At 53.5% G+C, this 56,753-nt stretch carries 57 protein-coding genes (1 of these 57 running past the window's edge); 37 read left to right on the forward strand and 20 right to left on the reverse strand.

Features of this window, described 5'->3' with window-relative positions; genetic code table 11:
• The 3 genes from FCS97_RS15110 to FCS97_RS15120 all read right to left on the reverse strand — a co-directional run.
• On the reverse strand, nt 1-238 hold a 238-nt coding region (locus FCS97_RS15110), incomplete at its 3' end, for a flagellin N-terminal helical domain-containing protein (protein WP_484177321.1).
• 260 nt (nt 239-498) lie between these two features.
• Nucleotides 499-1,365: a flagellin N-terminal helical domain-containing protein gene (locus FCS97_RS15115; protein WP_138519279.1), complete on the reverse strand. Its 867-nt coding sequence runs from the start codon at nt 1,363-1,365 to the stop codon at nt 499-501.
• A gap of 365 nt (nt 1,366-1,730) precedes the next feature.
• Nucleotides 1,731-2,594 (reverse strand): flagellin N-terminal helical domain-containing protein, encoded by an 864-nt coding sequence (locus FCS97_RS15120; protein WP_138519280.1) that lies wholly within the window; start codon nt 2,592-2,594, stop codon nt 1,731-1,733.
• Nucleotides 2,595-2,992: 398 nt separating this feature from the next.
• On the opposite strand from FCS97_RS15120, the gene flhD reads away from it, so the two are divergent.
• The 9 genes from flhD (at nt 2,993) to FCS97_RS15165 (ending at nt 12,176) form a co-directional block, all read left to right on the forward strand.
• On the forward strand, nt 2,993-3,445 hold the full coding sequence (gene flhD / locus FCS97_RS15125; protein WP_342776973.1) for a flagellar transcriptional regulator FlhD: 453 nt from the start codon (nt 2,993-2,995) through the stop codon (nt 3,443-3,445).
• A gap of 81 nt (nt 3,446-3,526) precedes the next feature.
• On the forward strand, nt 3,527-4,090 hold the full coding sequence (gene flhC, locus FCS97_RS15130; protein ID WP_138519281.1) for a flagellar transcriptional regulator FlhC: 564 nt from the start codon (nt 3,527-3,529) through the stop codon (nt 4,088-4,090).
• A 309-nt stretch (nt 4,091-4,399) separates the two neighbouring features.
• Nucleotides 4,400-5,263, forward strand: a complete 864-nt coding sequence (gene motA / locus FCS97_RS15135) for a flagellar motor stator protein MotA (protein ID WP_138519282.1) — start codon at nt 4,400-4,402, stop codon at nt 5,261-5,263.
• A gap of 15 nt (nt 5,264-5,278) precedes the next feature.
• Nucleotides 5,279-6,247, forward strand: a complete 969-nt coding sequence (gene motB, locus FCS97_RS15140; protein ID WP_138519283.1) for a flagellar motor protein MotB — start codon at nt 5,279-5,281, stop codon at nt 6,245-6,247.
• 31 nt (nt 6,248-6,278) lie between these two features.
• Nucleotides 6,279-7,208, forward strand: a complete 930-nt coding sequence (locus tag FCS97_RS15145) for a chemotaxis protein (RefSeq protein ID WP_246066395.1) — start codon at nt 6,279-6,281, stop codon at nt 7,206-7,208.
• Nucleotides 7,209-7,217: 9 nt separating this feature from the next.
• Nucleotides 7,218-7,607: a chemotaxis response regulator CheY gene (gene cheY / locus FCS97_RS15150; RefSeq protein WP_105028596.1), complete on the forward strand. Its 390-nt coding sequence runs from the start codon at nt 7,218-7,220 to the stop codon at nt 7,605-7,607.
• 33 nt (nt 7,608-7,640) lie between these two features.
• Entirely contained in the window at nt 7,641-8,414 is a 774-nt protein-coding gene (locus FCS97_RS15155; RefSeq protein ID WP_138519285.1) for a protein phosphatase CheZ, read from the forward strand.
• A gap of 36 nt (nt 8,415-8,450) precedes the next feature.
• The gene (locus FCS97_RS15160) at nt 8,451-10,289 is read left to right on the forward strand and encodes a chemotaxis protein CheA (RefSeq protein ID WP_138519286.1); all 1,839 of its coding nucleotides are present in this window, start codon (nt 8,451-8,453) and stop codon (nt 10,287-10,289) included.
• 141 nt (nt 10,290-10,430) lie between these two features.
• The gene (locus FCS97_RS15165; protein WP_171035336.1) at nt 10,431-12,176 is read left to right on the forward strand and encodes a methyl-accepting chemotaxis protein; all 1,746 of its coding nucleotides are present in this window, start codon (nt 10,431-10,433) and stop codon (nt 12,174-12,176) included.
• Between the two features lie 44 nt (nt 12,177-12,220).
• On the opposite strand, the gene FCS97_RS15170 is transcribed toward FCS97_RS15165, so the two are convergent.
• Nucleotides 12,221-12,667, reverse strand: a complete 447-nt coding sequence (locus tag FCS97_RS15170; RefSeq protein WP_138519288.1) for an Hpt domain-containing protein — start codon at nt 12,665-12,667, stop codon at nt 12,221-12,223.
• Between the two features lie 16 nt (nt 12,668-12,683).
• Between FCS97_RS15170 and flhB the strand changes: the two genes are divergently transcribed.
• Nucleotides 12,684-13,814: a flagellar biosynthesis protein FlhB gene (flhB, locus tag FCS97_RS15175; RefSeq protein WP_138519289.1), complete on the forward strand. Its 1,131-nt coding sequence runs from the start codon at nt 12,684-12,686 to the stop codon at nt 13,812-13,814.
• Nucleotides 13,815-14,407: 593 nt separating this feature from the next.
• Here the strand turns inward: flhB and FCS97_RS16730 are convergent.
• The gene (locus tag FCS97_RS16730; protein ID WP_246066396.1) at nt 14,408-14,635 is read right to left on the reverse strand and encodes a hypothetical protein; all 228 of its coding nucleotides are present in this window, start codon (nt 14,633-14,635) and stop codon (nt 14,408-14,410) included.
• On the opposite strand from FCS97_RS16730, the gene flhA reads away from it, so the two are divergent.
• The 6 genes from flhA to FCS97_RS15205 are packed head-to-tail and all read left to right on the forward strand — an operon-like array spanning nt 14,634 to nt 21,857.
• Entirely contained in the window at nt 14,634-16,640 is a 2,007-nt protein-coding gene (gene flhA, locus FCS97_RS15180) for a flagellar biosynthesis protein FlhA (protein ID WP_246066397.1), read from the forward strand. The genes FCS97_RS16730 and flhA overlap by 2 nt on opposite strands.
• Nucleotides 16,637-17,974 (forward strand): flagellar biosynthesis GTPase FlhF, encoded by a 1,338-nt coding sequence (gene flhF / locus FCS97_RS15185; protein WP_138519291.1) that lies wholly within the window; start codon nt 16,637-16,639, stop codon nt 17,972-17,974. The genes flhA and flhF overlap by 4 nt, the downstream gene beginning before the upstream one ends.
• Nucleotides 17,975-17,997: 23 nt before the next feature.
• On the forward strand, nt 17,998-18,756 hold the full coding sequence (locus tag FCS97_RS15190) for a hypothetical protein (RefSeq protein WP_138519292.1): 759 nt from the start codon (nt 17,998-18,000) through the stop codon (nt 18,754-18,756).
• Between the two features lie 25 nt (nt 18,757-18,781).
• Nucleotides 18,782-19,498, forward strand: a complete 717-nt coding sequence (locus FCS97_RS15195) for an RNA polymerase sigma factor FliA (RefSeq protein ID WP_138519293.1) — start codon at nt 18,782-18,784, stop codon at nt 19,496-19,498.
• A gap of 6 nt (nt 19,499-19,504) precedes the next feature.
• A complete protein-coding gene (locus tag FCS97_RS15200) occupies nt 19,505-21,403 on the forward strand; it encodes a sensor histidine kinase (RefSeq protein ID WP_138519294.1) in 1,899 nt (632 codons plus the stop codon).
• A gap of 13 nt (nt 21,404-21,416) precedes the next feature.
• Nucleotides 21,417-21,857, forward strand: coding sequence for a response regulator (locus tag FCS97_RS15205; RefSeq protein WP_008251752.1), 441 nt, complete (start codon nt 21,417-21,419; stop codon nt 21,855-21,857).
• On the opposite strand, the gene flgN is transcribed toward FCS97_RS15205, so the two are convergent.
• From flgN to flgA, 3 genes are all read right to left on the reverse strand, one after another.
• Nucleotides 21,832-22,347, reverse strand: coding sequence for a flagellar protein FlgN (gene flgN / locus FCS97_RS15210; RefSeq protein ID WP_138519295.1), 516 nt, complete (start codon nt 22,345-22,347; stop codon nt 21,832-21,834). The genes FCS97_RS15205 and flgN overlap by 26 nt on opposite strands.
• Before the next feature lie 16 nt (nt 22,348-22,363).
• On the reverse strand, nt 22,364-22,654 hold the full coding sequence (gene flgM / locus FCS97_RS15215; protein WP_138519296.1) for a flagellar biosynthesis anti-sigma factor FlgM: 291 nt from the start codon (nt 22,652-22,654) through the stop codon (nt 22,364-22,366).
• A gap of 114 nt (nt 22,655-22,768) precedes the next feature.
• Nucleotides 22,769-23,473, reverse strand: a complete 705-nt coding sequence (flgA, locus tag FCS97_RS15220) for a flagellar basal body P-ring formation chaperone FlgA (RefSeq protein WP_138519297.1) — start codon at nt 23,471-23,473, stop codon at nt 22,769-22,771.
• Nucleotides 23,474-23,664: 191 nt separating this feature from the next.
• Between flgA and flgB the strand changes: the two genes are divergently transcribed.
• From flgB to flgL, 11 genes are read left to right on the forward strand one after another with little or no spacing between them, the layout of a single operon-like run.
• Complete coding sequence (gene flgB, locus FCS97_RS15225) at nt 23,665-24,117, forward strand: flagellar basal body rod protein FlgB (RefSeq protein ID WP_138519298.1); 453 nt, start codon at nt 23,665-23,667, stop codon at nt 24,115-24,117.
• A 16-nt stretch (nt 24,118-24,133) separates the two neighbouring features.
• Nucleotides 24,134-24,556 (forward strand): flagellar basal body rod protein FlgC, encoded by a 423-nt coding sequence (gene flgC / locus FCS97_RS15230; protein WP_138519299.1) that lies wholly within the window; start codon nt 24,134-24,136, stop codon nt 24,554-24,556.
• Between the two features lie 13 nt (nt 24,557-24,569).
• Nucleotides 24,570-25,241: a flagellar hook assembly protein FlgD gene (locus FCS97_RS15235; RefSeq protein ID WP_138519300.1), complete on the forward strand. Its 672-nt coding sequence runs from the start codon at nt 24,570-24,572 to the stop codon at nt 25,239-25,241.
• Nucleotides 25,242-25,267: 26 nt separating this feature from the next.
• Nucleotides 25,268-26,581, forward strand: a complete 1,314-nt coding sequence (gene flgE, locus FCS97_RS15240; RefSeq protein WP_138519301.1) for a flagellar hook protein FlgE — start codon at nt 25,268-25,270, stop codon at nt 26,579-26,581.
• Nucleotides 26,582-26,606: 25 nt separating this feature from the next.
• The gene (gene flgF / locus FCS97_RS15245; RefSeq protein WP_138519302.1) at nt 26,607-27,344 is read left to right on the forward strand and encodes a flagellar basal-body rod protein FlgF; all 738 of its coding nucleotides are present in this window, start codon (nt 26,607-26,609) and stop codon (nt 27,342-27,344) included.
• Between the two features lie 13 nt (nt 27,345-27,357).
• On the forward strand, nt 27,358-28,140 hold the full coding sequence (gene flgG, locus FCS97_RS15250) for a flagellar basal-body rod protein FlgG (RefSeq protein WP_138519303.1): 783 nt from the start codon (nt 27,358-27,360) through the stop codon (nt 28,138-28,140).
• A 48-nt stretch (nt 28,141-28,188) separates the two neighbouring features.
• On the forward strand, nt 28,189-28,878 hold the full coding sequence (locus FCS97_RS15255; RefSeq protein ID WP_246066398.1) for a flagellar basal body L-ring protein FlgH: 690 nt from the start codon (nt 28,189-28,191) through the stop codon (nt 28,876-28,878).
• 13 nt (nt 28,879-28,891) lie between these two features.
• Nucleotides 28,892-30,037 (forward strand): flagellar basal body P-ring protein FlgI, encoded by a 1,146-nt coding sequence (locus FCS97_RS15260; protein WP_138519304.1) that lies wholly within the window; start codon nt 28,892-28,894, stop codon nt 30,035-30,037.
• Entirely contained in the window at nt 30,038-30,451 is a 414-nt protein-coding gene (locus FCS97_RS15265) for a rod-binding protein (RefSeq protein WP_138519305.1), read from the forward strand.
• A 30-nt stretch (nt 30,452-30,481) separates the two neighbouring features.
• The gene (flgK, locus tag FCS97_RS15270) at nt 30,482-32,215 is read left to right on the forward strand and encodes a flagellar hook-associated protein FlgK (RefSeq protein ID WP_138519306.1); all 1,734 of its coding nucleotides are present in this window, start codon (nt 30,482-30,484) and stop codon (nt 32,213-32,215) included.
• A gap of 20 nt (nt 32,216-32,235) precedes the next feature.
• Complete coding sequence (gene flgL / locus FCS97_RS15275; protein WP_138519307.1) at nt 32,236-33,213, forward strand: flagellar hook-associated protein FlgL; 978 nt, start codon at nt 32,236-32,238, stop codon at nt 33,211-33,213.
• A gap of 564 nt (nt 33,214-33,777) precedes the next feature.
• Here flgL and FCS97_RS15280 read toward each other — a convergent pair.
• Both FCS97_RS15280 and FCS97_RS15285 read right to left on the reverse strand, forming a co-directional pair.
• The gene (locus FCS97_RS15280; protein WP_138519308.1) at nt 33,778-34,407 is read right to left on the reverse strand and encodes a response regulator; all 630 of its coding nucleotides are present in this window, start codon (nt 34,405-34,407) and stop codon (nt 33,778-33,780) included.
• Nucleotides 34,400-35,938 carry a hybrid sensor histidine kinase/response regulator gene (locus tag FCS97_RS15285; RefSeq protein ID WP_138519309.1) on the reverse strand — a complete coding sequence of 513 codons (1,539 nt, stop codon included), beginning with the start codon at nt 35,936-35,938 and terminating at the stop codon, nt 34,400-34,402. Before FCS97_RS15285 ends, FCS97_RS15280 begins: the two co-directional genes overlap by 8 nt.
• A 180-nt stretch (nt 35,939-36,118) precedes the next feature.
• On the opposite strand from FCS97_RS15285, the gene FCS97_RS15290 reads away from it, so the two are divergent.
• Genes FCS97_RS15290 through FCS97_RS15300 form a run of 3 tightly spaced genes read left to right on the forward strand, consistent with a single transcriptional unit; the run spans nt 36,119 to nt 38,858 of the window.
• Entirely contained in the window at nt 36,119-37,111 is a 993-nt protein-coding gene (locus tag FCS97_RS15290; protein WP_246066399.1) for a CheR family methyltransferase, read from the forward strand.
• Complete coding sequence (locus FCS97_RS15295; RefSeq protein WP_138519310.1) at nt 37,108-37,707, forward strand: chemoreceptor glutamine deamidase CheD; 600 nt, start codon at nt 37,108-37,110, stop codon at nt 37,705-37,707. Before FCS97_RS15290 ends, FCS97_RS15295 begins: the two co-directional genes overlap by 4 nt.
• An 11-nt stretch (nt 37,708-37,718) precedes the next feature.
• Nucleotides 37,719-38,858 carry a protein-glutamate methylesterase/protein-glutamine glutaminase gene (locus FCS97_RS15300; protein ID WP_138519311.1) on the forward strand — a complete coding sequence of 380 codons (1,140 nt, stop codon included), beginning with the start codon at nt 37,719-37,721 and terminating at the stop codon, nt 38,856-38,858.
• 1 nt (nt 38,859) lies between these two features.
• Here FCS97_RS15300 and FCS97_RS15305 read toward each other — a convergent pair whose 3' ends face one another.
• The gene (locus FCS97_RS15305) at nt 38,860-40,578 is read right to left on the reverse strand and encodes an EAL domain-containing protein (RefSeq protein ID WP_138519312.1); all 1,719 of its coding nucleotides are present in this window, start codon (nt 40,576-40,578) and stop codon (nt 38,860-38,862) included.
• Nucleotides 40,579-40,680: 102 nt separating this feature from the next.
• On the opposite strand from FCS97_RS15305, the gene greB reads away from it, so the two are divergent.
• Nucleotides 40,681-41,238, forward strand: coding sequence for a transcription elongation factor GreB (gene greB / locus FCS97_RS15310; RefSeq protein WP_138519313.1), 558 nt, complete (start codon nt 40,681-40,683; stop codon nt 41,236-41,238).
• Between the two features lie 599 nt (nt 41,239-41,837).
• On the opposite strand, the gene FCS97_RS15315 is transcribed toward greB, so the two are convergent.
• The 6 genes from FCS97_RS15315 to gmk form a co-directional block, all read right to left on the reverse strand.
• A complete protein-coding gene (locus tag FCS97_RS15315; RefSeq protein WP_138519314.1) occupies nt 41,838-44,066 on the reverse strand; it encodes a RelA/SpoT family protein in 2,229 nt (742 codons plus the stop codon).
• Nucleotides 44,067-44,125: 59 nt separating this feature from the next.
• On the reverse strand, nt 44,126-44,380 hold the full coding sequence (gene minE / locus FCS97_RS15320) for a cell division topological specificity factor MinE (RefSeq protein WP_138519315.1): 255 nt from the start codon (nt 44,378-44,380) through the stop codon (nt 44,126-44,128).
• 4 nt (nt 44,381-44,384) lie between these two features.
• Complete coding sequence (minD, locus tag FCS97_RS15325; protein ID WP_138519316.1) at nt 44,385-45,197, reverse strand: septum site-determining protein MinD; 813 nt, start codon at nt 45,195-45,197, stop codon at nt 44,385-44,387.
• Nucleotides 45,198-45,207: 10 nt separating this feature from the next.
• Nucleotides 45,208-46,005, reverse strand: a complete 798-nt coding sequence (gene minC, locus FCS97_RS15330; RefSeq protein WP_171035337.1) for a septum site-determining protein MinC — start codon at nt 46,003-46,005, stop codon at nt 45,208-45,210.
• Nucleotides 46,006-46,105: 100 nt separating this feature from the next.
• On the reverse strand, nt 46,106-46,312 hold the full coding sequence (gene rpoZ, locus FCS97_RS15335; RefSeq protein ID WP_138519318.1) for a DNA-directed RNA polymerase subunit omega: 207 nt from the start codon (nt 46,310-46,312) through the stop codon (nt 46,106-46,108).
• A gap of 9 nt (nt 46,313-46,321) precedes the next feature.
• Complete coding sequence (gene gmk / locus FCS97_RS15340; RefSeq protein ID WP_138519319.1) at nt 46,322-46,969, reverse strand: guanylate kinase; 648 nt, start codon at nt 46,967-46,969, stop codon at nt 46,322-46,324.
• Nucleotides 46,970-47,124: 155 nt separating this feature from the next.
• Here gmk and FCS97_RS15345 point away from each other — a divergent pair, with 155 nt between their 5' ends.
• Nucleotides 47,125-48,042, forward strand: coding sequence for a hypothetical protein (locus tag FCS97_RS15345; RefSeq protein ID WP_138519320.1), 918 nt, complete (start codon nt 47,125-47,127; stop codon nt 48,040-48,042).
• Between the two features lie 15 nt (nt 48,043-48,057).
• Here the strand turns inward: FCS97_RS15345 and FCS97_RS15350 are convergent, their stop codons facing one another.
• A complete protein-coding gene (locus FCS97_RS15350) occupies nt 48,058-48,987 on the reverse strand; it encodes a YicC/YloC family endoribonuclease (RefSeq protein WP_138519321.1) in 930 nt (309 codons plus the stop codon).
• Nucleotides 48,988-49,052: 65 nt separating this feature from the next.
• Between FCS97_RS15350 and dinB the strand changes: the two genes are divergently transcribed.
• Genes dinB through hemW form a run of 4 tightly spaced genes read left to right on the forward strand, consistent with a single transcriptional unit; the run spans nt 49,053 to nt 53,008 of the window.
• Entirely contained in the window at nt 49,053-50,267 is a 1,215-nt protein-coding gene (gene dinB / locus FCS97_RS15355) for a DNA polymerase IV (protein WP_246066402.1), read from the forward strand.
• A gap of 38 nt (nt 50,268-50,305) precedes the next feature.
• Nucleotides 50,306-51,037 (forward strand): ribonuclease PH, encoded by a 732-nt coding sequence (gene rph, locus FCS97_RS15360; RefSeq protein WP_138519323.1) that lies wholly within the window; start codon nt 50,306-50,308, stop codon nt 51,035-51,037.
• A 21-nt stretch (nt 51,038-51,058) separates the two neighbouring features.
• The gene (gene rdgB, locus FCS97_RS15365; RefSeq protein WP_138519324.1) at nt 51,059-51,688 is read left to right on the forward strand and encodes an RdgB/HAM1 family non-canonical purine NTP pyrophosphatase; all 630 of its coding nucleotides are present in this window, start codon (nt 51,059-51,061) and stop codon (nt 51,686-51,688) included.
• A 36-nt stretch (nt 51,689-51,724) separates the two neighbouring features.
• Nucleotides 51,725-53,008: a radical SAM family heme chaperone HemW gene (hemW, locus tag FCS97_RS15370; RefSeq protein WP_138519379.1), complete on the forward strand. Its 1,284-nt coding sequence runs from the start codon at nt 51,725-51,727 to the stop codon at nt 53,006-53,008.
• Between the two features lie 15 nt (nt 53,009-53,023).
• Here the strand turns inward: hemW and FCS97_RS15375 are convergent, their stop codons facing one another.
• Complete coding sequence (locus tag FCS97_RS15375) at nt 53,024-53,548, reverse strand: hypothetical protein (RefSeq protein WP_138519325.1); 525 nt, start codon at nt 53,546-53,548, stop codon at nt 53,024-53,026.
• Between the two features lie 123 nt (nt 53,549-53,671).
• On the opposite strand from FCS97_RS15375, the gene clpB reads away from it, so the two are divergent.
• A complete protein-coding gene (gene clpB, locus FCS97_RS15380; protein WP_138519326.1) occupies nt 53,672-56,260 on the forward strand; it encodes an ATP-dependent chaperone ClpB in 2,589 nt (862 codons plus the stop codon).
• A gap of 405 nt (nt 56,261-56,665) precedes the next feature.
• Here clpB and FCS97_RS15385 read toward each other — a convergent pair whose 3' ends face one another.
• On the reverse strand, nt 56,666-56,753 hold the end of the coding sequence (locus FCS97_RS15385; protein ID WP_138519327.1) for a metal-dependent hydrolase. 791 nt of this gene lie beyond the right edge of the window; only the last 88 of its 879 coding nucleotides appear in the window; its start codon lies beyond the right edge, outside the window; the stop codon is at nt 56,666-56,668.

The raw sequence follows: 56,753 nt of genomic DNA on the forward strand, positions 1-56,753 counted from the left end.
CGCCGTCGGCCACTTGCAGCAGTGAAATACCGTCGTTGGCGTTGCGGCCTGCTACATCGTAGCCCTTGATCTGGGCTTGCATGCGCTCGGCAATGGCCAGGCCTGCGGCGTCGTCTTTGGCGCTGTTGACACGAAGGCCTGAGGACAGGCGGGCAATCGCGTTGTTCAAACCGATGCCAGAGCCTGAAAGGTTCTTCTGGGCGGTCAGTGAGGCTACGTTGGTGTTGATTCCTAGCATGATATTTCTCCAAGCAAATTTAGTTGATTCAAGCTGGCTGCGTCATCGTGTGCGCTGCCTTATGATTCATTAACGCTTGGAAAAACAAGAACTTTAGAAAAAAATGCAAAAAAATCCGCTTTTGCAAGAGAATTTTATTCAACCCTAAAGTTTTGAATTGTGTGGCCGTAATTCGCGCCTTCTCGAAACTTCCCCTGATTATCCAGTGCGTATTGCACGATGCACTTTCAAATCAGGGGTCGCTCGGAGTAAATCCTTACTTAACGCAGCAGGCTCAACACGTTGTTGGGCAGCTGGTTGGCCTGGGCCAACATGGCAGTACCGGCCTGTTGCAGAATCTGTGAACGGGTCAGGTTCGCAGTTTCCTTGGCAAAGTCAGCATCCATGATTCGGCCACGGGCAGAGCTCAGGTTGCTGCTGGTGGTTTCCAGTGAGGAAACAACTTGTTCCAGACGGCTCAAGCCAGCACCCACTGTGGCGCGCAAGTTGGTGATGTCGTCAATCGCGGTGTCGATGGTCGTGATTGCAGTTTCTGCGTTGGCGGCAGTGTCTACGCCACCGAAGGCGGTCACGATCAATGCTTGAGTTGCGCCACCCAGGGTGGTTTGCAGGTCGTTACCGGCAGCCAAACCATCGTCTGTCAGGTTGACGGCCAATGTGTCGGATGCAGCGTTGCCCGAACCAATTTGCAGTTCCACGGATTTCTGCGCAGCAGAGAATACGTTGTTGTCGTTGAAGGTGGTACCTGTTGCAACACGGCCCACTTCATTGGCCAGTTCCGTGAATTCACGGTTCAGGTTCAAGCGGTCGGTGTCGTTCAAGGTGCCGTTTTTGGCCTGAACGCCCAATTCACGCATACGCTGCAAGTTGTCGGTAATTTTGCCCAGTGCGCCGTCGGCCACTTGCAACAGTGAAATACCGTCGTTGGCGTTGCGAGCTGCGACATCGAAGCCGCGGATTTGTGCGGTCATGCGTTCTGCAATGGCCAGGCCGGCAGCGTCGTCTTTGGAGCTGTTAACACGCAAGCCAGAAGACAGGCGAGCGATTGAAGTTTCAAGGGAGCTGGCAGATCTGCTCAGATTGTTTTGTGCACCCAATGAAGGTGCGTTGGTATTAATTCCTAGCATGGTAATTACTCCGAAAAGATTTAGACAAATTAATCAGAAGTGATTTTCTTCTGTATCGTCTCGGTAAATCGTTCACCGATGACTATATATCGACTGATGATTTTTAATATTTAGGATATTTTTAAATATTTTTTTAAATTGTTCCTATTTAAGAAAAACAAAAACAGATTATCTTTTTCCTGATTTTCAAGAAAAAGATAATCTGTTTTAAAAACAAAAAGACGCAAGAAAAAAGGAGGGGTGGGTGGAACCCACCCCCTCTAAAACAACCGGCTATCAGGAATCAGATCAGCAGGCTGCTGCTTGGTCTACACAAGTACTACAACACGGCTACTACATTGAAATTGTTTCCTTTCTCATTCGGATTACTGCAACAGGCTCAGAACGTTGTTGGGCAACTGGTTGGCCTGGGCCAGCATGGCGGTGCCAGCCTGCTGCAAAATCTGTGAGCGGGTCAGTGCTGCCGTTTCCTTGGCGAAGTCTGCGTCCATGATTCGCCCACGGGCGGCCTGCAGGTTGGTGCTGGAGATGTCGGCAAAGGCAGCGACCTGTTCCAGTCGGCTTTGGCCCGCCCCCACCACCGCACGAATACCGGTGATGGCGTCAATCGACGCGTCCAGCGTGGTGATTGCGGTCGTGGCGTTGGCCACATCCAGAATGTCACCCAGGTTGGTTTGAATGTCGGCTGCACCGTTGGTCATGATGGTGGTCAGGTCATTGCCCGTGCTCAAGCCATCGTCGGTCAGGTTTAATTCCAGGGTGTCGGAAACCGCGTTGCCGGTGCCCACCTGGAAGCTTAATGTTTGGTTGGCGGCATCAAACAGGTTGTTGCCGTTGAAGGTGCTGCCGCTCACAATCCGGTCCACTTCGTTGGCCAGTTCCGTGTACTCACGGTTCAGGTTTACACGGTCGGTGGGGTTCAGTGTGCCGTTTTTGGCCTGAACAGCCAACTCACGCATACGTTGCAGGTTGTCGCTGATCTTGCCCATGGCGCCGTCGGCCACTTGCAGCAGTGAAATACCGTCGTTGGCGTTGCGGCCTGCTACATCGTAGCCCTTGATCTGGGCTTGCATGCGCTCGGCAATGGCCAGGCCTGCGGCGTCGTCTTTGGCGCTGTTCACACGAAGGCCTGAGGACAGGCGGGCAATCGCGTTGTTCAAACCGATGCCAGAGCCTGAAAGGTTCTTCTGGGCGGTCAGTGAGGCTACGTTGGTGTTGATTCCTAGCATGATATTTCTCCAAGCAAATTTAGTTGATTCAAGCTGGCTGCGTCATCGTGTGCGCCGCCTTATGACCTGTTATCGATGCAAGGAAATGAAACTTTAGGGCTTCATCTGCAAATAAAAAATATTGTTTTTGCACCCTCAAGTTCAAGGATTCGGTGTCGTAGTAAGTCGATTTTTACTGAGAAAGAATCTGCCTCTAACCCTCAAGTTTCTTGCAAAGGTGTCCGTTATCCCTCATATGCACTTAACAATTGGGATCCCAACACTAGGGGCAGCACGAAGTGGGGGTCAATCGAATGGGGGGATCCCCCCAAACTGTGATTCTTCCATCAAGCCTATTGAGCGACAGTGTGTCCATGTAAGGCAGTTCCCTACATGTTGAATTCCAGCTCGGTGACTCAATGAATGGAAGTTGGATGATTCAGGTAACCGGGCTTCAAGCCGAAGATACGTATGAGGGAATTGTCGCTGCGATCAAGAAAGCAGCGCAAATTGAGGATGCAGTACAACAGAGATTGAATTGGAGGATGTTCAAAATGAAAAGTACCCGCCTGCTAGATGAAATTCGCGAAACCAACCTGTCTTATTTGTTGCTGGCTCAGCAACTGATTCGCGAAGACCGCGCCGAAGCAACCTTCCGTTTGGGCATTTCCGAGGAAGTGGCTGAGTTGATCGATCAGCTGACCACAGCCCAGGTGCTGCGCATTGCCTCAAGCAATATGTTGATGTGCCGATTCCGTTTTGACGATGAAGTGGTGTGGAATTTGTTGACCAGCCACACCAAAGATCGCAGCGTCTCTGGCATGCATGCTGCAATCATCATGTCCGGCAAGGCAGTGAACGCAGCGGCGTAATCACAAACACGGTAATTATTCGGATGTAACAACAACAACTCAGGCATCCAACATTGACATCAGACAGGGGTCAAAAAAATCATGGCTAAAGTTAAATCAATCATCGACGAAGCAGCACAAATCCAGTTGGCCACAGAGCTGATTCGCCTCGATGCGCGTTTGCAGGTTCTCGAATCTGAAACCCAGTTGTCTCGCGAACGTTTGCTAAAGCTTTACAAAGAACTTAAACACAAATCGCCTCCGAAAGGCATGCTGCCGTTTTCAACCGACTGGTTCATGACCTGGCAGCCCAACATTCATTCTTCCCTGTTCATCAATATTTACCAAACGCTGATCAAGAGCACGGACATTGAAGACATTGAGGCCATCATCAAAGCGTACAGAATGTACCTTGAGCAAATTACCCAGCTGGGTTTGCCCGAAGTGCTGTCGCTGACACGCGCTTGGCGCCTGGTCAAGTTTTTTGATGCCGGCATGTTGACGACCACCGAATGCAAAGACTGTGAAGGCCGTTTTGTGGTGCACACCTATGAATTGGTGAATGACTATGTGTGTGGCCTGTGCCACATGCCTTCTCGTGCAGGCAAAACCCGCCAGTCGGCAGCCGACCGTTTCTTCAACGAAGAAGCCAGCATCGAAGCCTGAGTTTGCAAAGCCCAAGGGAGAAGGGCTTTTTCGTTTACCCCCGCTGCACCAAAAGGTCCGGTTGCATCCTCCCACCCTCTGTCTCTTCCGGGTCTGCAGTGGGGGTTTCTCATTTCTCAAATGACCAGCCAATGTTGCTGGTCATTTTCATTGAACCCCCCTCCAAAATGGCTATCACCAAGGATTGTGAAATCTTGGGCATGCCTTGAAATCGCCTGTAAAAGCCACTTTATTCGGACAAAAGATTTTACAAATTCTGCCGACAATACCTATACAGAAAAACCATTCATCGACAGAGAACCAAAGCCAATGTTAGTAGCAATCGGATTCGTGATCGTGACCTTCTCCGTGCTGGGCGGCTTCGCCTTCATGGGGGGACACTTGGTAACCCTGTGGCAACCCGTTGAAGTCTTGATCATTGGCGGCGGCGCCTTGGGTGCTTTTGTGGTCAGCAATACGCCCAGCATTTTGAAAGCAACTGGAAAGGCCTTGGGTGGTGCGTTTAAACCCAGCGCAATCACAAAAGCCTTTTACATGTCCCTGATGGCCTTGATGTATGAAATTTTGACCAAAGTGCGCAAGGAAGGCTTGATGTCGATTGAAGGCGATGTGGAAGAGCCTGAGCAAAGCCCCCTGTTTCAGAAGTATCCCGAGGTGCTGGCCGATCACCACATTGTTGAATTCCTGACCGACTACCTTCGCCTGATGGTGAGCGGTAACCTGAACCCCATGGAAATTGAAAACCTGATGGATGGCGAACTGGAAACCCACCATCAGGAAGCGCACACCCCACAGTCTGCTGTTCAGCAAATGGCGGATGGTTTGCCCGCATTCGGTATCGTGGCTGCGGTGATGGGTGTGGTGCACGTGATGGGCTCGGTGGGGCAGGTGAGTAACGCCGAATTGGGTGTGATGATTGCTGCTGCCCTGGTGGGTACCTTTCTGGGCATCTTGTTGGCCTACGGTTTTGTGGGCCCTTTGGCCAGCATTATCAACCACAAAATTGCCGAGTCATCCAAACCTTTTGAATGCGTCAAGACCACCTTGCTGGCCAGCCTCAACGGCTATTCGCCTGCACTGGCTGTGGAATTTGGCCGCAAGGTTTTGTATTCCACCGAGCGTCCAACTTTCATTGAACTGGAAGAGCACGTGAAGAGTACCAAGGGCAAATAAGGGCAAACAAGCACCATGGCGAAGTCTGACGAAGAACGTCCAATCATCGTAGTCAAGAAGATCAAGAAGGGTGGCCATGGTCACCACGGCGGCGCATGGAAAATTGCCTACGCCGACTTCGTGACTGCCATGATGGCTTTCTTTCTCTTGATGTGGTTGCTGGGTTCGACCTCGGAAGGCGACCTCAAAGGCATCTCGGATTACTTCAATTCACCCTTGAAGGTGGCACTTGTTGGGGGTCCCGGATCGGGCACCGCAACGAGTGTAATAGATGCGGGCGGTACGGATTTGTCGCGCTCTGTTGGGCAAATTAAAAGCGGAAGTACCGACAAAGCGACGAACAGCAGTGCAGCCGATGCCACTGCCGAGGCACTCGAGCGCGCAGAGTCCAGGCGCTTGCTTGAATTAAAGGGGGAAATAGAGGGCCTAATCGACGCATCAGATTTGATGAAACAGTTTAAAAATCAAATCATGCTCGACATTACGCCTGAGGGTTTACGAATTCAAATTGTGGATGAGCGAAATCGCCCCATGTTTGATTCGGGCAGTGCGGTGTTGAAAGATTACATGAAAGACATTTTGCGGAGTCTGACCAAGTTGCTCAACCAGGTGCCCAACAAGCTGACCTTGTCAGGCCACACCGATGCAACACCCTATGCAGCGGGCAACAAAGGTTACAGCAACTGGGAACTCTCGGCAGACCGGGCCAACGCCAGTCGCCGTGAAATGACGCTGGCAGGCATGCCAGACAGCAAAATGTTGCGTGTGGTGGGTTTGGCTTCCTCGGTGTCGCTGGATGAGAAAGACCCCTACGCCGCAGTGAACCGAAGAATTGCGATTGTTGTGATGAACAAACGCGCAGAAGAAGCAGTGCGAGCGCTGGCCAATCTGGATGAAGGACAAGATCCCAGTTTGATTGAGCTGCCACCCGTACCCAAAGTTGAAGGCTTGCCGTTCCCAAAAAACGGGCCAGGCACGAATTGAAAGAAACAGACTATTTGTCAGGAGCAACATGATGCAAAACGATTATCGCTTGATGAACATGATTGACGAGAAGGCAAGACTGGCGGGCTCCAACAAAATGGAGCTGTTGCTGTTCTCCTTGGGTTCCACCGAAGTGTTCGGTATCAACGTGTTCAAGGTTCGCGAAGTGTGCGAGACCTTGCCCATCACGCGAACGCCCAATATGCCGGCTGGCGTGGAAGGCATTATTTCATTGCGCGGCAGTATCTTGCCGGTAATTGACCTGGCTCAATGTTTGCGCATGGACAATGGTTCCACCCGAACCAAACTGATCATCACCGAGTTTTCTTCACACACGCAGGCTTTCCTGGTGCAGGACGTGGACCGCATCGTACGCGTGGATTGGGAGCAGGTGAAATCGCCTCAAAGCATTGGTCAATCGCAAAGCGCCATGATCACTGCACTGACTGAACTGCCCGATGGCAAGCTGGTGTCGATTCTGGACGTTGAGCAAATTCTGGGTGAAGTGATTGGTGAAGGCGATGTACCCAATATGGACAGCATGCGCCCGGACCATCCTTACCCCGTGTTCTTTGCCGATGACTCGAACATGGCCCGCAAGAAAATTACTGAAGTGCTCGAAAAACTTCACCTGCCTTATCAAAGCGCGATCAATGGTCGCGAGGCGTGGGAAAAACTGCGCAATATCGCCAGCCGTGCCGAGCAGGAAAACAAAGACATTCGGGATGTGGTTTCCCTCATTCTGGTGGATGCCGAAATGCCTGAAATGGACGGCTATGTATTGACACGTCACATCAAGGAAGATGTTCGCTTCAAGGGTATTCCTGTGGTGATGCATTCCTCACTGTCGTCAGTGGCAAACAAGAAGTTGGGTCAGCAAGTGGGTGTGGATGCCTATGTGGGCAAATTCCACCCCGAAGAGCTGGCGCAGATGGTTACCTCAATGCTTCACCCAGCGTAAGGAGCAAGCATGAATCCCGAAGATTTAAGAATCCTGATTGTTGACGACTTCTCGACCATGCGTCGAATTGTTCGCAACCTGTTGAAGGAAATTGGCTACAACAACGCGGATGAGGCGGAAGACGGCGCAGTGGCTTTGGCCAAACTGAAAGCTGGCAATTTCAACTTCGTTGTCAGTGATTTGAACATGCCCAATATGAACGGCTTCGAATTGCTACAAAACATTCGTGCGGATGCCGAACTCAAGCATTTGCCAGTGTTGCTGGTGACTGCCGAGGCCAAGAAGGAAGACATTGTAACCGCCGCCCAAATGGGTGCAAATGGTTACATCGTCAAGCCTTTTACCAAGGCAACCCTGGAAGAGAAGCTGGGCAAGATCGTCGCGAAGATGTCTGTCTAATTACGAAGAATCAGAAATGGAGAGGTCGCAACGATGAGCCCAGATAATCTGAAAAGCGGTGACAACGACGATTTGGAAGCGTTGTTTGATGAAATCGCAGAACAACGTGTTTGGGATGATGCGCCCGCAGCTGCGCCCCAGGCCGCCACAGACGCTGACACTGAAGCCCAGCAAGCGGTGAGCTCTGTCGCCACCGAAGAAGAGCCGCACGATGTATTCCGCCGTGTGGGTTCTCTGACCCGCAAGTTGCACGATGCACTGCGCGAACTGGGCTACGACAAAAGCGTTGAGCATGCGGTGAACGCATTGCCCGATGCACGTGCCCGTTTGAATTACATTGCTGACCTGACAGGCAAGGCCGCCGAAAAAGTGCTGGCTGCGGTGGAGGCTTCGCAAAAGCTGAATGACGATGTGTCTGCCCGCGCAGCCGAGCTCGACAAACAATGGGATCGTCTCTACAACAACGAGATGAGCCTGGAAGAGTTTAAATCGCATGCCCGTGAGAATCGCGAATTTGTCAAAGAGATCAGCCAGTGCAGTGGTCAACTGGGTGGTCACCTCACCGACATCATGATGGCGCAAGACTTCCATGACCTGACAGGCCAGGTGGTCAATCGCATCGGCAATATGGCGCAGGGTCTTGAAGAACAACTGGTTCAGTTGTTGCTCGACACCACGCCACCTGACCAGCGCAAGCAGGTTGAAGAAACATTCCTCAATGGTCCGGCCATCAATGCAGCAGGCCGTACCGATGTGTGCAGCAATCAAAGCCAGGTCGATGACCTGCTGGAAAGCCTCGGCTTCTAACAACACCAACAGCCGGGCTGACGTGGGAGAAAATAAATGAGCGCATTCAGTGATGTCGAACTGCTACAAGACTTCTTGACCGAGGCAGGCGACTTGTTGGAAGACGTGGACAGCAAACTGGTCGAGCTTGAACAAAGCCCGGAAGACGCCGATTTGTTGGCCACCGTATTCCGCGGTTTCCACACCATCAAGGGCGGCGCAGGCTTTCTGGAAGCCACGCACCTGGTTGAGTTGTGCCACAAAACAGAAAACCTGTTTGATCTGCTGCGTTCCAAAAAACTGGTGCTGGATGCTGAAATGATGGACTCCATCATGGCCGCCACCGGTGAAGTGCATCGCATGTTCGGTGAAATGCGCAATGGTCATCAGCCAGGTGCAGCACCTCAAGAATTGCTGGATGCCCTGGATGCCGCAATCGAAGGACGCACAGTGGCAGCGGCCGTTGCGCCTGTTGTGGAAGTAGCTCCAGCAGCACCCACGCCAGCCCCGACCAACACACTCAATGACCTTGCGCAAATTTCAGAAGATGATCTGGATTGGGCGGGTTTGTACGAAGCCGTGGTGGGTGTACCGCCACGCGAACTTGAGCAGGCCGCGCTAAGCACAGGCATGGCCACGGAGGCAATTGCCAAACAGGCTGCGGCTGCGGTTCGCCCCAAGGCACCACCTCCCAAAGCCAAGGCCGCTCAGCCTGCTGCAGCAACAGCCAAAGAAAATACAATTCGTGTGGACACCGCGCGTTTTGATCAAATCCTGAATCTCAGTGGTGAAATTGGTTTGACCAAAAACCGTTTGAACTGCCTGTTTCAGGCTTTTGCATCCGGTGCCAGCAATGAAGAGTTGATCAAGTCGCTTGACACCGTGGTTGGGCAGCTCGACATGTTGGTCTCCGACCTGCAATCGGCCGTCATGAAGGCGCGCATGCAGCCCGTGGGTCGCGTGTTCCAGAAATACAGTCGCCTGGCTCGTGATGTGTCACGTCAGTTGGGCAAAGATGTTGAATTGGTGATTGAAGGTGCAGAAACCGAGGTGGACAAGTCCATTCTCGAAGAGTTGAACGACCCCTTGATTCACCTGGTACGCAATGCAGTTGACCATGGCATTGAAACCATCACTGACCGCACAGCCTGTGGCAAGAATCCCAAGGGTATTGTGAATTTGTCTGCACGCCAGACCGGCGATCACATTGTGATCGAGATTCAGGATGACGGCCGTGGCATGCGCCCGGAAATTATTCGCGAGAAAGCAGTTGAAAAAGGTTTGATTTCTGCTGAAGAAGCAGGGCAGTTGAGCGTGCAGGAAAGCCTGCAACTGATTTTCCTGCCGGGTTTCTCAACCAAAGACCAAATTTCAGACATTTCAGGCCGTGGTGTTGGCATGGATGTGGTGAAAACCAATATCCAACGCCTCAATGGTCGAATTGAAATTCAATCCGAACCCGGTCAAGGTTCTACCATCACCATTTTGCTGCCATTGACCTTGGCAATTTTGCCAGTGTTGATGTTGAAGCTTGAAGAACAAATTTATTCCCTGCCTTTGTCCTGTGTTCGGGAAATCATTCCGATCGAAGAAGACAAGGTGCAATACGTGGGTGGAAAGCCCACCATGGTGGTTCGCGGTGAGGTCATTCCTTTGCTCGATCTGGCCACCTTGATTGGTCGTGAAAGTGCGCCGAATCCGAAAGTGGGTGTACTCACCATCAGCGGCAACAAGGCTTGTATTCTGGCGGTTGATTCACTGGTGGGTCAGGACGAAGTCATGATCAAACCACTGGATGGTGTCAAGCCCAAAGGCGTAGCCGGGGCCACATTGTCCGGTGAGGGCTTGCTGGTTCTGGTGCTCGAACTTCGAGAGTTGATCGAGGGCAAGTTGTAACTTGAACTGGCGTGTTTTTCCATGTTTCCTAACCCAAATGGTTGACTCGTCTTGCTTCGATAATTGAAACATCGGCACAAGATGCCAATGACATTCACACACACACCCGATACACCAAGTTGGGGGCAAGGAGTTGACCTTATGAATTCACTGTATCGCTCGATTGAGAAAACCTTTTTCTACACGCTCAGTCGAAAACTGTTCGGTAACGTCGCCGGTATTGCAAGCATCGTTTTAATCGCTTATCTGGTCCTCTACAGTTGGGCCATGAACAAACTGGCCCCCGAGCAAATCAGTGACTTCCGCCTCATCATTACGATTTCCCTGGGTTTTACCTTGTTGGCCTGTGCAGGTGCTTTTGTGTACCTGCGTCACCTGATTGTGCGTCCCGTGCATTTGCTCAGTGAACGCATGGACCAGCTTGCCAACGGCGAAGGCGACTTGTCGGTTGATTTGCCCACTGTCACAGAGGACGAGTTGCGCGGCCTGGCCGAGAACTACAATGCCTTTATGGTGCGTTTGCGCGATCTCATTCACGAAATTCGTCGAATGACGGCACAAGTGTCCATGGAATCGGTGCGCGTGTCTGGCAGTTTGAAAGACGCCAGCCGCACTGCCGACAAACAGGGCAACATCACTTCTGAAATTTTTCAAGCGGCCGACATGGCATCCAGTGCGATGGAGAATGTTGCCAACAGCGCGAATTATTTGTCGCGGGCCACCGGTGAGCACCTGGAAACAGTCAACTCCTCGTACCGCGAGCTGCTGGCCGTGGCCGATGAAATGAACTCGGCCTCTGGCAGTTTGAACAGCTTTGGACACACTGTGGAAAAACTCGCAGAAACCGGCAAAGGCATTGAGAGCATTGTCAAACTGATCAATGACATTTCGGATCAAACCAATTTGCTGGCCTTGAATGCTGCCATTGAAGCCGCACGAGCCGGTGAACAGGGTCGTGGTTTTGCGGTGGTCGCCGATGAAGTTCGTGGTTTGGCTGAGCGTGTGAAATCTGCCACCGGTGAAATTCGCGGCAATATTTCATCCATGCTTAGCCTGGTCGGAGAAACACAGCAAGAAACCCGTGAAATCAACCAGAGCATTTTGAAAGGCCAGGAAACAGTCAGCACATCGTCTGCGAAGTTTTCAGGCATGGTTCACAGTTTTGAAGAAATGAGCACGCAGATCAACGATGTGACCCAGCAAGTGCAATCGGTCAAGCAGATTAATCTGGAAGTTTCAGGCAAGGCCTCCGAGATTCGTGAAACAGCCCAGTCGGTGATCAACCAAACCAGCGAATCTGAAAAATCCAGCTCGGAACTGGCTGCAGCCACCGATCGAATCAAAGAACTGGTCGCCCGTTTCAAGATCGGCAAAGGCGCTTACGAACAAATTATCGAGCAGGCCATTCTGGCCCGTGAGCAGTGTAAAAATATTCTGGTTCAAGCCCTGGACAATGGGCATGATATTTTCGATGAAGCCTACAAGCCAGTGCCCAACTCCAATCCGCAAAAATACAGCACTTGCTACGACAAGGCAGTGGAGCGCCAGTTGCAGGGCGCTTACGACCAGCTGGTGGCCAATGTGCCCGGCTCGGTTTTCTCCTTGTGCGTGGATAGAAAAGGTTATGCACCTACCCACAACAGCAAGTATTCACGCCCCCTGACAGGTGACCTTAAAAAAGATTTGGTGGAAAGCCGGGACAAACGCATGTTCAGCGACCCAGTGGGTTTGCGTGCTGCACAAAACCTGTCGCCCTGGTTGTTGCAAACCTATCGGCGTGACACTGGTGAAGTCTTGAATGATTTGTCCTTGCCCATTGAAATCAACGGACGCCATTGGGGCGGACTGCGCCTGGGCTTCAGCCCCGAGCTGTTGATCAAAGATTAAAACCCGGTATTAAAAAACGGATAGGGGTCCGTTTCTCACCGCGCTCAGGCGCGGTTTTTTTTTGCCCAATCGCTGAGCGGTGTTTCGCAGGTGTTCAATATCTCAATCAACCTCGCAGTGCTGTTCTCGAAGTGCGAAATGCTTTTGACACCCGACTGCCGACAGGTCACTTCAAGTTCTTCTGCCAAGGCTCTACATGCCTCAAAACCGATTGCAGCACTTGCACCTTTCACATTGTGGGCCGCATCACCCAGCGCGTTGAGATCTTGTCTGTCACAGGCCGCTTGGAGGTTTCCTGTGTAGTTCGGACATTCCTTGATGAATACCTTGATCAGCATGGCCAACAAGTCAGTGTCATTGTCGATGCGCTCCAGCGCCTCGGTGGGGTCGTAATGCATGTGTTTGGTGGTGAATCCGGAAGAATCCCATGTTACCTGCTCAAATCGGGGTTTTGATTTGAGTACATCCTTTTCATAATAAGAACATTCCAACACCACAGGTGCTGCTTTGGCAGAAGAAACCGATCAGGAAAAAGACTTACCCGCGTCGGAACAGAAGATCCGTAAAGCGCGGGAAGAGGGCAACTTACCCCGATCCAGAGAACTGGGCGGGGGAGTTGTGCTGCTCGCTGGTGTCGGTTTGCTGTACACCATGGGCGGTGAGCTGGTCAGTCAAAGTGAAAAGTTGATGCGCCAGGGCTTGATGCTGGATCGAGCCCAAGCCTTTGACACCAAGCACATGGGTTTGAAATGGGTGTCCATGTTGCAGGAAAGCCTGTTCATTCTCGTGCCCCTTTTTCTCGTGGTGGTGGTGGCTGCGATTGCATCCAATGTTGCGGTGGGCGGCTTTAACTGGTCGACCAAACCGCTTGAACCCAAGATTTCAAAGCTGAACCCGATCAAGGGGCTCAAGAATATATTCTCGGTGAATGGCTTGGCTGAGTTGGTCAAAGCCATTTTGAAAACAGTGGTGTTGGGCGGCGTGGGTTACCTGTTGTTGATGCAAGACCTTGGTGAATTTACCCAACTGTCCGCCATGCCGCTTGAACATGGCATGGCCGAGACTGCGCGAATCACCATCAAGGACGCACTCATTCTTGCAATTGCATTCCTGTTGATTGTTTCAATCGATGTGCCTTACCAGTTGTGGCGTTACTACAAAGGGTTGCGCATGAACATGGAAGAACTCAAGCGCGAATCGAAGGAATCGGAAGGTGACCCCCACCTGAAAGGCAAGATCAAGAGCATGCAGCGAGAAGCAGCACGCCGACGCATGATGGCTTCCGTACCGAATGCCGATGTGATCGTGACCAACCCGACGCACTACTCAGTGGCCTTGAAGTACGACAAAGACGGCAAAGGTGCACCGCGTGTGGTGGCCAAGGGCATCGGCCCGCTGGCCTTGAAAATTCGGGAAGTGGCCAAAGAAAACAAAGTACCTACGGTTGAAGCACCGCCACTGGCCCGTGCTTTGTATTCCAATGTGGAACTTGAGCAGGAAATTCCGGGCGCTTTGTACACGGCGGTGGCCAAGTTGCTGGCGTATGTTTATGCGCTTGCGGAAGGCAAAGGCCACATGGTGGAAGTGCCGGGCGAAGCGGATATTCCGAAGGGCATGGATCCTGGGCCGGCGGCTTGATCATCACCGCTGCGTGGGTTGCTTGCGCTGAATGTCACTGGTGACTCTTGATCTGAACTTGAAGGGTCACCGCTGCGGTTTCCTGCTGGTTTCTTGCCAACTCGGCATGGGTTACTTGTGCCGCACTGAAAACCGCTTGATCCCTTTTTGACTTTATTCTTGCTCACCTCGCTCGGCAAAAGGGCGGGCCGAGTCTCGGTGTCGGCTTAACGCCGAACGCTGCGACTAAACTCAAACGGGGCGGTTTTCTTGAAGTGCGTCCCAAGCAATCCCACTGCCGAGTTGGCTTAAACCTCTCGTGCGCAGACATTTGCAAGTTCAGCTCTGCGTCACCGCAGGGTTCAACGCCCAATCGGCGGCGGTGTTTCGATCGCCTCGCCTTCAAGAAAACCTGCCCTTGCGTGCCGAGCAGGGCCGGTGTCGCCCGGCATGGGCGACAGAGAACGAGCCCGACCCGCTTTTTAGGAGGGTCGTTCTCAGGCATCGTGAGGCTCAGCAAGGGAGTTACAGGTTTTCAGGCGAGAGATCGGAACCCAAGCCGATCGGGCAGTTAACCGGCAGGCGAGAGATTGAAACCCAAGCCGATTGGGCAGTTAACCGGCAGGCGAGAGATCGGAACCCAATCCACAATAAGGCGGTAAATCACCTTCAATTCCTCCGTTGAGAAAAGCTAAAGTTTTCCATAATTGAACCGTTAACAACTTGATGGGCGGAATTGTGGCCTCCACCGCATTCTCACTGGACTTCATAAAAGCAGGTCTGAGCGGCGACAAGGTAAAAACCTTGGGCGCGCCAATCTTCATCATCATGATCTTGGTCATGATGATTTTGCCTGTACCGCCTTTCGCGCTCGATTTGTTCTTCACATTCAACATCGCGCTCAGCCTCATGGTGTTGGTTGCAGCGCTGTACACCACCCGTCCCCTTGATTTCGCTGCCTTCCCCACCATTCTGTTGGTGACCACATTGCTACGCCTCAGCTTGAACGTGGCCTCAACACGTGTGGTGCTCATGAATGGTCATGAAGGTCCTGATGCTGCCGGTAAGGTGATTGAAGCGTTCGGGCATTTTCTGGTCGGCGGCAACCTTGCAGTCGGTATCGTGGTGTTCGTAATTTTGATGTTGATCAACTTCGTGGTGATCACCAAAGGTGCAGGCCGTATTGCGGAAGTGTCCGCCCGTTTCACATTGGATGCCATGCCCGGCAAACAAATGGCGATTGATGCCGACTTGAATGCCGGTTTGATCGCTGAAGACGAAGCCCGCAAGCGCCGTGCTGAAGTCAGTCAGGAAGCCGAGTTTTTCGGTTCCATGGATGGTGCCAGCAAATTTGTGCGTGGCGACGCCATGGCCGGCATCATGATTTTGATCATCAACATCATTGGCGGTTTCGCCGTGGGTGTAATGCAACACGACATGACCTTCGCCGATGCGGGCAGCAATTATGTATTGCTCGCCATTGGCGACGGCCTGGTGGCGCAGGTTCCTGCCCTGGTCATTTCAATTGCAGCCGGTTTGGTCGTGGCCCGAGTGGGTCAAGGTCAGGACATTGGCACCCAATTGGCCAGTCAATTGCTCAAGTCCCCACAGGCTGTGGGCATCACCGCTGGCATCATGGCCCTGCTGGGTATTATTCCCGGCATGCCCAGTTTTGCATTCTTGCTCTTGGCCGCCGGGTTTGCTTACCTGTCTTATCACCTTGCCAAAAAGTCCACGGTTCAGAAGGTGACAGCCACCACCGACGACCAGGCAAAAATCAAAGCAGCGACCACTGAAGCACAAGAAGCCACCTGGGACGACCTGGTTCCAATCGACACCATTGCGCTGGAAGTGGGTTACCGCTTGATCGCGCTGGTCGACAACAAACAAGATGGCGATTTGCTCAAACGCATCAAGGCCATTCGCAAAAAGTTTGCGCAGGAAATCGGCTTCTTGCCACCCGCAGTACATCTGCGTGACAACCTGGAACTGCGCCCATCGGTTTACCGTATTTTGCTCAAAGGCGTGTGCATGGGCGAGGGCGAAGTGTTCCCGAACCAACACCTGGCGATCAACCCCGGCCGTGTCACCATGCAGTTGCCTGGTCCACAAACCACCGACCCCGCATTTGGTTTGCCTGCCGTATGGATTTCCGACGACCAAAAAGAAAAGGCCAACGCTGCTGGCTACACCGTGGTGGATGCCTCCACCGTGGTGGCCACGCACTTGTCGCATATTTTGCAAACCTCGGCTGCCCAGTTGTTGGGCCGCACTGAAACCCAGCAGTTGCTGGACCATTGTGCGAAAACATCACCCAAGGTGGTGGAAGACCTCACCCCGAAATTACTGGATGTTGCAGTGATTCAAAAAGTGCTGCAAAACCTGCTGGACGAAAGCGTACACATTCGCGATTTGCGCACCATTTTTGAAACCTTGCTTGAAAACGGTGTTCGCACCAAGAATCCGCTTGAACTCACTGCTGCTGTGCGTGTTGCCTTGGGCCGCGCCATCGTGCAGGCCCTGGCTGGTACCAGCGAAGACCTCAATGTGCTGGTCATGGAGCCCAAGCTGGAACAGATGATTTCCCATGCACACACCGCAGCCGGTCAAGACCAGGTGGGCATCGATCCCAACCTGGCTGAAAACCTGGCTCGTCAAACCGCCGATGCAGCCGGTCGTCAAGAGCAACTGGGCCAAAGCCCTGTGTTGTTGGTGCCCGATGCCCTGCGTTTGTCCATGGCCCGTTTACTCAAGCGCGCAGCCCCGAATCTTCGGGTCTTGTCGCACAGTGAAATTCCTGAAAACCGTACTATCCGCGTTGCGCAAGTCGTAGGAGCGAAAGCATGAAGCTGAAAAAATTCACAGCCCCCACCACAAGAGAGGCCTTGCAAAAGCTGCGTGCTGAACTGGGTGAAGACGCCATCATCTTGTCGACCAAGCAAACCGCTGCGGGCACTGAAGTGCTGGCTGCCTCCTCGCAAGACCTGGACACCGTGACCGAAAAGCCTGCCGCCTCGTCTGCGCCACTGTCCTGGACCAAGGCAGAGCGCACGCAGTTTGCTGCACAAGAGGCCACGCGCAAGCCTACACCGGCTGAAAAAATTGCACAGCAGGTGGCTGCACAACGTGATGTGTTGATCAACCGCGCACCTGAGGTGACTCATCAAATTCCGAACGCGATGCCAGCGCCCGACATGATTTCCGATGTGGCCAAGCGCCGTTCGCAAGCCGCAAGCGACGCCATGGCCAGCGAGCAAACCGCAGTGCTGGAAGAAATCAAGCAAATGCGCCAGTTGCTGAAAGACCAAATGGCCATGATCACCTGGCGTGATGCACTGGAGAAAAACCCCCAGCGCGGCGAACTGTGGAACCAGTTAACCCAATCCGGGTTCTCCCCTTTGTTTGCACGCACCGTGGTTGAAAAGCTGCCGGCTGAACTTTCGGACAGCCAAGTGCAGGACTGGGTGATGAATGTCATCAAGAAAAACCTGAATGTGGTTCCGGCCGACAAAGACATCGTTGAAACCGGCGGCACATTCGCGCTGGTGGGCCCCACCGGCGTTGGAAAAACCACCACCACAGCCAAACTGGCTGCACGTTGTGTGGTGAAGTACGGCGCGGACTCCTTGGGCTTGATCACCACCGACAGCTATCGAATTGGCGCGCAAGACCAACTGCGCATTTACGGCAAAATTTTGGGCGTGCAGGTGTACACCGCACAAACCCACGCCGACCTGGCCCAGTTGCGCAACACCATGCAGCGCAAGCGCCTTATTCTGATTGACACCGTGGGCATGGGCCAGCGCGATTCTCGCGTGGCCGAGCAAACCAAAATTCTGACCGACAGCCATGTCAAACGCGTGTTGCTGCTCAATGCCACCAGCCAGCCTGAAACGCTGGATGATGTTGTGCGTCATTACAAAAGCACAGGCCTGAACGGCGCAATTTTGTCCAAGCTGGATGAAGCCATCAAGATTGGCGGCGTGCTGGATGTGGTTATGCGTCACAAACTGGCCTTGCACTACATTGCCACTGGCCAGCGCGTGCCTGAAGACCTGTTCCCTGCCGACCCACGCGTGTTGGTGCACCGTGCCATGCGCGCACGCAGCAGCCAGGCGTTTCAAGCCTCGAGCGAGGAATTGAAATGGAAAATGGCCCAAGTCTCTGCGACTGGAATTTGACGTTTCATGGTCAACTAGAACCTATGGATCAAGCCAAAACACTTCGACACTTGTTGGGCCGCAAAGCCGCCACCATTCACCCGATTCTGGGTGACATGGGCAGCGATTATGCAGCCTGCCTGGCCCGTTTTGTATTGGAACAGCAAGCGCGCGCTGACCGCGCGGCTGTGTTGTTTGACGGGTCCGCCGGCGGCTTGCCCCAATTGCTGCCACCGCATGCCCGCATCGACCTGGTCGAGTTTTTCAACGGCAAGCTGAACCTGGAAGACCAGGTCCTTGAGCTGGCCGAATCCCAATACTTGGTGGTGGCCCGAATTGGCCTGGAAGCCCTGGCCAAAAAGCCAGCCCAAGCGGCGGCTTTGCTGGGCAAGCTTCACCGCATGCCCGTAAGCTGCGACCGCTTTTATGCCACCTTGCCCTATGAGGCAGTTGAGCTGGCCAAGGCTTTTTCTCCGCAAGACGACTGGTATTGGGTAGTACAACCCACCGCAAGATCGGTGACACGTGCTTTTCAGGCCATTCGTTCTTCAAAAGGGGTAGACGAAAATATTCACCATCGTGTTATTGTTGCAGGTGTAAGAAGCACAGATGAAGCCGATCACGTGTTCGCAAATTTACTGGAAAGCACCTCGAGCCTTCTGGTCAACCCCCTGCAATACGCGGGGCATTTGCCAGCCTTGCCCTCGGGCAAAGCCTTGAACCAGGTCGGTCGGGAGATGATTGCGGCAGGTCGGCGAATCGCAAAAGCCATATGCTCTTTCGACGAACACGCACTGGCGTAATAACAAGACAGGAAGCACAGACTCCATGTACACAGCCCAGGGCACTTTAGACAAATCAAAGCAGGTGGACCAGTACATCCCATTGGTTCGCAGGTTGGCCCATCACTTGATCGCCAAGCTACCGGCGTCCGTGCAAATCGACGACCTCATACAAGCCGGCCTGATCGGCCTGATGGACGCGATTACCCGCTTCGAAGAGGGGCAGGGCGCCCAATTCGAAACCTATGCAAGTCAGCGAATTCGTGGCTCCATGCTCGATGAACTGCGTTCTGCAGACTGGATGCCACGCGGCGTGCGCCAGGCTCAACGAAAAATTGAAACTGCAACCCTCAAGGCCGAGCAGAAGTTGGGGCGTTCAGCCACCGAGAAAGAGATTGCCGATGTCATGGGCGTAAGCCTGGATGAATATCAGGACATGTTGTTCGATTCGCGTGGCGCATCGCTGGTGTTTTACGACGATTACGCAGACGACGGCGATGGTGAGGGCTATCTGGATCGCCAAATTGGTGGCGACGAAGAGGCCAATCCGCTTGAAATGCTGGGTGACCAACGTTTCCGGGAAAACCTGATTCAGGCCATTGAAGACCTGCCTGAACGTGAAAAAATGCTCATGGGACTGTATTATGAGCAAGAGTTAAACTTCCGTGAAATCGCCGCTGTCCTTGGCGTGACCGAGTCCCGGGTGTGCCAGTTGCACACACAGGCAGTCAGTCGCCTCAAAGCCAAGCTTCGCGAACACTAAGCACACATGGCTGATCCCAAAGCCCAGGGAAAACCGAAAACCTTTGAGCAATCTCGCACCAGGGTCAATCGCTCCCTGGTTCTGGTCATTCTCACCGGCATTGGTCCTTTGGCACTTGCTGCCTTTTACATGGCAGCCACCACATCCGACCCTGCCAACTGGAATTTGACCATTTTGCTCACGTTGGCTTTTGGCGTGCTGGGCGCCTGGTTCATGGGCAACAAGCTCATGTCGGGCCTGCTTGAAATCATCCGCTCATCCATTCAGTCTGAAAGCCAGTTGCGCCGCTTGATGGAGCTGTCTGGCGATTGGTACTGGCAGCAGGATTCTGCCCACACCATTGTGCGAATCATTTACCGGGGCAAAGACCAAAACAGCAATTCCCGCAGTGGTTTCAAATTGCCCTTCGATGGCCTGGCCCGCTGGGATGTGGAAGGCTTGAAGTGTATCGACCCGCGTTACAACTGGGATAGTTTCAAAGAACTGCTCGACAGCCACCAGCCCTTTGATCGGGTCTGTTTTGAATACTGGCCCCAGAACCATGAGCGCATCATTTTTGAATCGACAGGGCGCCCCCTGTACAACGCCAACGGTGATTTCGTGGGCTACATGGGCGTGTCCTCTGACCGCACGCAGAAACGGCTGAATGAACAACTGCTGTCTTTGCAACGTTCCTTGCTGCAAGGCGTTTTGCTGTCTGCGCCCATTCCGGAATTGGCGGCCTCTTACGCCCGTGGCCTTAAAAACTGCCTGACCGTGCATGCTGAAGTGGTGCTGGGTTTCAGGGACAAGTCTGAACACAACCACTGGCGGGTTCGGGGCACCAATCCGAATTTGCGCATGCCATTTGAAAAAGGGCAGGCATTTTGGGACAACGCAGAACAACTGTGCGAGCCCCTGGAAGGTCACGATCAACACGGCCTGGTGTGGCTCGCCAAAATGAAAACCGAGCATTATTTCGAGGACAATTGGGCCACTGAATTGGGCATAAGCGCGGTGTGGTTCGCCCTTCGAAAAGCCAGGGAGCCGAATCAGCCCGAGTACTGGATCATGGTGGCCCAGCAAGGTGTCGACAACACCGGGCATGACGATGTGTTGCGTGTGCTCACCGCCATTCGCCTGCTGGGGCTGTGTGTCGAGCGCCGGGTTTTCGAAGACGATTTACAGGGTTTGAATGGCACGCTCGAACAACGAATCAACGACCGGACTGCCGAGCTTACCCGCAGCAACTCTGAACTGGAAGCATTCACCTACACCGTGTCTCACGACCTGCGTGCCCCACTTCGCGCCATTGATGGTTTTTCCAGCATCTTGAAAGAAGATTTCGCGGAAAGCCTGCCCGAGGATGCGCGTGGCCTGCTCGACCGAATCAGCAACAATGCTCGCCAGATGGGCGGATTGATTGATGGCCTGCTCGACTTTTCCCGCTTGTTGCGAACCGATGTTGCGCGAGTGCGTGTTGATCAACAACAACTGCTGGATCAAATTCTGGATCAGCTTGATGCCCGAAGAAAAAATGTCGTGGAATTGTGCGAGTTGCCACCAGTCTATGCCGACCCGGTGTTGCTCAAACAGGTGTGGATGAATTTGATCGACAATGCCTTGAAGTTCAGCAGCAAGGCCGAACAGCCGAGAGTCGCCATTGAATGCGAAAAAGTAGGGCGTTTTTACCGCTTCAGCGTGACCGACAATGGTGCCGGCTTCGACATGAAATATGCCGACAAACTGTTCAATGTGTTTGAACGTTTGCATCACAAAAAAGATTTCGATGGCACCGGCGTGGGCCTGGCCATTGTCAAACGAATCATCGAGCGTCACGGCGGCGAAATCAGCGCCACGGGTGGGCTGGGGCAGGGGGCCTGTTTCACCTTCACCTTGCCTGAGCACGCCGACCTGACTGACTAAAAGGATATTTGCCATGGCAGATGTAGTACTGGTTGACGACAACTCCAACGACGCAGACCTCGCTTTGCGCGTGGTGCGTAAAACCTCCTCAAGTTCAACCACGGTGTTGCTGGAGGACGGAGAACGGGCCATCGAATATTTCAAGCAATTGATGGAGGATCACCCCAAAGACAGCGCCGCCTTGAATTTACCCAAGTTGGTATTGCTGGATCTGAAACTGCCCAAGCTGGATGGTCTGGAAGTGTTGAAGTTTTTGCGTTCGCATGATGTGTTTAAAACCATGCCGATTGTTGTGCTGTCTTCATCGCGAGAAATCAGCGATGTGAAGCGGTCTTATGAGTTGGGGGTCAACAGTTTTGCAGTCAAGCCAGTGCAATTCGATCAGTACCTGACCCGAATTTCTGCACTGGTGTCTTATTGGCTAACGATCAACGAATTACCGCGCGGGGCATAGTACCACCGGTCAGGGCTGACTGGCTCATACCGCCCTTGGGTCCGTATGTGTCACTGGCGGTGGGCTTTTGTTCAGCCACTGCAGCCGCAGTCAAAATTGAAATTCTTTCCTGCAAACCAGCCAGTTGTTCTGTCACCAGTTCGCCGTTCGTTTTGTTCAAACGTTGTGCGTGGCTCAGGGTAGTGCGCAGGGTTGAGTAGGTACCCAACAGGCGGGGCTCATGTGCGGCCAACACGTCGGCCCACAAGGCAATGCCATCCATATTGGGTTGAAAGCCTTCAGCCTTGGCCAGTTGCACGTTGTTGAGGTAACGTTTCTCCAGCTCCAGCATCATGGCTTCTTTGCGAAGTGCCAGGCTGTTCAGCTCGGTGGTTTGAAGTTTCACGAGGCACGCCTGCTCTTCAAGCAAGATGTCAACCAGCGCCATGGCCATGTCACATTCATAGGCCAGGTTGCGGTACAAATTTTTTGCTGCGTCTGCGTGCGACATAATCTTCAATCCTCGGTTACTTTTGACCAAGCAACTCGCGAGCACTTTCAATTACCTTGGCTGCAACTGCTTCGGCATTGACCTTGAACTCGCCTTTGCTAATGGCCTCTTTGATCTCGGCCACTTTCTCGGCATTGAACGGCGCACCTGCTGCGCTCAGTTCACTGGATTGCCCGGAAAGCTTGGCTACTGCGCCTTCCGAACTGGTTTTTTCTGTGGAGCCAACCGTTGCCGACTTGCTGCCACCTTGTGGCTTGGTCAACTTGTCGATCGGGTTGCTTCCCGGGTTTATTCTGTTAATACTCATGATGTCCTCCGCATTGGGCAGAGCCTAAGTGGGTTTCGTATGTTTTCTTAACGGCTCGATTCCACCTAACTTTAACGAATTCTCGAAAGAATTCCTACTTTTTGGGGGGTACACCTACAAACTAACCTCAACCAGCAAGGCATCGCGTGCCACCCCGTGAAGAATTTTGCCCTGGGCTGTTTTGATTTTCACCACCTCGCCAAGCTCAGCTTCACCCATTGCCACTGCCGTGCCTCCAATTGCAAAGCCCGGTCCCTTCATCATCACTTTGACCGTGTCGCCGTTTTTTACCAAAGCCTGACCGCGCAAATAATCGTGTTTCAACAGCGTGCCTGGCCACAGTTGTCGTGCAGCGGTCTTGTTGTTTAAATGTGCAAGGTCACTGACCCAGCCATGACTAAGCTGGCTCAAGTCCATGGTTCGGAACTCAACATCATTCAATCCCACGGCTTGCCCGGATTGAACCGTGGCTTTCACCACCAGAACGGGTGCCCATACTTTCACATCAACACCCACAAAAAAGGGTGCGGTGTCCGAGCCTACACATTGCACACGCACATAGGTGCGCCCCCACATTTTGTTGCCCGCAGTATTGGCAAACAGTGCGGCAGGGCATTGCAGGCTGCCAATTCGTTCATCTGCTTTGACAAACTTCACATCCACACTGGCGCCGGGTGGCAGCAGCGCAGGGTCCACCAGTTCGGTCAGTTGGGTTTCAGTCACCCAGCGAGAACTGTCGGCCTGCGCAGCATTGGCTTGAATAAGCACCAGGCCTATCAATGCGTGAAATGCGATGTTAAAAAAAGTGTGAAATTTCATTCAAGTTCTGGGCGTTGCTGCCGTAAAAGTCACTGTAAGAAATAATTTCTGCCTCGATGACAACATCCTAGGCGGGAGCTTGCTGCACCCTAAGCAGAAAAAGAGCACCCTTTCCCCCCTTTATCTTCACTTTGATTTGACAGCATCAATTCAATAATCCATTCATCCGTCCGTGTATGAAGGATTCAACGATGTTGGACAAACTTACTGATGCAATGCAGTTCTCTGCCGAGGCCCTGAAACTCAGAGCGCGTCGGCAAGAGGTATTGACCTCCAACATTTCCAACGTAGACACCCCCAATTACAAAGCAGTCGATTTCGACTTTCAAAGTGCACTGAAAGCAGCCACAGGCGAGAAGGGCTCCATGGGAACACCTTCAAATCCTGGCATGGGCAACGGCGCAGGTGCATTGGCGGTGACCCACCAGGGCCACATTACCGGCAAAGGCAATGCGGGCATGACCACTTCCGAGATGTTGCAGTTTCGCCGTGGCAACAATGCCGCCATTGACGGCAACTCGGTCGACATTGACCGCGAGCGTGCCGCGTTTGCAGAAAACACCGTGAAGTACGAAGCCGCCCTGCGCACCATCAATGGAAGAATTTCTTCCTTGAAGCAGGCCATGGGCTCGGGCAACCAATAAGGCATAGGGGAAACACATGTCGCTATTCAACTCTTTCAAACTTGCCGGTGGTGCCATGCAGGCACAAACCACGCGCTTGAACACAGTGGCCAGCAACCTCGCCAATGTCGACACCGCAGCAGGCGATCCCAATTCGGTTTACCAGGCCCGCAAGGTGGTGTTCGAGGCGGTGCTTCAAAAGGCCGCACCCGGCAAGGCCTCGCTGGCCGAAAACGTGCAGGTCAAAGACATTGTTGAAGACAAAACAGAAGCCAAGAAGATGTTTGATCCCAAGCACCCGATGGCAGATCAGGATGGCTACGTGTACATGCCAAATGTGAATGCAGTGGAAGAAATGGTGGACATGCTGGCTGCTTCCCGCAGCTACCAGACCAATGCTGAAGTCATGAACACCGCCAAACAGTTGATGTTGAAAACCTTGAACATGGGCAACCAGTAAGGAGCAATGAAAAATGACGATTGATGTAACTTCCGCACTGGGTAACAACAGCGGCGCCACAGCAGCCAAAAAGAGAGTCGATGAGAACAGCCCTGAAGCGATTCAGGAACGTTTCATGTCCTTGTTGGTGGCCCAGTTGAAAAACCAGGACCCACTGGCCCCGATGGACAACGCGCAGGTCACCAGCCAAATGGCGCAATTGAACACGGTCACCGGCATCAACAAACTGAACACCACCATGGAAGGTGTGTCCGCTTCGCTGAATGCAAACCAAACCATCCAGGCCACCAGCATGCTGGGCCGCGCGGTGCTCACCGAGGGCAGCGACCTGACCTTGGTCGATGGCAAAGCCGTGGGCTCCATGGAGTTGAATCAAAGCGTCGACATTCTGCGTGTGAATGTGCTGGATGCAGGTGCCAATGTGGTTCGCACCGTTGACCTGGGCCCACAGTCCAAAGGCACGCACCAGTTTGAGTGGGACGGCAAAAGCAACGATGGAAGCACCCTGCCAGTCGGGAATTACAAGTTCGAGATTGAAGCAAAAGCAGCAGGCAAGGACGCCAGCGTGACACCTCTGACCCTGTCTGTGGTTCAGGGCGTGCGCAATGCCGGCGCGGAAGGCACCAAACTTTTAACCAGCAATGGCGGCGAAGTCAGCTTCGCAGACATCAAGCAGGTTTTCTAAATTAAAGATTTTTCAAGGAGTCAAACATGGCTTTTTCAGCAGGCGGTAGTTTCCAGCAGGGTTTGAGTGGTCTGAACGCGGCACAGCGTGGTTTGGAAGTGATTGCAAACAACGTGTCCAACGCCAGCGTGGTCGGCTTTAAAGGATCCGAGGCAGAGTTCTCTGATGTGTTTGCCCGTGCCTTCAACGGCGCGCGTTCCACCAATGGCATTGGCCTCGGTACCAGCCTGGCTGCGGTTACACAAAACTTCAAGCAGGGCAACATCAATGTGACCGGCAATCCTTTGGACCTGGCCATCAGTGGCACCGGTTTTTTCAAGGTGCAGGCAGGCAACGGTGACAACATTTACACCCGCAACGGTCAGTTCACCTTGAACAACGAAGGCGTGATTGTGAACTCTCGCGGTGACAGGTTGCAGGGCTTCCCGGTGGATGCCGCCACAGGTCGCCCATCCGATGTGGCGCAAAACATTCTGGTTCCACGTGGCAGCATTCCTCCGGCTGCTACACGTTCAGGTCGTCTGGAATTGAACCTGGATGCACGTGCTACAGCCATTGATCCTGCACTGACATTCGATCCAGCCAACTTGAACACCTTCAACAACTCAACATCGATGACGGTGTATGACGAGTTGGGCGGCGCGCACATTATGGCGGTTTACATGCGTAAGGAAGCGTCGAACGATTGGTCCGTATTTGCCACCGTCGACGGCACGCAAGTGGACATTGGTGCGTCACCCGTGGCAGTAACTGCTGCGCCAGCGCAATCCACTTCAGCCAACCTGCAATATGGCGTCGATGGTTTGCTGACTACACCCAACACCGGCAACCTGACTGTGGACATGTCGCGTTTCGTGACCGCGAGCGGCGTGCCGTTTTCTTCCACTGGCACTGCACCCAACCAGTTCACTTTCAATATGAGCAACACCACGCAGTACGGCAGCTCATTTGTGGTGCAAAACCTGGGTCAAGACGGTTTTGAGTCTTCTCCATTTGCGGGCTTTGATGTGGGCGCCAACGGCATGCTGACCATCAGCTATGCAAACGGCCAGTTGGTAAACCATGCGCAAATTGGCCTGTATCGCTTCCCGAATCCCGAAGGCCTGCAGCCAGTGGGTTCAAACGGCTGGTTGGCTACCAACTCGTCTGGCCCCGAACTGGTGTCGCTGAGTGAAGACACTGCCTTCGGCATTATTCAGTCGGGCGCTTTGGAAGAGTCGAACATTGATTTGACAGCTGAATTGGTTGCGATGATTTCCGCACAGCGGGTTTATCAGGCCAACTCACAGACCATCAAAACACAAGACTCGATTTTCCAGACCATTACCAACCTTCGTTAATGTGAACTGAAGCGGGATTGCACACATGGACAAACTGATTTTCCTGGCCGCCCAAGCCGCCAAAGGCACAATGTCTCGCCAAGAGAACATTGCCAACAACCTGGCCAACGTGAACACGCCCGGGTTTCGGCAACAACTCATGGCGTTTCAAAGTGCGCCGGTCACCGGCGAGGGCAGTGGTTCCCGAAGCTTTGCGGTGGAAACCAGCATTGGCTTCGATACCACGCCAGGACAAATCCAGTCCACGGGTCGGGAAATGGACGTGGCCATTCAAGGCGAGGGCTGGTTTGCAGTCAACGACGCCAAAGGCAACGAGGCCTACACCCGCAACGGTTCCTTTCAACTGGATGGCCAAGGCAACCTGGTGACCCAGGAAGGTTATTCAGTCATCGGCAGCAATGGCCCGATCAATGTGCCGCCAGATCATCGCTTGTCGTTTGAAGGCGATGGTTCGGTGTCTGCGATTCCGCTGGGTGGCGACACCAATGTGGTTCAACTGGGCCGCCTGAAACTGGTGAATATCCCCGAAGGTGAAATCAACCGGGGCGACGACGGCTTGTTCCGCGCCGCCAACGGTGACCCCGCGGAAGCCGATTTGAATGTGCGTGTTGCAGGCGGCTTCATTGAAAGCAGCAACGTGAATGCAGTGGACATGATGGTGCAAATGATCACCGCAGCCCGCCAGTATGAAACCCAAATGAAAATGATCAGCACGGCCAAAGAAAACGGCCAGGCCGCCAACAGCCTGTTTGGCATGAACTAAGGAGAAACCCACCATGATGCGTTCTTTGTGGATTGCAAAAACAGGTCTGGATGCCCAGCAAACCCAGCTTGATGTTATTTCCAACAACCTGGCCAACACAGCCACCAACGGCTTTAAACGCTCGCGCGCTGTGTTCGAAGATTTGTTGTATCAAACACTGCGCCAGCCCGGTGCACAAACCACCGAGCAAACTCAAGTGCCTTCTGGCCTGCAAATTGGTACTGGTGTAAAGCCGGTTTCAACGGTGCGTAATTTTGCGCAGGGTAACTTGCAGCAAACCGGCAACACGCTTGATGTCGCCATCAATGGCCAAGGTTTCTTTCAAGTGCAAATGCCCGATGGCACCACCAGCTACACCCGCGACGGCAGCATTCAGATTGACGCCAACGGCACCCTGGTCACATCCAACGGCTATCCTGTTCTTGGGCCAGTCACCATTCCCCAAGGCGTGCAGGAAATTTCCATTTCTCAGGATGGTGTGGTGTCTGCCGTGGTGCAGGGCCAGGTACAACCTCAGGAACTGGGTCAAATTCAGTTGGCCAGTTTTGTGAACCCGGCCGGTTTGTTCAGCATGGGCCAAAACCTGTATTCAGAAACAGCGGCTTCTGGCGCGCCCACACAAGCTGTGGCGGGTACCAACGGCGTGGGTTTCATCTCCCAGGGTTTCGTGGAAACATCGAACGTGAATGTGGTGGAAGAACTGGTGGGTTTGATTCAGGCCCAGCGCGCTTACGAAATCAATTCCAAGGCAATCTCCACATCTGACCAGATGTTACAGCGCTTATCTCAGCTTTGATTTTTAAAACCTCAGTCACACTGAACGTGTTCTGATGGAGTGTATGGCATGAAAAGTTTGGTTCTAATCGGTTTAACGGCAGTGTTCTCGATAACTTTAGGGGCTTGTTCAACTTTCGCACCGAAAGTTGACATGCCCGAGAAAACAACCGTGCCGCAACCGGTGCAGCAGCCGGACCAACTGGCCATGGCTGCCCCCACGGGTAGTCTGTACAGCCCGGCCACCTATCGCCCCCTGTTTGAAGACCAGCGCGCCCGGTTTTTGGGTGACACACTGACCATTCAAATTATTGAACAGATCAACGCCGCGCAAACCAACTCCATGAGCGCTTCCCGCAGCGACTCTGCCAGCATTGATATTCCCTTGATTCAAGGCTTCTTTGGTAGCCGTGACTTGCGTGCAATCAACGGCAGTGCCAGCAGCGACAAAGACTTTTCTGGCGAAGGCTCCAGCCGCGCCGCCAATACACTGACTGGTTCCATCACAGTGACCGTGGCCAGCGTGCTGCCCAACGGCAACTTGCAAGTGGTAGGCGAAAAACAGATTGGTACCAATCGTGAAGTGGAATACCTGAAATTCAGCGGCGTTGTGAATCCCATTACCATTTTGCCCGGCAATGTGGTGCCCAGCACCAAGGTCGCCGACGCACGTATTGAATACCGCGGGAAAGGTGCCTTGGACTCTGCCACAGCCATGGGCTGGTTGAGCCGCTTTTTCCTGACCGTGTTGCCTTTCTGAACTGGACCTCACCATGAAACGCATTTCCTTGCCGGAATTGAAAGACCGAATTATCAAAGGCGTTGTGCTCGCCTTGACCGCCGCTGCGGTCATGGCGTTTGGCACACAAGCTGACGCACAAACCCGAATTCGCGACCTGGTCACCGTGTCTGGCGTGCGCTCCAACCCAGTGTATGGCTACGGCATTGTGATCGGCCTGGATGGCACCGGCGACCAAACCACACAAACACCATTTACCAGCCAAAGCATTGTCTCCATGCTGCAGCAGTCGGGCATCACCTTGCCACCGGGTGCCAATTTGCAATTGAAGAACGTCGCTTCGGTCATGGTCACCGCCAATCTGCCTGCCTTTGCGCAACCCGGCCAGGCCATCGATGTCACTGTGTCCTCCATCGGCAATGCCAAAAGCCTGCGTGGCGGCATGTTGTTGATGACCCCCTTGAAAGGTGCAGACGGTCAGGTATACGCACTGGCCCAAGGCCAATTGATTGTGGGTGGTGCAGGTGCTTCTGCAGGTGGTTCCAAAACAGTGATCAACCACTTGTCAGCAGGCCGTATTCCGGCGGGTGCCTTGGTTGAACGTGAAGTGGCCTCGCCCTTCCTGCTGGGAGAAACCCTGCAGCTGGAATTGACGACAACCGATTTTTCCAACGCCATTCGCGTGGCCGAGGCAATTAACAACAACATGGGCCCGAACGTGGCCCAAGCGCTCGACGGCCGCACCATCAAGGTTCGTGCACCCTCCAACCCCAACGACCGCGTGGCGTTTTTGTCGCGTGTTCAGGAACTGAGCATCAACAAAGCCATGGGCAGTGCCAAGGTCATTGTGAATGCACGCACGGGTTCGGTGGTCATGAATCAGGCCGTGATGCTGGAAAGCTGCGCCGTGGCACATGGCAACCTCACCGTCAAAATTACTTCTACCCCGGTTATTTCACAACCTGCGCCATTTGGTCAGGGCGAAACCGTGGTGACTGAGGTGGCCGATATTCAAATTTCCGAAGCCGGTGGCGAGTTGATTGAGATCAAGGGGGCCGCCCAGTTGTCCGATGTGGTCAAAGCCTTGAATGCCTTGGGCGCTACGCCCAGCGATCTGATCTCGATTTTGCAGGCCATGCAAACCGCTGGCAGCCTGAAAGCTGAACTTGAGGTGATCTAAATGACGCCATTGTCGAACAAGCCGCTTGATACCCAGCAAATGCTGTCCATGGACTCCCGCAGCCTGGAAGGCTTGAAGCGCGGTGCGCGCTCCGAACGGGGCAGCGAGGAGTTCAATGCAGCAGTTGACAAGGTGGCCGTGCAGTTCGAATCCATTTTTCTGCAGATGGCCTTGAAAAGCATGCGCGATGCCACACCCGAGGGCGGTTTGTTCACCGATTCCAGCACCAAAACCTATCAGGGCATGTACGACCAGGAACTGGTTCAGAAACTGTCGGGCAAGGGTTTGGGCCTTGCTGGCGAAATTGCACGGCAGTTAAAAGCCGGTGCAGGCGTGGGTGGCGAGCAAACCATTTTCCCGCCAGGGCAGATCAAGAAAGACTTCCCCTCAACTTTCCCGAAAACTGACCGTTAAGTCGTTCAAGACACCAAAGGATCCTGAATCATGTCTAACTCGGTTTACGGAATTGCGCTCAGCGGCCTGAATGCGGCCCGGGCAGGGCTATCCACCACCTCGCACAACATTGCGAACAGCAACACCGTTGGTTTTAATCGCCAGCAGGTGATTCAACAGTCGCGTCCCTCCACGGGCAGCGACATTGGCTATATTGGCCAGGGCGTTGACATTGCTTCCGTGCAGCGGGTGTATTCCGATTTCATCAATGCACAGGAACAGAAAGCCACATCCGATGCGGCTTTTTACAATGCCAAGGCGCAGCAAATTGCCCGTGTCGACGCCATGATCGCCGACGATGCGTCGGGCTTGTCCAGTGCCCTGAGTATTTTCTTTGGTGCCGCGCAAACCCTGTCGACCAATCCGGCCGATCTGGCCGCGCGTCAGAACTACTTGTCCTCGGCTGGAACCCTGACTTCGCGATTCAACGGTTTGAATACGGTGATGGACGAATTGCGCAGTGCCACCAACCTGAAAGTTCGTGACACGGTGGAGCAGCTGAACAACGCCACCTCGCAAATTGCGGCGTTGAACAATCAAATCGTGACCGCCTTGAACCAAACCTCCAATGGTGGCCCACCCAATGATTTGATGGACCGCCGGGACAAATTGATTCTTGAGTTGTCCCAGCAGGTACAAACCACCCGTGTCGACATGAAAGACGGATCGACCAATCTGTTTTTGGCCAATGGGCAGTCTTTGGTTGTAGGTACAACTCAATTCAAGGTTCAAACACAGGTTGATCCTCAGGATCCACAAAATTTGCTGGTTGGAATGACAAGCAAAGTCAACGGACAGGATCGTTTGCTGGCCTTTGATTCTGGCAGCCTTGGCAATGGTGCACTGGCAGGTTTCCTGAGCTTTCGTGAAAATGAACTGACCGAGTACCAAAACACCATTGGCCTGCTTGCCGCCCGAATTGGCCAGGCAGTGAACGATATTCAAACCACCGGTGTAGACCTGGACAACAACCCAGGCAGCGCCCTGTTCAGTTTCGGCAACAGCGGTAATTTTGTAACTGACATTTCCCGCGTTGTGCCCAATATCAACAACAGCACAGCCAACCCGACGCAAATCACCATGCGTGGTCTTGATTTGTCCAAGCTTGGGCCCGCCGAATACGAAGTTCAAATTGTGGGCAGCCAGCCCCGTTATCGCGAGATGGGCTCAAATGGTCCGTTTGTTCCTGCCGCATTGGTGACTGACCCAGGCGGTGATTACTATGAAATTCGCGACCCCGCAGGTGCACCATTGCTCAGCTTCCAGTTGAGCAATGCCACGCCGCAGGAAGGCGATCGTTTTGTGCTGATGCCTGTGCGTGAAGCCGCCTTGAACATGCGCACTGCGCTCAATCGGCCTTCTGAGGTGGCAGCGTCTTCCGCCGTCAACCCCAGCATCGGTAACAACGAAAATATTTTGAAGGTCGCTGCGTTGCAGACTGCACGCACCCTGTCTCAGTCCAATAACTCAGCGGGAGTTTCCATTTCGGACGGGTTCAACCAATTGGTCAGCCGCGTGGGCAACAAAACCCGTGAATTCAATCTGGCTGCAGAGTCACGCGAGACCGTGTTGAACCAGGTGGCCGATTCACGCGATGCCTTGCAGGGCGTCAACATGGATGAAGAAGCGGCCAACCTGATCAAGTTTCAACAGGCTTACCAGGCTTCCGGGCGAGTTATTTCACTGTCCAAAGAATTGTTTGATCAAATCCTCAGCATGTTCTGATCGGGTTTCAAGGAAAAATTATGGCAATCGGCAGAATCAGCACCAACCAGTACTTCAAGCTCAGCACCGACCGCATGAGCAAGCAACAAACTGAACTGGTCAAATTACAGGGGCAGCTGGCAACAGGGCAGCGGGTGCTGAAACCCTCGGATGACCCTTTGGCCATGTCAGTGGCTTTGGGTGCCAAAGCGGGTGTGAAAACCATCGACAGCTATCAAAGCAACATCACCTACGTGAACAACCAGTTGGGTCAAATGGATGTGGCCTTGCAATCGGCTTCGGACATCATGGTGTCCATCAAGGAAGCATTTTTGCAGGCAGGAAATGCAACATTAAGCCCTGCTGATCGGGAAATTATTGCGCAAGACATTGAAGGCCGCATGGAAGAGTTGCGCGGTATTGCCAACCGCACAGACGCCAACGGTTACTACATGTTCTCAGGTACGTTTCAAGACCGGGAGCCATTCCAGACTCCCGGTGGTGCAGTATCCGGCACGTTTTTGGAAACCACCACGGCAGCTGCTGGTGAAGCAGTGATTGGTCGAGAAATTCAAGTGGCCAGCGGCCGTTTTGTAAACCTGAGCATTACAGGCCAGGACGCCTTTGTAGACCCGAATACGAATGAAGATGCCTTTGCGATTCTTCGTGATGCGGTGGCTTTGTTGCGCAATCCTTCTTACCCCAATGGTCAGGAGGGTGCCACGCCCCAAGATACTTACTTGAAAGCGTTTAACGACAAGGGTGCACAGCTCGACAACATTTTTGACCAGGTGCAAATTTCCCGCACCAAAGTGGGTGTTCGCCTGCGTGAGGTTGAAACCCTGCAACAGATTAACCAGGCTGCCCAGTTGGAGCTTGAACGCGTTGCCGGTGAGGCGGTGGGGCTTGATTATGCCAAGGCCATCAGCGAGCTGTCTCAGGGCCAATTGCAGCTTCAGGCTGCGCAGCAAAGCTTTGCGAGTACCTCGCAGCTGACCTTGTTCAACTTTATTGGTTGAACTTGAAGGGTAACCGCTGCTGTTTCCTGCTGGTTTCTTGCCCACTCGGCATGGGTGACTCGTGCCGCATGTAACCGGTGACTCTTGATCTGAACTTGAAGGGTCACCGCTGCCCGAAAACTTGGCATTTCGGCCTGTCTGCTTGAGTCTGCACTAAGCCAAGCCCTCCAAAAGTAACGGTCGGGTCTTGGCTTTCGCGCATGGGCGCGATCGTTAGTCTCTGCGCGCCAAGCCGGCAAGTTTTCTGACTGGTCATCGTGCGACCACTTGCAAGTTCAGCTCTGCATCACCGCTGGGTTCAACGCCCAATTGGCGGCGGTGTTTCGATCGCCTCGCCTTCAAGAAAACCTGCCCGTTTGAATTCACCCGCTACGGTCGGCCAAAGGCCGGCACCGAGACTCGGCCCGCCCTTTTGCCGAGCGAGGTGAGTCAGGGTGAATCTCAAAAAGGGAAAACCAGGTTTTCAGGCGAGAGATTGAAACCCAAGCCGATCGGGCAGTTAACGAGCGGTCGAGTGAGCAGCAACCCAAGCCGATCGGGCAGTTAACGAGCGGTCGAGCAAGCTTAAATCAGCCCGTTCTCCAAGGCATAGCGCGTCAGTTCACCATTGGTTTTCATGCGCATTTTCTCAAGAATCCGTGCCCGATAAACGCTCACAGTCTTGGGGCTAAGTGACAATTCATCCGCAATTTCACTTAACTTTTTGCCCGCAGCAATCATCCTGATGGTTTGAAATTCACGGTCACTCAGCGTGGCATGCAGGGGCTTCTCAGAGTCCTCAGTCAAGTGGCTGGCCAGTGATTCTGCAAGCTCGGGGGTAATGTACTTGCGGCCCGCAGCAATTACCTGGATCGCATCCACCAGTTTTTCAGGGGCGGTGTTCTTGGTCAAATACCCAGAGGCTCCAGCCTTCAGGCAACGCACAGCGTACTGGTCTTCCGGGTGCATCGACAGCATCAGGATTTTCAGGGCAGGGTATTTGTCTTTCAAAATTTTAACAATGTCCACACCGTTTTTTCCTGGCATGGAAATATCCAGAATGGCCAAGTCAACCTCATGCGCGTTCATGGCCTTCATGATTTCTGAATACTCGCCCGCTTGGGCCGCCACCTGAACAAATCCTGTGTCATCCAGCAACTGCTTCAGGCTTCCCCGAAGCAATGCATGGTCATCTGCCAGCAGCACCTTAATCATTTCCCGCCTCACCTGTCTGAATGCTTCTTGGTATGGACACCATGACCGTTGTCCCGGACCCAAGGGATCCGCTGACATCGACCCAGCCCTCGAAGGCTGCAACCCGTTCTTGCATGCCTCGTAGGCCGAACGATGTTTCTTTTAATTTATCAGTATTCTCGATTCCGCGACCATTGTCACGAATCTCCAATGTTAATTCACTTTCTGTAACAAACAACTCCGCGTCAACCCGCGTTGCTTGCGCGTGTTTCACAATGTTGGTCAGGGCTTCCTGCAGTATTCGGAACAACGCGGTGCTTTGTTCGCTGTCCAGGTCCAGTTCGTCCACATTGCACTGGAATGTGCCTTCAATCTGAGTGCGTTTCTGAAAATCGTTCATCTGCCATTCAAGGGCAGGAATCAAGCCATAATCCAGAATACCTGGTCGCAGGTCTTTGGCAATCCGCTGGCTGCTCGCAAGCAAGTGCTCTATCAATTCAAGCATGTCATCGAGCTTTTCCTGAACTGCTGACTCAGACGGCACGTTCTTGTTCAGCCAGGCCACATCGGCTTTCAGCTTGGTCAGCGAGCCGCCCATGTCATCATGAATTTCACGGGCAATTGCACCGCGTTCCTGCTCACGGCGTTTCTCAAACTCGGTGGTCACCAGGCGCAACTCGGTTTGTGCGCTCAGCAGGCGTTCTTCAGCCTGTTTTCGATCCGAAATGTCCAGCAATACGCCGTCCCACACAAACATGTTTCCACGTAGTTTGGCCACTGCATTCATGTACACCCAGCGGGATTCCTTTTTGCCGTAATTTTTGATCCGGCCCTCCCAGCTCACAGCCACGCCGGGTTTCGGAGGGTCCATCAATTGCTCGAAAAGAACCGCTGCATCAGCAGGTTCAAACTGCTCGAAAAAGTAATGTGGATTTTCCAGAAACAGGCGGGTGGGCACACCGAAAAGCCTGACTACCCCTTCGCTAACAAAAGGCACTGTGGGGCGCGGCATCGACGGGCCCGACTGCATCTGAAAAATAATGCCCGGAATATTCTCTGCAATTGCAGCAAATCGCCGCTCAGATTCCCGCTGAGCCTGTTCCGCTGCCGCAAGGCTGCGGCGTTCATTGGCTGCCCTCAGCGAACGCTCTATGGCGGGCACCAGGCGCGCCATTTTGTCCTTCATGAGGTAATCGTCGGCACCGGCCCGCATGGCATCGACGGCCACATGTTCGCCAATGCTGCCAGACACAATAATGAAGGGAATATCCAGCCCCGAATCGCGCACCACGCGCAAGGCTTCCTCAGACCCGAAGCCTGGCAAATTGTGGTCAGAAATAACCACTTGCCACTCCTCGTGTTCAAGGCACTTTCGCAGGTCCTCCAGGCGGTCCACCCGCGTGGCCGTGTACTTCAGTCCGCCCTGTTTCAGGCGGTAGCACATCAACTCAAAGTCCGAATCATTGTCTTCCACCACCAGAACTTTCAATCCACCATCTGAAAAGTTACTGATGTCCAACAATGAAGGGGGCAGTCCTTTTGTATTACTCATTGTCTGTTCGCTTGTTGTTGGTTTTTATTGTTGTGTGCAGGATCAAAGCGAGAGATAACGCCCTTTCAAGGTTTTAATCCTTGCATTATTTTGTTCATCTTATCGGAACATATCAGGGTATAGAACTCATTCGCGTTGGGGCACCTCCCAAATTGTGTTAACCCCGCGACAAAGGCCCTGATGAATCGTCCTCCCGTAAAGTTTGAATTTTCCAAATCAACCCACGCCAGCGACATGGTGGCCGGCGCCAGGCAGGCAGCCGTTGCTGTTAACCGCAGTTTGCAAAGCGACGACAGCGCAGACCGTGAGTTTGAATTCAATGACAAGGATTTTGCGCGGGTACGCGCACTCATCCTGAAAATAGCGGGAATTTCACTGGCACCCAGCAAGCAAAGCATGGTGTACAGCCGCTTGGCCCGTCGCCTGCGTGCCTGCAATCACGGCCGGTTCTCCACCTACCTCGACGCGCTTGAATCCAATTCAAGCAACCCGGAGTGGGAGCACTTCACCAATTCACTGACCACCAACCTGACCTCGTTTTACCGCGAGGCGCATCACTTCGAGATTCTGAAAAAGCAACTGCAATCGCTTTCGCGCAATGCCCGAATCGAGTTGTGGTGCAGTGCCGCCTCCACCGGCGAAGAGCCCTACACCATGGCGATTACCGCCATGGAAGCCTTCAACAGCATGAACCCGCCTGTGCGTATTCTGGCCACAGACATTGACACCAAAGTGATTGAGCATGCCAAAAAGGGTGTGTACCGCCTGGATCAGGTCGACAAAATTCCCGATGACATCCTGCGAAAGTATTTCCTGAAGGGCAAGGGCGAAAGCGAAGGGCTTATTCGCGTACGCCCCGAGGTGCAAGCATTGTTGACATTCCGAAAGCTGAACCTGATGGACAATGTATGGTCCCTGCGACCCGGCTTTGATGCCATTTTCTGCCGAAATGTCATGATTTATTTTGAGAAAGACGTGCAGTTGCAAATCCTCAAGCGATTCGCTCCCCTGATGAATCAGAACGGCCTGTTGTACGCGGGGCACTCCGAGAATTTCGCCATGGCACGCGACTACTTCACCTTGCGCGGTAAAACCGTGTACACCGTCAATGCCGACAAAGCCGCGAAAACCGGCACCGGCGGAGAAGGGTTGGCGCGTCAGGTCACCGCATGAGCACAGGGCTACTGATTTCACCGTCTGCAAGCACGGCACCAGTTCTGGTGAAAAAAGTCATCATGCCTGGTGATTATTTTGTGTCTTGGGCACCTGCTGAAATTGCGACTCTTCTGGGTTCCTGTGTATCCGCGTGTGTGTGGGACAGCCACCGAAAAATTGGGGGCCTGAATCATTTCATGTTGCCCGACTCACCCTCCGAGGCACGCACACTCGCCGACAAAACCAAATCGTTGCGCTATGGCTTGTACGCCATGGAATGTCTCGTTAACGATTTGCTGACCATGGGCGCCAAGCGAGAGCACCTCAGCGCCAAAGTATTTGGTGGTGCCAATATCACAGGTGCACTCAACACCCAACACGTGGGCCGCCGCAACGCGGAATTCGTGATCGAGTTTCTGAAGAAAGACAAAATCAGAGTAGTTGCATCCGATTTGGGTGGGCCTCACAGCCGTCGAATTCGCTTCAATACCCAAACCAGTGCGGTGCGTGTGGAACGCGTGGCCAGCGCCAACTCAGCGGCGTTACAGCAGGAAAAACGCTACAGCGAAAAGATCAACAAAGACCCCGTCAATGGCGACATTGTGTTTTTCTAAGGGCTCGTGAAATGAACAAAATCAAAGTATTGGTGGTAGACGACTCCGCCTTGATCCGGAACCTGATGAGCAAAATCATCAATTCACAGCGCGACATGGAAACCGTGGCCACAGCGCCCGATCCATTCATTGCCAGGGATCAAATCAAGAAATTCAATCCTGATGTGATTACACTCGACATTGAAATGCCAAAAATGGACGGCATTGAATTTCTGGAAAAAATCATGCGTTTGCGGCCCACGCCCGTGTTGATGGTGTCTACGCTGACAGAACGCGGCACCGACGTAACCTTTCGCGCCCTGGAGCTAGGAGCAGTTGATTTCGTGACCAAACCCAAACTGGACATTAGCCAAGGCATGATCGACTATGCCAATGAAATTACCGACAAAATCCGCGCCGCTTATGCAGCACGTTTCCGCTTGAACCGCTTGCCACCGAAACCCGCAGTGCAAGCACCCGCAGCACAAACTGATCCCGTCACCGGCATGGTTGTGCCAGCCGAGGTGGCCAAGCCGGTGCCCACCAACAATGCATTGGGCAATCGATTTGCAGCCACAGAGAAGCTGGTGTTGATTGGTTCTTCCACAGGTGGCACCGAAGCCATTCGAGTCATTCTTGAACAGTTGCCCAAAGACAGCCCTGCGATATTGATTACCCAACACATGCCGGCTGGTTTCACCAAAAGTTTTGCAGATCGCTTAAACCAGGTGTGCAATATCACCGTGAAAGAAGCAGTGCACGGTGAACGCGTATTGCCCGGCCATGCCTACATTGCACCGGGTGACAAACACCTGTTGTTGGGTCGCAGTGGTGCCAACTACATTTGCCAACTGTCCGATTCCGAGCCAGTCAATCGTCATCGTCCCTCTGTGGAAGTGTTGTTCAAATCGGGGCAGGAAGTGTCGCCACGCAACATTGTGGGCATCATGCTCACAGGCATGGGCAAAGACGGTGCACAAGCCATGGCCGACATGAAAAAAGCGGGCTCTTACAACATTTGCCAGGACGAAGCCAGTTCTGTGGTGTTCGGCATGCCGCGTGAAGCAATTGCTTTGGGAGCGGCCGATGAAGTGGTGCCATTGAACCTGATTGCCAAGCGCCTTCTCGATTACCTCTCGAAAATTGGCGGGCGTTCAGCAGTTCGAATTTGATTCAGCAACGCTCGGCTTTTTCCAGCCAAGCTTTCAGGCTGTCCATGTCCATGGGCCGAGAAAACCAGTAGCCTTGCAGCCTGTCGCAGCCCATCTTTATCAGGCTCTCCCGTTGTTCTGCCGTTTCAATACCCTCCGCATGCACAATCAGGCCCAGCGCATGTGCAAGGTCAATTACTGCTTTCACAATCATGTGGCTGTTCTTGTCCTCCAGCAAATCCATCACAAAACTTTTGTCAATTTTCAACACATCCACGGGCAGTTGGCGCAGGTAGTTCAGCGAGGCATACCCTGTGCCAAAATCATCCATGGCAATGTGCGAACCCTGTGCCTTTAGTTTGTTCAGCGCATCCACCGTGCGGGCCATGTCATCAATCGCAGCTGATTCGGTAACCTCAAATTCAATCCACTTGGGGTCTAGTCCTGCATTGCGAATGGTTTGTTGCGCTTTGGCCGGAAATTCAGGGTTCAACAATTGACCCGCCGAGCAATTGACCGCGCACCACAGCTTGTGGCCTTGCTGGTGTAACTCCAGCACTTTTTTGCTGCTCGATTCAATCACCCAGTCACCCAAGGCATCAATCAAGCCCGAATCCTCGGCAACGCCAATAAACTCGCTTGGCATGATCCGGCCCAGTTCCGGGTGGGTCCACCTCACCAAGGCCTCAAGGCCGCAAATACGACCGGTTTTAAGGTCTTCAATGGGCTGAAAGTCCAGCACCAACTCGTTGCTCTCAATGCCTTTGGCCAAACCCAGTTCAATGGTTTTGCGTCGCTTGGCGAGGTCATGAATTTCCGCATCAAGAACATTCAGCAGTTCAAGTCCACGAGACTCAATCACATGTGCCACTGATTGCGCATGGGTTACCAATTCCGCTGCATGTTGCCCATGCAGGCCGGGGCGTGCCAGCCCCAAACGCATATTGGGGCGAACTGCAATGTTGTCGACCATGAACACGCGGTTCAGGTTGGCTTCAAACTCGCAAAGTGTATCCGCAATCAGGGTGTTGTCCGTACCCCAGTCCAGTTTGTTCGTTAACACCACCAGCACATTGTCTGACCATCTGCACAAAATATCCTGCTTGAAGGTGTCCCGAATTCGCTCCACGATCTTTTCCAGCATATTGCGTCGAATGCGCGGGTCTACTTCCGGGCGGCGCGCCTGGTTTCTAGACACATTCACACTCAGCAGGCACAAGTCGTTGTCATCGCCAGAATTCGTGCTCAGTCCCGACAAGGTTTTCACCAAACCCTGGCGGTTCAGGAAACCAGTGGCTGCATCGAAATACACTGCGCGTCTGTGGGCTTGCTCCAGCAGCAGCTTTTCCCGGCGAAGCCGGTGGGTGTGAATTTCCCTGCGAACCGCAGGAATCAGTCGTTCGGGTTTGGATTTCTCCACATAATCGCGCACGCCCTCGTGCATGGCTTGCACGCCCAAAGCATCGCTGGCCAAACCCGAGAGCAAGATCATTGGTGTGTCAGGCCGCAAGCGCTGAACCATTTCAATGGCCTTCTCGTGCGTCAGTTGCGGCATCGAATAGTCGCAGATCACCAGGTCGGGTTCAATGTCGTCCAGCGTGCTCCTCAGCGTTTCCTCACTGTGCGCGTGGCGAACAACTGCCGTCTGCCAGGTTTTGGTCAGTTGCCGTTTGATCAATAGAAAGTCATCGTCGCTGTCGTCGACAACAATGATTCTGGGCGCTTCCTGTTCTGTTGTCATTGAAGGTTTTATGATGGTGTTATTGGCAAAGAAACAGCCACTTTCCTGTATCCTGCACACTTCTGCAGAGGCTGTCTAGTCGGGCAATTCACGAGAAAAGACATGAGCAAGGCTTTCACGAAAGAAAACGATTCAGAATTTGAGGACGACGGTCCAGAGGCTGGCCCCGCACTTCCACAAGGTTTGAAAAACTACATCACGCCCAAAGGCTATCGCCGGTTGCGCGATGAACTCACCCACCTTGTAAAAATTGAACGACCCGAGGTTGTTTCGGTGGTCTCTTGGGCGGCGTCCAATGGCGATCGCTCTGAAAACGGCGATTACCTGTACGGGAAAAAACGCTTGCGGGAAATTGATCGTCGAATTCGTTTTCTCACCAAGCGCACTGAAATTGCCGAGGTGGTGGACCCAGCCACGCAGCAAGAACTTGAGAGCATTTTCTTCGGCGCCACCGTCACCTACATCAATTCAAAAGGCGAGGAGCTGACTGTAAAAATTGTGGGCGTGGACGAGGTGGACACTGCCAAAGGGCACATCAGCTGGATTTCGCCGGTGGCCCGTGCTTTGCTGAAAGCGAAAGAGGGCGATGTGGTGCACCTGATGACGCCGGGTGGTCGGGATGAGCTTGAGATTGTTGACGTGCGGTATGTGATCGACTGAGTGTGATCTGAACTAGCAGGGTCACCGCTGTAGTTTCTGCCAACTCGGCACGGGTTACTTGTGTCGCATGTTACTGGTGACTCTTGATCTGAACTTGAAGGGTCACCGCTGCCCGAAAACTTGGCATATCGGCTTGTCAGCTTGAGTCTGCACTAAGCCAAGCCCTCCAAAAGTAACGGTCGGGTCTTGGCTTTCGCGCCATGGCGCGATCGTTAGTCTCAGCGCACCAAGCCGGCAAGTTTTCTGACTGGTCATCGTGCGACCACTTGCAAGTTCAGCTCTAAGTCACCGCTCGGTTCAGCGTCCAATCGGCGGCGGTGTTTCGATCGCTTCGCCTTCAAGAAAACCTGCCCGTTTGAATTCACCCGCCACGGTCGGCCAAAGGCCGGCACCGAGACTCGGCCCGCCTTTTTGCCGAGCGAGGTGAGTCAGGGTGAATCTCAAAAAGGGAAATACAGGTTTTCAGGCGAGAGATTGGAACCCAAGCCGATCGGGCAGTTAACCGGCAGGCGAGAGATCGGAATCCAAGCCGATCGGGCGGTTAACAAGCGGCCGAGCGAGCAACAGCCCAAGCCGATTAGGCTATTCAAACCAGAAGGTCAGTGTGTCGCAGTATCCGCCACCGGCAAGCGCACTTTGGCAAAAGCCCGGCCTTTCACGCGGGTTACTCGTTCCACGTACTCAAGCCTGCGCAACGCCATCAAAATGCGCGCAAGGTGCACACGGTCAGTTACCTGAATGGTGAAATGCAGCAGCTTGCGGTAGGCCGTTTCATCGCTCATCGTCAGGTTGGTGATGTTGGCACCCGCATCGGACAAGGTGGCTGCAATGGTGGCCAGCGCCCCTTTTTCGTTCACGGCCTGCAAATCCACATTCACATCAAATGGGCGTGTAATTTCTGGGGACCACTGAACATCGGTCCAGCGTTCTGGTTCTTTGCGAATCTGTTTGCGTGCGGTTTCGCATTCATCGGTGTGAATAATCAACCCCGAGCCCTTGCGCACATAGCCAATGATGTTGTCCCCGGGAATCGGCAAACAACAGGGCGCACGCTGAACCGACATGCCTTCACCGCCGTGAATCATGATGGGCGCACGCGCCTCGCCTGAATGTCCAGCGGGGGCATCCACCCGCGCATCTGCACGGCCCATGGCAATCAGTACCCGACGGGCCACAACTGGCGCCACTCGACGTCCTGCACCAATATCTGCCAACAATTCGTCTCGGGTGCTCACTTGCGAGTCTTTCAACAAACGGTCCCACACCTCATTGGGCAACTGATCCAGCTTGATCTGGTCGGCTTCAAGCGCTTGCTCCAGCAACCGGCTACCCAAGCGCACGGTTTCTTCCAGATTCATCGACTTCAAATAGTGCCGAATTTCGGAGCGGGCTTTACCCGAACGTACAAAGCCCAGCCAAACCGGGTTGGGGCGGCTGTGCGGAGCCGTAATTATTTCAACCACGTCGCCACTTTTCAAAATGGTTCGCAGCGGCTCAATCACCTGATTAACCCGTGCGGCCACGCAATGGTTGCCCACGTCGGTGTGCACGGCATACGCGAAGTCGACCACTGTGGCGCCGCGCGGCAGGCTCATGATTTTGCCGTTGGGCGTGAACACGTAGACCGCATCCGGGAACAGGTCCACCTTGATGTGTTCGAGAAACTCGGCTGAATCGCCAGTCTGGTTTTGAATGTCCAGCAAGCTTTGCAGCAGGCGGTGCGTTTGGGTTTGAATGTTGTTCAGCGCCTCGCCTTCGCCTTTGTACAGCCAGTGCGAGGCCACACCTTTCTCGGCCACCTGGTGCATTTCTTCGGTACGAATTTGAAACTCCACCGGGGTTCCATAGGGCCCCAGCAAAGTGGTGTGCAGGCTTTGGTAGCCATTCAGCTTTGGAATGGCGATGTAATCCTTGAATTTTCCCGGTACTGGCTTGAACAGCTGGTGCAACATGCCCATGGCCATGTAACAGCCAGGCATGTCTTTCACGACCACCCTGAAACCATACACATCCAGCACCTGTGAAAAGCTCAGGCGCTTTTCAATCATTTTGCGGTAAATGCCGTACAGGGCTTTTTCCCGGCCGTACACCTGACATTCAATGTTGGCATCGCCCAGGCATTTCTCAACCGCCTCCAGAATTTTGCCCACCACTTCACGGCGGTTGCCGCGCGCAGCCAACACCGCTTTTTTCAGCACTTCGTAGCGCATGGGGTAAGCATGCTGGAAGCTGAGTTCTTGCAGTTCGCGGAAAATTTCATTCAAGCCCAGTCGGTGGGCAATGGGGGCGTAAATTTCGAGGGTTTCTAGTGCAATGCGGCGTTTCTTGGCGGGGCTCATAATGTCGAGCGTTCGCATATTGTGCAAACGGTCGGCCAATTTCACCAAAATAACGCGCAGGTCGCGGGCCATGGCCAGCAACATTTTGCGGAAGTTCTCGGCCTGGGCCTCTTCGCGTGAAGAAAACTCCATTTTGTCGAGCTTGGAAAGCCCGTCGACCAAATCGGCCACCGAGCCGCCAAAGCGCTCGATCAAGTCTTCCTTGGTGGTGCCGGAGTCCTCCATCACATCGTGAAGCAGGGCGGCTTGAATGGCTTGGCTGTCCAGGCGCCAACTGGCACACAGTTCAGCCACCGCAATGGGGTGGGTTACGTAGGGCTCACCTGTGGCTCGGAATTGTCCCAGGTGCGCAACGTCAGAAAACTTGTAAGCCTCGCGAACACGCCGGATCTCGGCCTCGGGCAAATAAGTCGAGGCTAGTCCAATAAGCTGTGCGATAGAGACCACATCGGGTCGGTTTGGCTCAGGTTGAAGTTCTCTGGCTTGCATTGCCCCCCGCATTTTGTACCACTCTTACAACTAAAACTACGATCTTCTATTGTGCAGTCTTACTTCTGGTCCGGCAAGACGATATTAACTTCCAACATCTCCATATTGCCTTGTTTTTGAAGGTTAAACTTCACGTCTTCCTGATCAATCTTGACGTATTTCGCGATCACCTGCATCAATTCGTCCCGCATTTGGGGCAAAAAGTCGGGGCCGTCCTGGTCTACACGCTCGCGTGCAACGATCAAAGACAGTCGTTCTTTTGCAACATTGGCCGATTTTTTCTTTTCGCCAAACAGCATGCTGAGTAATGACATGACCTTAACCTCCAAACAAGCGCTTCAGCAGACCAGGCTTTTCATAGTCTACAAACCGCAAAGGTTTTGTTTCACCCAAAAAGCGTGAAATACAGTCCTGGTAGGCCAAAGCTGCGTCGTTTTCTTCGGCGTGAATCACCGGCATACCTTGGTTGGAAGCCTGCAATACCGTTTCGCTTTCAGGAATAACACCCAATAGCGGCACACGCAACAGGTCGGCTACATCGGTGTAGCTCAGCATTTCGCCGTCGGCGGCACGCTTTGCTGAGTAACGGGTGATCAGCAGATGTTCCTTGACTGGCTCACCGCCTTCTTTGGCGCGTTTACTCTTGGCTTGCAGAATGCCGATGATTCGATCGGAATCGCGAACCGAGGACACTTCCGGGTTGGTCACCACAATGGCTTCATCGGCGAATGTCAGGGCCATCACTGCGCCACGCTCAATACCGGCTGGGCTGTCGCAAACAATGTACTCAAAGCCCATTTCGATCAGGTCTTTGATCACTTTTTCCACACCTTCTTCGGTCAAGGCGTCTTTGTCCCGGGTTTGAGAGGCTGGCAAAATCGACAGCATGGGGCAGTGTTTGTCTTTAATCAGGGTTTGCTGCAGGCTGGCTTCGCCATTGATCACGTTGACCAGGTCGTAGACCACCCGGCGTTCGCAACCCATGATCAGGTCCAGGTTGCGCAAACCCACGTCAAAGTCGATCACTACTGTTTTAAAACCACGCAGGGCCAAGCCTGCGGAAAAACTTGCGCTGGTGGTTGTTTTACCAACGCCACCCTTGCCGGATGTAACAACAATGACTCGACTCACAAATGGTCTCCTAGCGGATGTTGATGGCCTTGAGCCGCAATGTGGCGGGCTCGGTGCCATGGTCAAGATGAATTAAGGTGGGTTTGGACCGGTTCTCTTCAGGAAAACCGCCCTCGAATGTTAAATAGTAACCAGCCACAGCCACCAGTTCGGCTTCGAAACAAGTGGACAGGATTCTGGCTTGGGTATCGCCAGCAGCACCCGCCAGGGCGCGGCCGCGCAATACACCGTAAACGTGCACATTGCCATCTGCGATGACCTCGGCGCCCGCAGACACCTGGCCCATAACAATCAGATCGGCCCCTTGGGCATAAATTTTCTGGCCACTGCGCACAGATTGATCAATCACCATGGTGCGGCGCGCATTGTCGAAGCTGGGCACGGCAGGATGGTCATCCTGTTTTGAATCGGCGGGCTCAGTGCTGGCGGCGTGTGTCACTGTGCTTGTTGCCTCCAGTGTTTCTGGTTCAGATTGCTCAGTTTGGCCGGTCTCAAAACGAATGCCCAATTCTTCTGCCTGGGCTTCAAGGGCCTCGCTTTGTCCGCGCGCCTCAACCAGCAATACACCTGCGGCTTTCAGCATTTCAGCAAAAGCTTTCAATTCAATGCCGTTCTCACTCAGATCAGTATCATTCCAGCCGGAAAAGTCGAGAACCGCAGGCTCAGCAGAATACACACCGGGTGTTGGTCCCAAACGCTTCTTGAGCGCATCCAGGCCTTCTTGTAGTGGAGCGGGGCGCAAGGCGAAAGTCACCGCTTTGATTTTGGCGAATTTGATGTCCAGCAGTGCGGAGGAAGGCTTGTTCAAGATAATCGGGATCCGGGAATTCTGTATTTTCGGTCAATTTTACGAACAAAGCCCGAGCCGTGTGCCGGTCTCGGGCTTTTCAAGTTCGGTGTTGCCCAGGTTAAACGGGCACGCGTTTCAGCATTTCGATACCGATTTCCCCTGCGGCAATTTCACGCAAGGCTGTTACGGTGGGCTTGTCCTTGTCAGACTTTACCTTCGGTGTGTGGCCTTGGGCCAGCATGCGGGCGCGGTAAGTGGCGCACAGGGCCATGTCGAAACGGTTAGGGATCTTTTTCAAGCAATCTTCAACGGTGATGCGGGCCATCTGGTGTCCTTACAGTCCAATACTTTTGAGTTGCGCCCCGTGGCGCGCCATTTGCTGATTGAAACGGCAACGGGATGCGAAGACGATCGATTTCAGCTCCAAAAGAGCCTGTGTGAAATCATCGTTAAGGATAACATAATCAAAGCGCCTCGCCTGCTCGATCTCGAGTTGTGCGGCACCCATTCGCTTCAAAATCACCTCTTCCGTGTCTGTGCCCCGTCCGCGAAGCCGTTTTTCCAGTTCTTCCATGCTGGGTGGAAGAATAAAGATGGACACCACGTTGTCTACCTTTCGCACCACCTGTTCTGCGCCTTGCCAATCGATTTCCAAAAGTACGTCGCGATCAATGGCCATTTGGCCTTCAACCCAGGCACGCGATGTCCCGTAGTAATTGCCATGCACGTGCGCCCATTCCAGGAAACCATCTTGTTCCCGCATGGCATCAAACTCATGCTCGGAAATGAAGTGGTAGTCCTTGCCATCTACTTCGCCGGGGCGGGCCTTTCGTGTGGTGTTGGAAATGGACAGCCCGATGCCCTGCACTTCGGCCAGAAGCGCTTTCACTAGCGATGATTTACCTGCGCCGGAGGGGGCACTGACAATGAACAGGCTGCCTGAATACTGTTGAGATTGTTGGGGTGGAGGGGGTTTGCTCATTCACGGCCTAACCAATTTCGTGTTGAATGCCTGATTCTAAGTCAAATGTTGGCGCTACGAACTTTCTTGCGCCCCGGATGCAGAGCGGAATGACTAATGAACAATTAGTTTGCTTGTGTTACTGAGGGATCCTTATCACTCTCCAGGAGTACAGCATGCCCAACCCAGTGCCTGCAGTAGAAACAGGTTCTCGCCCTGCACCAGAACCTCAGCGGACCCAGTTTACGGCAGAGGGTCGAACCTTCCAAAAAGCGGCGTTTTACATTCATAAAACCTCATGGGGCGAAGTTAGCTGGAGCGGTGAGCAGGCGGTTGATGGCGTCATCTACAAGTTTCCCCGAAATTTGAACTCGACAATTTACAAGAGTCTGACTTTTTCGGGTTCAGGCAGATTCGCTCGAGCTCAAAATCTGGCCTCTTTGCAACGAAGTGTGGTTGGCTCTGAATCAGGCGATAATATTGGGCAGGCTGCATGCCGATTAATCAATGAAATCAATTCGGAGAATGCATCAGAGTATTCTCTGAAAGTGGGGGCCAAGCTGATTGGCATGCAACTCCAGTTGGCAGGAATTCCTCTTTGGCAAAGGGCATCGGGAAACAATTACAAAGTTAAGGAACGGATTGAGGAAAACGGTTGCTTTGAATCCATTGGCAACAACCCATTTTTGGCCACTTTGCTTGGCGGAATAAGTGGCCGACCGGTAAAGCTTGAGAAAAGCGTGAAATTTCTCGAGGCGTGCCAGAGATACGCCCAGCAAAGTCTTGCAGAACAGATCAGAACATTTGGTGAAACCCACACATTCACTTCAGCAGAAGATCTTGTTCATCGGGCAAAATTGACCTTGGTTGCCGCACCGACTGAGTATCTGAGACAGCGGCCTGGGCTGGCGATCAAAATTTGCGAGAAAATTAGTAGTCTTGAACTGTTAAGCCATTACTGTTTCCACAACGGCGCTTCGCCACCGAGACAGCGCGAGATGTACAGTCATATGGCCCAAGACTCTCAATTCTTTCAGACTCATTGTAATTCCCTTCGAAACATGCTGATCAGCTTTGGCAATCCGATTCCTTGAAGACCAATTGCAGACTCACTCGATATTCTGAATTTGCTCCCTGAACTGTTCAACCAGCACCTTCAGGTCAATCGACGCCTGCGTTTGTGCAATCGCGTGGGCTTTGCTGCCCAGGGTGTTGGCCTCGCGGTTCAGTTCTTGGGTTACGAAATCGAGCCGTTTGCCAATGACCCCACCTTTTTTCAGAATGCGACGCACTTCAGTAAAGTGAGTTTGCAGTCGCTCTACTTCTTCTTTCACGTCAATACGGACGCTGTGCAAGGCCACTTCGTGTTTGATGCGTTCTTCAAGGTCTTCCACGGTTAAGTGGCCAGCTTTGTCATTGATGATTTTGTCGAAGGCCTCTGTCATGCGTTCCCGAATTTTGCCCTCGTAGTGGGCCAAAAACTGGGGCAGCATGGGGAGCAGGCTGTTCACAATGGTTTCCATGCCGTCTACTTTTTCCAGCAGTACAGTGGCAAGGCCAGCGCCTTCGCGCTCGCGGCTTTGTTTCATTGCATCAATGGCTTGGTCGCACAGGGCTGAAATGGTCTCTTGCAGCTCCTCGCCACTCAGGCTGTTGTCTTCAACCACACCGGGCCAGTTCAACACCTCGGTAATGCGAAAGCCGTTCGCCTTGGGCAAGGCACTTTGAATGCTGGCTTCAAGTGCGGCCAGTTGCTTAACCTGTTCAAGGTCAACCTTTGGAATTCGCTTTTCGCCCTCTGCGCGTCCCCAGGAAATTCGACACTCCACTTTGCCCCGGCTTAGCGCATTCATCAGCTTTTCGCGAATCAGTGGTTCAAGCATGCGCAGGTCGTCGGCCATGCGAAAGTTCAGGTCCAGAAAGCGGGAATTCACACTGCGCAATTCCATGCTCAAGGTGCCAGCACGGGTGGTGCTTTGCGCGTTGGCAAAGCCTGTCATGCTGTGTACTGCGGCGGTGTTTTTGCTGTCCTTGCTCATTTGCGGCCTGTGCGTGTGTGTCAGTGGTGCATGGATTGTAAACTCTGGACTGGTGCTTGTTTTCTGTGGGGGTGTTTTTGTCGGGTCGAATCATTGCCCATCTGGACATGGATGCCTTCTACGCCAACGCCGAATTGGTGCGCAACCCAGACTTGCGGGGTTTGCCTGTGGCTGTGGGTGGTCGCCGGGGCATGCAGCCACTGCCAGGTCAGCAATTCCCAACCTTGGCGCAGTACGAGGGGCGGGGGGTGTTAACCACTGCTAATTACGAAGCGCGCGCATTGGGTTTGCATTCGGCCATGCCCACCATGAAGGCCGCCAAGCTGGCGCCTCACGCCATTTTATTGCCAGCCGATTTCGATTGGTACAAAACACTCTCGCGTCAGTTCAAGGCCGCTGTGCGTGAATTGGCTCCGAACGTAGAGGACCGGGGAATTGATGAGATTTACATTGATTTAACCGAGGAAACTTCGGGTGATTTTGGCGTAGCCATTGATCTGGCGCGGCAATTGAAGGTGGCCGTGACCGAGGCCACTGGCGGTATGACCTGTTCGGTGGGGCTGTCTGAAAACAAACTGACATCCAAAATATGCTCTGACCTTCAAAAACCGGATGGGCTCAGCGTGGTCCGCCCCGATCAGTTTCAGGAAATGATCTGGCCTTTGCCCGTTGGCAAAATCAACGGTGTGGGTCCAAAGGCTCAGGAAAAACTGAAGGCGATGGGCGTGAACAGCATTGCCGAGCTGGCGGCCCAACCCCTTGACTTGCTTCGAGAACGTTTTGGTGAAAGCTATGGCTTGTGGATGCATGAAAGCGCCAATGGCATTGATCGCAGGCCAGTGACGCTGTATTCCGAGCCGAAAAGCATTAGCCGTGAAACCACGTTTGAGATCGACATGCATGTGCGCCGGCACAGGGACAATCTGACCCAAGTGCTCATTCACCTTGCTGATAAATTGACTCAAGACCTGGCCCGCAAGCAGCGCCTTGCAAAAACCATCGGTGTGAAAGTGCGCTTTGCAGATTTCAAATCGTTAACCCGCGATGTAACCACGGGCTTGACGACTAGTTCAGCGGACGAAATTCTGCAAGCCGCGCGCGCCTGCCTGAAAAAAATTCCTTTTGAGGAAAAAGGACCCCGTTCAACAATTCGCTTGTTGGGTATCAAAGCCAGCCATTTGATTACGCCGGGCGATGCCGCGCTTGAGAGGGCCGCTCAGGAAAGCAAGCGAGCCAAAGGGCAGGCCCAATTGTTTCTCGACCTTGAAGATGCGCCATAATGCGGGCACGACAAATGGATACGCACTGGAGAACCTGAATGAGCACAACAACAGCCCGCCCGGATGGCCGAAGCCCCCACGCCCTGCGAAAAATCAGCCTTGAGCGCAATTACACCAAGCATGCTGAGGGTTCGGTCATGGTGCGTTTTGGCGATACGCATGTGTTGTGTACTTGCAGTGTCGAAGACAAAGTGCCTGGATTCCTGAAAGGACAGAACCAGGGCTGGTTGACAGCCGAGTACGGCATGTTGCCCCGTTCCACCCATTCCCGCATGGACCGTGAAGCCGCACGTGGCAAACAAAGCGGCCGCACGCAAGAAATTCAGCGTTTGATTGGCCGTGCCCTGCGTGCTGCGGTTGATTTGAGCAAACTGGGCGAGCGCACCCTGAAAATTGATTGCGACGTGATTCAGGCCGATGGCGGTACGCGCACAGCCTCGATTACCGGGGCCATGGTTGCAGTGGCCGATGCAATCGGCAAATTGCAGGCCAGTGGCGCACTTATGGAAAACCCAGTCAAGCAATTTGTGGCGGCGGTGTCGGTGGGCGTGGTGAACGGACAAGTGGTGCTTGACCTGAATTACGACGAGGACTCCACCTGCGAAACAGACCTGAATGTGGTGATGACCGAGAAGGGCGGTTTTGTGGAAGTGCAGGGCACAGCCGAAGGTGAGGCCTTCAGCCGGGAAGAACTGGATGGCATGCTCGATTCGGCAGCGGCCGGTATTGCTGAATTGGTTCGTTTGCAGAAAGCAGCACTTGCCGCTTGACCCGCAGGAAGGAAAAACGTCATGGCATTGAACAATGAATGGGTGCTGGCCAGCGGCAACAAAGGCAAGCTGCGTGAATTTCAGGACCTGTTTGCCCCTTGGGGCGTGAACTGGGTTGCCCAAGGTGAACTCGGTGTGCCTGATGCCGATGAACCTTTTCATACCTTCGTTGAAAACGCCCTGACTAAGGCCCGCCACGCCAGCCGCCTAACCGGGCGCCCAGCGCTGGCTGACGACTCTGGTTTGTGTGTGCCTGCCATTGCTGGCGCACCCGGTGTGTTGTCGGCTCGCTATGCCACTTTGTTTGGGCAGGAAAAAAGCGACGCCAACAACAATGCTTGCCTGGTCGAACAGCTGAAAGGTGTTGAAGACCGGCGCGCTTATTTTGTGTGTGCCATGGTCTGGGTGGCCCATACCGACGATCCCACACCCACCATTGCCCAAAAAATGTGGTGGGGCGAAGTGATTGACGTGCCGCAGGGTGAGCATGGATTTGGTTACGACCCGCATTTCTGGCTACCTGAACACCAATGCACTGCCGCGCAAATGCCCAAGGAGTTGAAAAACCAGTTCAGCCATCGTGCGCAGGCCACACAGGCCTTGCTTGCTGAGTTGCAACTGCGCCTGGGTTTAAAGAAGGTAGAAGCCTAAGTGGAACAGGGCAAGGGCGACGACAAGCCAAGTTTCATGGCAACCTCGGCCAGTAATCTTGTAGGCCGTGTCTTCATGCCCAGCGAACTTCGTTTCGCCGCCATGCCACCACTGGCGCTTTATATTCACCTGCCCTGGTGTGTGCGCAAATGTCCTTATTGCGATTTCAACAGCCACCTGGCCCCGGAAAGCAATCTGCGCGAAGTGGGCATACCCATTCACGCTGGCATGCAGCGTGCCGCGGGTGAACAAGGGTTTGCAGAATCCGTGCCAATCGACTTGCAACGCCGCTACCTCAATGCGCTGGTGGCGGATCTTGATCAGCAGTTGCCCAAAATTTGGGGTCGAAAGCTTTATTCCATTTTTATCGGGGGGGGCACCCCTTCCTTGTTTGCACCCGAGTTGATTGATGAGTTGCTGGGCGCAGTGCGTGCACGTTTGGGCATGCCGCAAAGCGGCGAAATTACGATGGAAGCCAACCCCGGCACCTTCGAGCAAGCCCGGTTCGAAGGGTTCCGCAAGGCTGGTGTGAACCGATTGTCTATTGGCGTACAGAGTTTCTCGGATTCTCACTTGCAAGCCCTGGGCCGGGTGCACAACAGCGGGCAGGCGGTGGCTGCCGTACGCAGTGCTGTGGCCTTGTTCGATGAAGTGAACATTGATTTGATGTACGCCTTGCCGCATCAAAACGTGGAGCAGGCCTTGGCCGATGTGGCCCAGGCAGTGGCGCTGAATAGTACCCACCTTAGCCTGTACCAGCTCACCATGGAACCCAACACCCTGTTTGCTGCCAAACCGCCGCCTTTGCCCGATGATGACACCTTGATCGACATTGAAGAGGCGGTTCACCGCGCAGCAAAGGCAGCAGGCTTTGAGCAGTACGAAATTTCAGCCTTTGCCAAACCTGGGCATCGTTGCCAGCACAACCTGAACTATTGGGGGTTTGGCGATTACTTGGGTATTGGTGCCGGGGCACATGCAAAAATCAGCTACCCCAACCGAATTGAACGTGAAATCCGCCACCGCAACCCGATGGCTTATATGGAAGAAATGGAGGGCGCAGCGCAGCCCCTTGAAGTACGAACCTTGGCTGTGAAAGAACTGCCATTTGAATTCATGCTGAACGCCTTGCGTTTGACCGATGGCGTGCCGGAAAGCTGGTTTGTAGAGCGCTGTGGCAGGCCGCTGAGCGACTTGCAAAAAGCCTTGAAACTGGCATTGAACAAAAGTTTGATTGAAACCCAGCCCGGTATGTTCAAACCCACTGCACTGGGGTTTCGTTTCCTGAATGATCTTCAGGAAATCTTTCTGGCAGGCTAGTGGGTTCAGGCCTGTTCAATTCAAGTGCCGCGTTTCAGGTCGCTCAATAATGCTGGGTACAGTCTTGAAATGCAGGCCCCAATCGGCCTGCCCACATGTTTTGATCAACAAATCGGCAAAGCCATGCTGCAACTGCTCGGCCATGCGCATTTCAAACCCCTTGCCATTGCCAGCCACCAGCTTCAACACCAGGTCGGTATTGTGCGCTTCGCCGCTGGGCCGCAATTCAATTTGCGTGATCAGTAGTGGGTCCGCACCCAGCGGGGTGGTGGTGTTTTTGTCCTGAAACGGACTTTTGAAATCGGCTGAATACAGCGACACCTCCCGGCTCATCTCCAGCAGTGCTTTGCGGCCTGCATCGTTCAGTGGCCTGTCGCTGGCCAACAGCTTTTGCATCATTTCATCCAGGCTGGGTATCAGCATGCGCACCATGCGGCGCGTCAGCCAAACCCGTACTTCCTGACTTTCAGATGAATTGATCCGCATCAGGATGCGATCGTGCTCGGGTGCGTAAGCAATTTGGAGTTGTTTGATTTGCATGGCAGCGTACTTGAAAAATAGTGCAAGTCATTTGTGTTGGCGTTATCTTGAAATCACCACGCTCGCCCACACATACGGTTCATGGGTATTGTGACTCAAAATTGTTAAGAAGGGTTTGCACACATGCGTTTAGATCGACTCACCACCAAGTTTCAGGAAGCTTTGGCTGATGCGCAAAGCCTGGCTGTGGGAAAAGACAACCCCACTGTTGAACCTGCACACGTCTTGTTGGCCATGCTCAAGCAGGGCGAGGGGTCTGTGCGCGGGGTAATCAGCAAAGCAGGCGGCAATCCGCAGGTGTTGCTGAAAGGTGTCGAGGCCGAGGTGAACAACCTGCCGCAGGTGGCCAACAATGCCGGTCAAATCCAGATTGGCAGCAAGCTGCAAGCCGCATTGAACCTGACTGACAAAGAAGCCCAGAAGCGCGGCGACCAGTTTATTGCCAGTGAGCTTTTCTTGTTGGCTTGTCTGCAAGACAGCACTGGCTTGGCGAAGGTAATGAAAGAAGCAGGTTTGAATGCCCAGTCGCTGAACGCAGCCATTGAACAAGTGCGCGGCGGTGCCGCAGTAGACAGCGCCGATGGCGAAAGCCAGCGCGAGGCCTTGAAAAAATACACCATTGATTTAACCGAGCGTGCGCGCATGGGCAAGCTGGATCCAGTCATTGGTCGAGATGACGAAATTCGCCGTGCCATTCAAATTTTACAGCGCAGAACGAAAAACAACCCGGTGCTGATTGGCGAGCCTGGTGTGGGTAAAACCGCCATTGTGGAAGGCTTGGCCCAGCGCATTGTGAATGGCGAAGTGCCCGATACCCTGAAAAACAAGCGTGTGTTGGTGCTGGACATGGCCCTGTTGCTGGCCGGCGCGAAATACCGGGGCGAATTTGAGGAACGCCTGAAAGCCGTGCTGAAAGATGTGGCCGCCGATGAAGGTCAAACCATCGTGTTCATCGATGAAATTCACACCATGGTGGGTGCGGGCAAAGCCGAAGGCGCCATTGATGCCGGCAATATGCTCAAGCCTGCGCTGGCCCGTGGCGAGTTGCATTGCATTGGTGCCACCACGCTGGACGAATACCGCAAGTACATTGAAAAAGATGCCGCGCTGGAGCGTCGTTTCCAGAAAGTGTTGGTGGGTGAACCCAGTGTTGAAAGCACCATTGCCATTCTGCGTGGCTTGCAGGAACGTTATGAATTGCACCACGGCGTGGACATTACCGACCCAGCCATAGTGGCCGCGGCAGAGCTTTCTCACCGCTACATCACCGATCGTTTCCTGCCCGACAAAGCAATCGATTTAATCGACGAAGCGGCTGCACGAATCAAGATGGAAATTGATTCCAAGCCCGAGGAAATGGACAAGCTGGATCGCCGAATCATTCAGCTGAAAATTGAACGCGAGGCTGTCAAGCGAGAGCAAGACGATGCATCGAAAAAACGCCTGGCCTTGATCGAAGAGGAAATTGTTCGCCTGGAACGCGAGTACGCCGATCTGGATGAAATCTGGAAAAGTGAAAAGGCAGCAGTGCAGGGCAGTGCCGCCATCAAAGAGGAACTTGACCACATCCGCGCCGAAATCGAGCAGCTGAAACGCAAGGGCGATTGGCAAAAAGTATCTGAGTTGCAATACGGCAAAGTGCCTGCACTCGAGAAAAAGCTCAACGATGTGAAAGAAAACGAAGGTGGTGAAAAGAAACCCAACCGTTTGCTTCGCACGCAGGTGGGCACCGAAGAAATTGCTGAAGTGGTGAGCCGAGCCACGGGCATTCCGGTCAGCAAAATGCTGCAAGGTGAACGCGACAAATTGCTGCAAATGGAAGCAGCTTTGCACATGCGTGTGGTGGGGCAAGACGAGGCTGTTACCTTGGTATCGGATGCCATTCGCCGTTCGCGTGCGGGGCTTTCCGATCCCAACAAGCCCTTGGGTTCATTCCTGTTCTTGGGTCCTACGGGTGTGGGTAAAACCGAGTTGTGCAAAGCATTGGCTGGTTTTTTGTTTGACTCGGAAGATCACCTGATTCGTATCGACATGAGTGAGTTCATGGAGAAACACAGCGTCAGCCGGCTCGTGGGGGCGCCTCCGGGGTACGTGGGCTACGACGAAGGTGGTTACTTAACCGAGGCTGTACGCCGCAAGCCCTACAGCGTGATTTTGCTGGACGAGGTGGAAAAGGCACACCCCGATGTATTCAACGTGCTGTTGCAGGTGCTTGACGATGGTCGTTTGACTGACGGGCAGGGCCGCACAGTTGACTTTAAAAATACAGTCATTGTGATGACCTCCAACCTGGGTTCGCATGAAATTCAACGCTTGGCTGGTCAGGACAGTGAAGTGATTAAAGCCGCGGTCATGGAAGAAGTGAAGCTGCACTTCCGCCCGGAATTCATTAACCGGGTGGATGAGTTGGTGGTGTTCCATGCCCTGGACAATGCGCACATTGCCAACATTGCCCGCATTCAGTTGCAGCGTTTGCAACAACGCTTGGCCAGCCGCGACATGCGCCTTGAAGTAAGCGATGCCGCATTGGCTGAAGTGGTGAAGGCTGGCTTTGACCCACTGTATGGTGCAAGGCCTTTGAAGCGGGCCATTCAGCAGATCATCGAAAACCCGGTGTCGAAGATGATTCTGGAAGGCAGGTTTGGGCCGAATGATGTGGTGCCCGTGGACTTCAAGGATGGCGCGTTTACATTTGAGCGGGTGGTGCACTGATCATCGCTGTTCGAAGTCACTGATATTCTCCCATGAGAAAACTCGCCCAAGTCACTTCTCTCGACAGCCCCGCCCAACGTGTATGTTGCGGCGATGGCCGTTCTCATCCCATTCGGAATGGATGCCGCAAACGCTAAAGCGTCTTGCGGAGCCGCTTCGCGTCTAATCCATTCCAAATCGGGAACGGCGGGCGGGTCTTGATCGTCGCGAGAAGTGACTTGGGCGAGTTTTCTCATGCGCGAGGGTGGTGATTTGCGGATTTGCGGACTTCGCTGAACGCCGGCAGTTTCGATCCGCTGTGCAGGTTTGCGATCATTCAGCCGTTTTATTTAAAGCCCGTCAAGGCGGGACGATGCGACCTGTGCAGTGAATAATCTACAAGCCATGCGCAGAACGGGTTACGCATCAATGCGCCGCCGCGTACATCGCCTCGCCAGCCTCCACCGGGTTGCCGGTTTTGTTAAACACCTCTAGCCACACGCCGTAGTTGTGC

It is taken from the genome of Limnobacter alexandrii, from assembly GCF_005871185.1.
GTDB classification, from domain to species: domain Bacteria; phylum Pseudomonadota; class Gammaproteobacteria; order Burkholderiales; family Burkholderiaceae_B; genus Limnobacter; species Limnobacter alexandrii.

Bases quoted from the DNA above. Each gene is read 5' to 3' on its own strand.
- motB (WP_138519283.1), top strand. From the start codon at position 5,279: ATGGCGAAGTCTGACGAAGAACGTCCAATCATCGTAGTCAAGAAGATC.
- FCS97_RS15295 (WP_138519310.1), top strand. From the start codon at position 37,108: ATGAGCACAGGGCTACTGATTTCACCGTCTGCAAGCACGGCACCAGTT.
- FCS97_RS15280 (WP_138519308.1), bottom strand. From the start codon at position 34,407: ATGATTAAGGTGCTGCTGGCAGATGACCATGCATTGCTTCGGGGAAGC.
- FCS97_RS15300 (WP_138519311.1), top strand. From the start codon at position 37,719: ATGAACAAAATCAAAGTATTGGTGGTAGACGACTCCGCCTTGATCCGG.
- FCS97_RS15305 (WP_138519312.1), bottom strand. From the start codon at position 40,578: ATGACAACAGAACAGGAAGCGCCCAGAATCATTGTTGTCGACGACAGC.
- rpoZ (WP_138519318.1), bottom strand. From the start codon at position 46,312: ATGGCCCGCATCACCGTTGAAGATTGCTTGAAAAAGATCCCTAACCGT.
- greB (WP_138519313.1), top strand. From the start codon at position 40,681: ATGAGCAAGGCTTTCACGAAAGAAAACGATTCAGAATTTGAGGACGAC.
- flgL (WP_138519307.1), top strand. From the start codon at position 32,236: ATGGCAATCGGCAGAATCAGCACCAACCAGTACTTCAAGCTCAGCACC.
- gmk (WP_138519319.1), bottom strand. From the start codon at position 46,969: ATGAGCAAACCCCCTCCACCCCAACAATCTCAACAGTATTCAGGCAGC.
- rdgB (WP_138519324.1), top strand. From the start codon at position 51,059: ATGGCATTGAACAATGAATGGGTGCTGGCCAGCGGCAACAAAGGCAAG.
- FCS97_RS15265 (WP_138519305.1), top strand. From the start codon at position 30,038: ATGACGCCATTGTCGAACAAGCCGCTTGATACCCAGCAAATGCTGTCC.
- FCS97_RS15375 (WP_138519325.1), bottom strand. From the start codon at position 53,548: ATGCAAATCAAACAACTCCAAATTGCTTACGCACCCGAGCACGATCGC.
- FCS97_RS15350 (WP_138519321.1), bottom strand. From the start codon at position 48,987: ATGAGCAAGGACAGCAAAAACACCGCCGCAGTACACAGCATGACAGGC.
- flhC (WP_138519281.1), top strand. From the start codon at position 3,527: ATGGCTAAAGTTAAATCAATCATCGACGAAGCAGCACAAATCCAGTTG.
- rph (WP_138519323.1), top strand. From the start codon at position 50,306: ATGAGCACAACAACAGCCCGCCCGGATGGCCGAAGCCCCCACGCCCTG.
- flgM (WP_138519296.1), bottom strand. From the start codon at position 22,654: ATGAGTATTAACAGAATAAACCCGGGAAGCAACCCGATCGACAAGTTG.
- flgB (WP_138519298.1), top strand. From the start codon at position 23,665: ATGTTGGACAAACTTACTGATGCAATGCAGTTCTCTGCCGAGGCCCTG.
- FCS97_RS15145 (WP_246066395.1), top strand. From the start codon at position 6,279: ATGCAAAACGATTATCGCTTGATGAACATGATTGACGAGAAGGCAAGA.
- flhA (WP_246066397.1), top strand. From the start codon at position 14,634: ATGATGATTTTGCCTGTACCGCCTTTCGCGCTCGATTTGTTCTTCACA.
- FCS97_RS15160 (WP_138519286.1), top strand. From the start codon at position 8,451: ATGAGCGCATTCAGTGATGTCGAACTGCTACAAGACTTCTTGACCGAG.
- FCS97_RS16730 (WP_246066396.1), bottom strand. From the start codon at position 14,635: ATGACCAAGATCATGATGATGAAGATTGGCGCGCCCAAGGTTTTTACC.
- FCS97_RS15200 (WP_138519294.1), top strand. From the start codon at position 19,505: ATGGCTGATCCCAAAGCCCAGGGAAAACCGAAAACCTTTGAGCAATCT.
- flgF (WP_138519302.1), top strand. From the start codon at position 26,607: ATGGACAAACTGATTTTCCTGGCCGCCCAAGCCGCCAAAGGCACAATG.
- cheY (WP_105028596.1), top strand. From the start codon at position 7,218: ATGAATCCCGAAGATTTAAGAATCCTGATTGTTGACGACTTCTCGACC.
- hemW (WP_138519379.1), top strand. From the start codon at position 51,725: ATGGCAACCTCGGCCAGTAATCTTGTAGGCCGTGTCTTCATGCCCAGC.
- flgE (WP_138519301.1), top strand. From the start codon at position 25,268: ATGGCTTTTTCAGCAGGCGGTAGTTTCCAGCAGGGTTTGAGTGGTCTG.
- FCS97_RS15195 (WP_138519293.1), top strand. From the start codon at position 18,782: ATGTACACAGCCCAGGGCACTTTAGACAAATCAAAGCAGGTGGACCAG.
- FCS97_RS15190 (WP_138519292.1), top strand. From the start codon at position 17,998: ATGGATCAAGCCAAAACACTTCGACACTTGTTGGGCCGCAAAGCCGCC.
- flgA (WP_138519297.1), bottom strand. From the start codon at position 23,473: ATGAAATTTCACACTTTTTTTAACATCGCATTTCACGCATTGATAGGC.
- FCS97_RS15255 (WP_246066398.1), top strand. From the start codon at position 28,189: ATGAAAAGTTTGGTTCTAATCGGTTTAACGGCAGTGTTCTCGATAACT.
- flgK (WP_138519306.1), top strand. From the start codon at position 30,482: ATGTCTAACTCGGTTTACGGAATTGCGCTCAGCGGCCTGAATGCGGCC.
- clpB (WP_138519326.1), top strand. From the start codon at position 53,672: ATGCGTTTAGATCGACTCACCACCAAGTTTCAGGAAGCTTTGGCTGAT.
- FCS97_RS15235 (WP_138519300.1), top strand. From the start codon at position 24,570: ATGACGATTGATGTAACTTCCGCACTGGGTAACAACAGCGGCGCCACA.
- flgC (WP_138519299.1), top strand. From the start codon at position 24,134: ATGTCGCTATTCAACTCTTTCAAACTTGCCGGTGGTGCCATGCAGGCA.
- flgN (WP_138519295.1), bottom strand. From the start codon at position 22,347: ATGTCGCACGCAGACGCAGCAAAAAATTTGTACCGCAACCTGGCCTAT.
- flhD (WP_342776973.1), top strand. From the start codon at position 2,993: ATGAATGGAAGTTGGATGATTCAGGTAACCGGGCTTCAAGCCGAAGAT.
- FCS97_RS15165 (WP_171035336.1), top strand. From the start codon at position 10,431: ATGAATTCACTGTATCGCTCGATTGAGAAAACCTTTTTCTACACGCTC.
- flhF (WP_138519291.1), top strand. From the start codon at position 16,637: ATGAAGCTGAAAAAATTCACAGCCCCCACCACAAGAGAGGCCTTGCAA.
- FCS97_RS15290 (WP_246066399.1), top strand. From the start codon at position 36,119: ATGAATCGTCCTCCCGTAAAGTTTGAATTTTCCAAATCAACCCACGCC.
- FCS97_RS15315 (WP_138519314.1), bottom strand. From the start codon at position 44,066: ATGCAAGCCAGAGAACTTCAACCTGAGCCAAACCGACCCGATGTGGTC.
- FCS97_RS15155 (WP_138519285.1), top strand. From the start codon at position 7,641: ATGAGCCCAGATAATCTGAAAAGCGGTGACAACGACGATTTGGAAGCG.
- FCS97_RS15205 (WP_008251752.1), top strand. From the start codon at position 21,417: ATGGCAGATGTAGTACTGGTTGACGACAACTCCAACGACGCAGACCTC.
- FCS97_RS15120 (WP_138519280.1), bottom strand. From the start codon at position 2,594: ATGCTAGGAATCAACACCAACGTAGCCTCACTGACCGCCCAGAAGAAC.
- minE (WP_138519315.1), bottom strand. From the start codon at position 44,380: ATGTCATTACTCAGCATGCTGTTTGGCGAAAAGAAAAAATCGGCCAAT.
- FCS97_RS15345 (WP_138519320.1), top strand. From the start codon at position 47,125: ATGCCCAACCCAGTGCCTGCAGTAGAAACAGGTTCTCGCCCTGCACCA.
- motA (WP_138519282.1), top strand. From the start codon at position 4,400: ATGTTAGTAGCAATCGGATTCGTGATCGTGACCTTCTCCGTGCTGGGC.
- FCS97_RS15260 (WP_138519304.1), top strand. From the start codon at position 28,892: ATGAAACGCATTTCCTTGCCGGAATTGAAAGACCGAATTATCAAAGGC.
- FCS97_RS15285 (WP_138519309.1), bottom strand. From the start codon at position 35,938: ATGAGTAATACAAAAGGACTGCCCCCTTCATTGTTGGACATCAGTAAC.
- flgG (WP_138519303.1), top strand. From the start codon at position 27,358: ATGATGCGTTCTTTGTGGATTGCAAAAACAGGTCTGGATGCCCAGCAA.
- FCS97_RS15115 (WP_138519279.1), bottom strand. From the start codon at position 1,365: ATGCTAGGAATTAATACCAACGCACCTTCATTGGGTGCACAAAACAAT.